At 70.1% G+C, this 57,671-nt stretch carries 48 protein-coding genes and 2 pseudogenes (2 of these 50 cut by a window edge); 24 read left to right on the forward strand and 26 right to left on the reverse strand.

What is annotated here, in order from left to right; all coding sequences use genetic code 11:
* Positions 1-172, reverse strand: partial view of a sulfatase family protein gene (locus OJ962_RS12585; RefSeq protein WP_202957907.1) — the beginning only. The gene continues 1,103 nt to the left of window position 1, outside the view; only the first 172 of its 1,275 coding nucleotides appear in the window; its start codon is at positions 170-172; its stop codon lies beyond the left edge, outside the window.
* Positions 173-187: 15 nt separating this feature from the next.
* On the opposite strand from OJ962_RS12585, the gene OJ962_RS12590 reads away from it, so the two are divergent.
* On the forward strand, positions 188-802 hold the full coding sequence (locus OJ962_RS12590) for a Stf0 family sulfotransferase (RefSeq protein WP_202957906.1): 615 nt from the start codon (positions 188-190) through the stop codon (positions 800-802).
* On the opposite strand, the gene OJ962_RS12595 is transcribed toward OJ962_RS12590, so the two are convergent.
* The gene (locus tag OJ962_RS12595) at positions 772-906 is read right to left on the reverse strand and encodes a hypothetical protein (protein ID WP_255526268.1); all 135 of its coding nucleotides are present in this window, start codon (positions 904-906) and stop codon (positions 772-774) included. The two genes, OJ962_RS12590 and OJ962_RS12595, sit on opposite strands and share 31 nt — an antisense overlap.
* A 122-nt stretch (positions 907-1,028) precedes the next feature.
* Between OJ962_RS12595 and OJ962_RS34415 the strand changes: the two are divergent.
* A pseudogene (locus OJ962_RS34415) lies at positions 1,029-1,085 on the forward strand (hypothetical protein); the annotation flags it as partial.
* Between the two features lie 138 nt (positions 1,086-1,223).
* Positions 1,224-2,171, forward strand: coding sequence for an aldo/keto reductase family protein (locus tag OJ962_RS12600; RefSeq protein ID WP_202957905.1), 948 nt, complete (start codon positions 1,224-1,226; stop codon positions 2,169-2,171).
* On the opposite strand, the gene OJ962_RS12605 is transcribed toward OJ962_RS12600, so the two are convergent.
* A complete protein-coding gene (locus OJ962_RS12605) occupies positions 2,149-2,598 on the reverse strand; it encodes an ATP-binding protein (RefSeq protein ID WP_202957904.1) in 450 nt (149 codons plus the stop codon). The genes OJ962_RS12600 and OJ962_RS12605 overlap by 23 nt on opposite strands.
* Before the next feature lie 276 nt (positions 2,599-2,874).
* Between OJ962_RS12605 and OJ962_RS12610 the strand changes: the two genes are divergently transcribed.
* The 3 genes from OJ962_RS12610 to OJ962_RS12620 all read left to right on the forward strand — a co-directional run bounded on the left by OJ962_RS12610 (position 2,875) and on the right by OJ962_RS12620 (position 5,987).
* Entirely contained in the window at positions 2,875-3,774 is a 900-nt protein-coding gene (locus OJ962_RS12610) for a hypothetical protein (RefSeq protein WP_202957902.1), read from the forward strand.
* Between the two features lie 6 nt (positions 3,775-3,780).
* A complete protein-coding gene (locus OJ962_RS12615) occupies positions 3,781-5,679 on the forward strand; it encodes an alpha-amylase family protein (protein WP_202957901.1) in 1,899 nt (632 codons plus the stop codon).
* Between the two features lie 65 nt (positions 5,680-5,744).
* Positions 5,745-5,987 carry a PqqD family protein gene (locus OJ962_RS12620; protein ID WP_270006374.1) on the forward strand — a complete coding sequence of 81 codons (243 nt, stop codon included), beginning with the start codon at positions 5,745-5,747 and terminating at the stop codon, positions 5,985-5,987.
* On the opposite strand, the gene eda is transcribed toward OJ962_RS12620, so the two are convergent.
* Together eda and edd are read right to left on the reverse strand one after the other, a co-directional pair.
* Positions 5,973-6,587: a bifunctional 4-hydroxy-2-oxoglutarate aldolase/2-dehydro-3-deoxy-phosphogluconate aldolase gene (gene eda / locus OJ962_RS12625; protein ID WP_202957899.1), complete on the reverse strand. Its 615-nt coding sequence runs from the start codon at positions 6,585-6,587 to the stop codon at positions 5,973-5,975. The genes OJ962_RS12620 and eda overlap by 15 nt on opposite strands.
* A complete protein-coding gene (gene edd / locus OJ962_RS12630; protein WP_202957898.1) occupies positions 6,584-8,389 on the reverse strand; it encodes a phosphogluconate dehydratase in 1,806 nt (601 codons plus the stop codon). Before edd ends, eda begins: the two co-directional genes overlap by 4 nt.
* An 86-nt stretch (positions 8,390-8,475) precedes the next feature.
* On the opposite strand from edd, the gene OJ962_RS12635 reads away from it, so the two are divergent.
* Positions 8,476-9,495 carry a LacI family DNA-binding transcriptional regulator gene (locus OJ962_RS12635; RefSeq protein ID WP_238932509.1) on the forward strand — a complete coding sequence of 340 codons (1,020 nt, stop codon included), beginning with the start codon at positions 8,476-8,478 and terminating at the stop codon, positions 9,493-9,495.
* Between the two features lie 64 nt (positions 9,496-9,559).
* Here the strand turns inward: OJ962_RS12635 and OJ962_RS12640 are convergent, their stop codons facing one another.
* Genes OJ962_RS12640 through OJ962_RS12665 form a run of 6 tightly spaced genes read right to left on the reverse strand, consistent with a single transcriptional unit; the run spans position 9,560 to position 15,201 of the window.
* Positions 9,560-10,078, reverse strand: coding sequence for a GNAT family N-acetyltransferase (locus OJ962_RS12640; protein WP_202957896.1), 519 nt, complete (start codon positions 10,076-10,078; stop codon positions 9,560-9,562).
* Positions 10,075-11,454, reverse strand: coding sequence for an HD domain-containing protein (locus OJ962_RS12645; RefSeq protein ID WP_202957895.1), 1,380 nt, complete (start codon positions 11,452-11,454; stop codon positions 10,075-10,077). The genes OJ962_RS12640 and OJ962_RS12645 overlap by 4 nt, the downstream gene beginning before the upstream one ends.
* Positions 11,447-12,475: an alanine racemase gene (gene alr / locus OJ962_RS12650; protein WP_202957894.1), complete on the reverse strand. Its 1,029-nt coding sequence runs from the start codon at positions 12,473-12,475 to the stop codon at positions 11,447-11,449. The genes OJ962_RS12645 and alr overlap by 8 nt, the downstream gene beginning before the upstream one ends.
* Positions 12,472-12,933 (reverse strand): CBS domain-containing protein, encoded by a 462-nt coding sequence (locus tag OJ962_RS12655; protein WP_202957893.1) that lies wholly within the window; start codon positions 12,931-12,933, stop codon positions 12,472-12,474. Before OJ962_RS12655 ends, alr begins: the two co-directional genes overlap by 4 nt.
* A gap of 15 nt (positions 12,934-12,948) precedes the next feature.
* On the reverse strand, positions 12,949-14,469 hold the full coding sequence (locus OJ962_RS12660; RefSeq protein WP_202957892.1) for an NAD(P)H-hydrate dehydratase: 1,521 nt from the start codon (positions 14,467-14,469) through the stop codon (positions 12,949-12,951).
* Between the two features lie 42 nt (positions 14,470-14,511).
* The gene (locus OJ962_RS12665; protein ID WP_202957891.1) at positions 14,512-15,201 is read right to left on the reverse strand and encodes a response regulator; all 690 of its coding nucleotides are present in this window, start codon (positions 15,199-15,201) and stop codon (positions 14,512-14,514) included.
* Positions 15,202-15,396: 195 nt separating this feature from the next.
* Between OJ962_RS12665 and OJ962_RS12670 the strand changes: the two genes are divergently transcribed.
* The 7 genes from OJ962_RS12670 to OJ962_RS12700 all read left to right on the forward strand — a co-directional run bounded on the left by OJ962_RS12670 (position 15,397) and on the right by OJ962_RS12700 (position 22,173).
* Positions 15,397-15,687 (forward strand): hypothetical protein, encoded by a 291-nt coding sequence (locus tag OJ962_RS12670; protein WP_202957890.1) that lies wholly within the window; start codon positions 15,397-15,399, stop codon positions 15,685-15,687.
* 20 nt (positions 15,688-15,707) lie between these two features.
* Complete coding sequence (locus OJ962_RS12675) at positions 15,708-17,009, forward strand: nucleotide sugar dehydrogenase (RefSeq protein ID WP_202957889.1); 1,302 nt, start codon at positions 15,708-15,710, stop codon at positions 17,007-17,009.
* Entirely contained in the window at positions 17,006-17,632 is a 627-nt protein-coding gene (locus OJ962_RS12680; protein ID WP_202957888.1) for a response regulator transcription factor, read from the forward strand. The genes OJ962_RS12675 and OJ962_RS12680 overlap by 4 nt, the downstream gene beginning before the upstream one ends.
* A 2-nt stretch (positions 17,633-17,634) precedes the next feature.
* Positions 17,635-18,162 (forward strand): acyltransferase, encoded by a 528-nt coding sequence (locus tag OJ962_RS12685; protein WP_202957887.1) that lies wholly within the window; start codon positions 17,635-17,637, stop codon positions 18,160-18,162.
* Positions 18,163-18,222: 60 nt separating this feature from the next.
* The gene (locus OJ962_RS12690) at positions 18,223-19,356 is read left to right on the forward strand and encodes a DegT/DnrJ/EryC1/StrS family aminotransferase (protein ID WP_202957886.1); all 1,134 of its coding nucleotides are present in this window, start codon (positions 18,223-18,225) and stop codon (positions 19,354-19,356) included.
* A 5-nt stretch (positions 19,357-19,361) separates the two neighbouring features.
* On the forward strand, positions 19,362-20,879 hold the full coding sequence (locus OJ962_RS12695; protein ID WP_202957885.1) for a sugar transferase: 1,518 nt from the start codon (positions 19,362-19,364) through the stop codon (positions 20,877-20,879).
* 190 nt (positions 20,880-21,069) lie between these two features.
* Entirely contained in the window at positions 21,070-22,173 is a 1,104-nt protein-coding gene (locus tag OJ962_RS12700; RefSeq protein ID WP_270006375.1) for a hypothetical protein, read from the forward strand.
* Between the two features lie 53 nt (positions 22,174-22,226).
* Here the strand turns inward: OJ962_RS12700 and OJ962_RS12705 are convergent, their stop codons facing one another.
* The 8 genes from OJ962_RS12705 to OJ962_RS12740 form a co-directional block, all read right to left on the reverse strand.
* Positions 22,227-25,805, reverse strand: coding sequence for an Ig-like domain-containing protein (locus OJ962_RS12705; RefSeq protein WP_202957883.1), 3,579 nt, complete (start codon positions 25,803-25,805; stop codon positions 22,227-22,229).
* Between the two features lie 242 nt (positions 25,806-26,047).
* Positions 26,048-27,136, reverse strand: coding sequence for a class I SAM-dependent methyltransferase (locus OJ962_RS12710; protein ID WP_270006376.1), 1,089 nt, complete (start codon positions 27,134-27,136; stop codon positions 26,048-26,050).
* A gap of 77 nt (positions 27,137-27,213) precedes the next feature.
* The gene (locus OJ962_RS12715) at positions 27,214-28,485 is read right to left on the reverse strand and encodes a class I SAM-dependent methyltransferase (protein ID WP_270006377.1); all 1,272 of its coding nucleotides are present in this window, start codon (positions 28,483-28,485) and stop codon (positions 27,214-27,216) included.
* The gene (locus OJ962_RS12720; RefSeq protein WP_202957880.1) at positions 28,478-29,515 is read right to left on the reverse strand and encodes an NAD-dependent epimerase/dehydratase family protein; all 1,038 of its coding nucleotides are present in this window, start codon (positions 29,513-29,515) and stop codon (positions 28,478-28,480) included. Before OJ962_RS12720 ends, OJ962_RS12715 begins: the two co-directional genes overlap by 8 nt.
* Positions 29,515-30,291, reverse strand: a complete 777-nt coding sequence (gene rfbF, locus OJ962_RS12725) for a glucose-1-phosphate cytidylyltransferase (RefSeq protein WP_202957879.1) — start codon at positions 30,289-30,291, stop codon at positions 29,515-29,517. The genes OJ962_RS12720 and rfbF overlap by 1 nt, the downstream gene beginning before the upstream one ends.
* Positions 30,288-31,343: a glycosyltransferase family 2 protein gene (locus OJ962_RS12730; RefSeq protein WP_202957878.1), complete on the reverse strand. Its 1,056-nt coding sequence runs from the start codon at positions 31,341-31,343 to the stop codon at positions 30,288-30,290. Before OJ962_RS12730 ends, rfbF begins: the two co-directional genes overlap by 4 nt.
* Positions 31,344-31,425: 82 nt before the next feature.
* Positions 31,426-32,580 (reverse strand): class I SAM-dependent methyltransferase, encoded by a 1,155-nt coding sequence (locus OJ962_RS12735; RefSeq protein ID WP_202957877.1) that lies wholly within the window; start codon positions 32,578-32,580, stop codon positions 31,426-31,428.
* 25 nt (positions 32,581-32,605) lie between these two features.
* Positions 32,606-33,520 carry a hypothetical protein gene (locus OJ962_RS12740; protein WP_202957876.1) on the reverse strand — a complete coding sequence of 305 codons (915 nt, stop codon included), beginning with the start codon at positions 33,518-33,520 and terminating at the stop codon, positions 32,606-32,608.
* Positions 33,521-33,745: 225 nt separating this feature from the next.
* Between OJ962_RS12740 and asnB the strand changes: the two genes are divergently transcribed.
* The 8 genes from asnB to OJ962_RS12780 all read left to right on the forward strand — a co-directional run bounded on the left by asnB (position 33,746) and on the right by OJ962_RS12780 (position 45,134).
* A complete protein-coding gene (gene asnB / locus OJ962_RS12745; protein ID WP_238932456.1) occupies positions 33,746-36,559 on the forward strand; it encodes an asparagine synthase (glutamine-hydrolyzing) in 2,814 nt (937 codons plus the stop codon).
* Positions 36,556-37,041 carry a glycosyltransferase family protein gene (locus OJ962_RS12750; protein ID WP_202957874.1) on the forward strand — a complete coding sequence of 162 codons (486 nt, stop codon included), beginning with the start codon at positions 36,556-36,558 and terminating at the stop codon, positions 37,039-37,041. The genes asnB and OJ962_RS12750 overlap by 4 nt, the downstream gene beginning before the upstream one ends.
* On the forward strand, positions 37,038-37,535 hold the full coding sequence (locus OJ962_RS12755) for a glycosyltransferase (protein ID WP_202957873.1): 498 nt from the start codon (positions 37,038-37,040) through the stop codon (positions 37,533-37,535). The genes OJ962_RS12750 and OJ962_RS12755 overlap by 4 nt, the downstream gene beginning before the upstream one ends.
* Positions 37,532-38,353 carry a glycosyltransferase family 2 protein gene (locus OJ962_RS12760; RefSeq protein ID WP_202957872.1) on the forward strand — a complete coding sequence of 274 codons (822 nt, stop codon included), beginning with the start codon at positions 37,532-37,534 and terminating at the stop codon, positions 38,351-38,353. The genes OJ962_RS12755 and OJ962_RS12760 overlap by 4 nt, the downstream gene beginning before the upstream one ends.
* 91 nt (positions 38,354-38,444) lie before the next feature.
* Positions 38,445-42,065, forward strand: coding sequence for a fibronectin type III domain-containing protein (locus OJ962_RS12765; RefSeq protein WP_202957871.1), 3,621 nt, complete (start codon positions 38,445-38,447; stop codon positions 42,063-42,065).
* A gap of 94 nt (positions 42,066-42,159) precedes the next feature.
* Positions 42,160-43,134, forward strand: coding sequence for a glycosyltransferase family 2 protein (locus OJ962_RS12770; protein ID WP_238932455.1), 975 nt, complete (start codon positions 42,160-42,162; stop codon positions 43,132-43,134).
* Between the two features lie 4 nt (positions 43,135-43,138).
* The gene (locus OJ962_RS12775; protein WP_202957869.1) at positions 43,139-44,335 is read left to right on the forward strand and encodes a glycosyltransferase family 4 protein; all 1,197 of its coding nucleotides are present in this window, start codon (positions 43,139-43,141) and stop codon (positions 44,333-44,335) included.
* Positions 44,319-45,134: an FkbM family methyltransferase gene (locus OJ962_RS12780; protein WP_202957868.1), complete on the forward strand. Its 816-nt coding sequence runs from the start codon at positions 44,319-44,321 to the stop codon at positions 45,132-45,134. Before OJ962_RS12775 ends, OJ962_RS12780 begins: the two co-directional genes overlap by 17 nt.
* A gap of 4 nt (positions 45,135-45,138) precedes the next feature.
* On the opposite strand, the gene OJ962_RS12785 is transcribed toward OJ962_RS12780, so the two are convergent.
* Together OJ962_RS12785 and OJ962_RS12790 are read right to left on the reverse strand one after the other, a co-directional pair.
* Complete coding sequence (locus OJ962_RS12785) at positions 45,139-47,538, reverse strand: polysaccharide lyase domain-containing protein (RefSeq protein ID WP_202957867.1); 2,400 nt, start codon at positions 47,536-47,538, stop codon at positions 45,139-45,141.
* Between the two features lie 97 nt (positions 47,539-47,635).
* Complete coding sequence (locus tag OJ962_RS12790; protein ID WP_202957866.1) at positions 47,636-50,641, reverse strand: fibronectin type III domain-containing protein; 3,006 nt, start codon at positions 50,639-50,641, stop codon at positions 47,636-47,638.
* A 406-nt stretch (positions 50,642-51,047) separates the two neighbouring features.
* On the opposite strand from OJ962_RS12790, the pseudogene OJ962_RS12795 reads away from it, so the two are divergent.
* Positions 51,048-51,716: pseudogene (locus OJ962_RS12795) on the forward strand (glycosyltransferase family 2 protein); the annotation flags it as partial.
* 68 nt (positions 51,717-51,784) lie between these two features.
* On the opposite strand, the gene OJ962_RS12800 reads toward OJ962_RS12795, so the two are convergent.
* Genes OJ962_RS12800 through OJ962_RS12810 form a run of 3 tightly spaced genes read right to left on the reverse strand, consistent with a single transcriptional unit; the run spans position 51,785 to position 54,410 of the window.
* Positions 51,785-53,422 carry an O-antigen ligase family protein gene (locus tag OJ962_RS12800; RefSeq protein WP_202957865.1) on the reverse strand — a complete coding sequence of 546 codons (1,638 nt, stop codon included), beginning with the start codon at positions 53,420-53,422 and terminating at the stop codon, positions 51,785-51,787.
* Positions 53,423-53,425: 3 nt separating this feature from the next.
* A complete protein-coding gene (locus tag OJ962_RS12805) occupies positions 53,426-54,190 on the reverse strand; it encodes a hypothetical protein (protein WP_270006378.1) in 765 nt (254 codons plus the stop codon).
* 28 nt (positions 54,191-54,218) lie between these two features.
* The gene (locus OJ962_RS12810; RefSeq protein ID WP_270006379.1) at positions 54,219-54,410 is read right to left on the reverse strand and encodes a response regulator transcription factor; all 192 of its coding nucleotides are present in this window, start codon (positions 54,408-54,410) and stop codon (positions 54,219-54,221) included.
* 71 nt (positions 54,411-54,481) lie between these two features.
* Between OJ962_RS12810 and OJ962_RS12815 the strand changes: the two genes are divergently transcribed.
* Positions 54,482-56,068 (forward strand): oligosaccharide flippase family protein, encoded by a 1,587-nt coding sequence (locus OJ962_RS12815; protein ID WP_270006380.1) that lies wholly within the window; start codon positions 54,482-54,484, stop codon positions 56,066-56,068.
* Here OJ962_RS12815 and OJ962_RS12820 read toward each other — a convergent pair.
* Positions 56,028-57,371 carry a glycosyltransferase gene (locus tag OJ962_RS12820; RefSeq protein ID WP_202957861.1) on the reverse strand — a complete coding sequence of 448 codons (1,344 nt, stop codon included), beginning with the start codon at positions 57,369-57,371 and terminating at the stop codon, positions 56,028-56,030. The two genes, OJ962_RS12815 and OJ962_RS12820, sit on opposite strands and share 41 nt — an antisense overlap.
* An 80-nt stretch (positions 57,372-57,451) precedes the next feature.
* Positions 57,452-57,671 carry the 3' end of a glycosyltransferase family 4 protein gene (locus tag OJ962_RS12825; protein WP_202957860.1) on the reverse strand. 1,049 nt of this gene lie beyond the right edge of the window, so only the last 220 of its 1,269 coding nucleotides appear in the window; the start codon falls outside the window, past its right edge; it ends in the stop codon at positions 57,452-57,454.

Consider the following 57,671-nt stretch of genomic DNA (forward strand, 5'->3'; position numbering starts at 1 on the left):
CCGCGCGGGAGGCGGAGCAGACGGGCGCCGCGCTGAACGCCTGCCGGAACAGCACCCCCTGGTCCGCGAGGCGCTGGATGTTGGGCGTCGGGACCTGGTGGCCGTAGGGCTGGATGTGCCGTCCCGTGTCATGCGAGTGGAGGTACACGATGTTCGGTTCCCGCAAAGTCATGTAATCCTATCGAGAATGTCTGGATTGATCGTCTGCGCCGCGCTGCGCAGCGGAAGCACGCTGCTGTGCGAGCTGCTCAAGGCGACGGGGGTCGCCGGCGTCCCCAACGAGTGGTTCCAGCACTTCAAGGACACAGGGCTCGCCGACCAGCCGCGCCAGTACCTGGCCGGGCTCGACGATCCGCTGGTCAACTCGCTGCTCCCCCCACTGGACCCTGGTACCCCGCAAGCGGCGTTCGACTTCGACGCCGTGCGCCGCGCCGGGACGACGCCCAACGGCGTGTTCGCGGCGAAGATCATGTGGAGCCACACGGATGACCTGTGGGCGCGGCTCGGCGGGCGCTCGCTCGAGGACGTGTTCGGGCCGCTGCGCTACTTCCAGGTGCTCCGGCGCGACAAGGTCGCGCAGGCCGTGTCGCTGTGGACGGCGATCCAGACGCAGGCGTGGCGCGACGGCGACGCGACGCAGGCCCAGCCGGTCTACTCGCACGCGGCCATCCGGCATTTGATCGAGTGGCTGACGCTGCTCGAAGTCCGCGGCCACCTCCCGCATGACGTACACGGCCTCGGCCTCGAGCGCCTGCAGGTGCGTGAGGGTCCTCACGCGGCCTGCGCGGTCTCGGCGTGGTAGCGCGCGACCCACGCGGCCGAGTGCCCGTTCGCCTGCCGCCGCATCGGCGCCGGCGGAGCGGGCACGCCCGCCAGCGCCTCGATCACCGGCGACGGGTCGCGCACGAAGTCCTCGTAGACGACGACGTCGGGGTCGCGGTGCGCGAGCCACGCCGGCCAGGCACGCTCCCCCGCGCGGCAACGCGTTCCGGGGCGAGTTCCCGCACGGCGAGGCCGGCGCCGTCCCGGTCGACGCGTACGAGCCGAACCCGAACGGGCTCCACACCGTCGTCGGCAACGTCTGGGAGTGGACGGTCGGCGGGCGTCCAACGCGGCGGCTCCTCCCTCTGCCACCCGTCCTACTGCCGGCGCAACCGGCTCTTCGGCCGCAGCACCGGCGACGCGCCGGTGGGCCACGTGGGCTTCCGCGTAGTCTCCGCCCCATGGAGCAACGGGAACTCGGCGACTCCGGGCTGAAGGTCTCCACCGTCGCGCTCGGGTCGTGGTTGACCTACTCGGGCGGGATCGGGCGCGAGCAGACCGAGGCGTGCACGCGGGGGGCGTTCGACGCCGGCATCACGCTGTTCGACACCGCGAACGTGTACGGGACGGGCGCCGCGGAGCGGGCGTGGGGCGAGATCCTGCGCGACTACCCGCGGGACTCGTACGTGCTCGCGACGAAGGTCTTCTTCCCCATGGGCCCGCGCGACCGCGGCCTCTCGCGCCAGCAGATCCTCAAGCAGATCGACGGGTCACTGGAGCGGCTGCAGACCGACTATGTCGACCTCTACCAGTGCCACCGCTACGACTCGTCCGTGCCGCTGGAGGAGACGATGGGTGCGCTGACGGAGGTCGTCGAGGCGGGCAAGGCGCGCTTCATCGGCTTCAGCGAGTGGCCGGCGGACAAGATCCAGGCCGCGCTGGATCTCCCCGGCGTGGCGAAGTTCGTCTCCAGCCAGCCGCAGTACAGCGCGCTGCACCGGACGCCCGAGGCCGAGGTGATCCCGGTGTGCGAGGCGAACGGCATCAGCCAGATCGTGTGGTCGCCGCTCGCGCAGGGCGTGCTCACCGGCAAGTACCTGCCCGGCGCGAAGGTCCCGGCGGACTCGCGCGCGGCGAACAAGTCCATGAACCGCTTCATCAAGCAGTGGCTCGACGACGAGACGCTGACGGCCGTGCAGGCGCTGCGGCCGATCGCCGATCAGGCGGGCGTCAAGCTCTCGCAGCTCGCGCTGGCGTGGGTGCTGCACCAGCGCAACGTCACGTCCGTGATTATCGGCGCCACGCGGCCCGAGCAGGTGCACGAGAACGCGGCCGCAGCCGAGGTGCAGCTGTCCGAGGACACGCTGGCCGCGGTCAACGACACGCTCAAAAGAGCGGCGGTGTTGTGAGCAGCGGCTCGATCCGCCAGCCATCCGAGCCGGCGGTGGCGTGCCAGAGCGCGTCGAAGCCCTCCTGCGGGGTGGGTGTGACGAGCCGCTTGGCGACGTCACCGAGGCCCGCCATCGGCACCACGCGCTCGCGCGTGGCGTTGCGGGCCCGCGCGGTGGCGAAGTCGACGTCCACGAAGTAGCCGACGACCGTGAACCCCGCCTCCCGCGCCGGAGCGACGTAGCGAGCGCGCTCGGCGACGGTCGGGTTCGTGTTGTCGACCACGAACGGCATCTTGGTCTCCAGGCAGACGCGCAGGAACGCCGCCTCGCGAGCGCGCGTGCGCAGCAGGTCCATCGAGATCCGCACGTGCGTCTCCAGGAACCGCTCGCGGTACAGCGTCGTCTTGCCGGACGCCTGCAGCCCGCAGAGGATCACCGCTTCCATGCGCGCATGATGGCGGGGGTCCTCGACGATCCCGCCGGCGGCCGGCTCACGACGCTGAGGGCGTGCGTCCGGACGCACGGGTCGTCCGCGACCGCGACCAGGTCCAGGCGGCCTGGGAGCGCACGTTCCCCGACAAGTGGTGAAGCCGCACCCGGGGCGTGCGTGCGATCCTGCGCGGATGCCCCGGCTCGCCGCACCGATCCGACGTCCAAGGGCTGACGCGACGGGGGAAGCCACTGGATTCCCGCGCTCGACGGGCGTAGCGTGGGCGCAACGGTGAGCACCGGCCTCCCGAGAGAAGACGCGAAGATCGCCTTCGACCGCGAGCGGCGGCGGCGCGTGCTGTCGCAGCTGGCGTCGCGCCTGCGGTTCGAGCCCGACGACGTGAGCCACATGCTTCCGTTCGACGAGGTCGTGGCCGCGCTCGGCGCGACGTCGCGGGTGGACCTCGGTGAGCAGGTGATCTCGCTGGACTCGATCGTCGGCACCGTGGACCGCCGGCGCGGGGAGTTCGACCGCAACTTCCGCCCCTCCCCCGGCACGCGCGGCCGCTGGGAACGGATCGCCGAGGCCCGCAAGCGCGGCGAGGCGATGCCGCCGATCGACGTCTTCCGGATCGGCGACCTGCACTTCGTCCGCGACGGCCACCATCGCGTGTCCGTCGCCCGCGCGCTCAAGGAGAAGGACATCAACGCGCGCGTGACGGAGGTGCGCACGAAGCTCGGGGCGGGGCGCGAGCTGCAGATGGCCGACCTGCCGCTCAAGCGCCACGAGCGCGTCTTCCACGAGCGCGTGCCGCTGGCGCCGGACAAGCGCGCCCGCATCCAGCTGTCCGACGAGTGGCGCTACGCGCAGCTGGCGACGCTCGTGGAGGGCTGGGGCTACCGCGTGTCCCTGGACCGCGAGCGCCTGATCGGCCGCCGCGAGCTCGCCGAGCTGTGGTTCGACGAGGAGTACGAGCCCGTCGTCAACGTCCTGCGCGAGGCCGGCCTCGGCGGCGGCGGCACCGAGACCGAGCGCTACCTGCGGATCGCGATGCTGCGCTTCCTGCTGCTGCAGACGCACGACTGGTCCGACGAGATCGCCGAGAAGCTGGCCGGCGAGGTGAAGTCACCGAGCGCCGCCTCCGAGGCGGACACGATGACCCACCAGATCATCAAAGAGCTCCGCGACTAGGCGCGCGTGCAGAACGTCCACGCGATGCGCGCCCGGGTGCGCGCGGACTACGAGGCGGCACTGCGGTGGGCGGAGGGCGACGACGCGTTCGCGGTGCGCTTCGAGCGCTTCTTCACCGAGCTGCGCGACCCGCTGGTGGCGTTGTACGGGGACGACGCGCGGTTCGCGAGCGCGTGGGAGCGGCTGCTGCGCGCGATCGCCGCGACCGCCGCCGAGCGCCCGCGCGCGCTGCGGATGCTCGACCACGAGCGCGAGGTCACGCCGGACTGGCTGCAGCGCGAGCAGGCCGTCGGCTACGTGACCTACGTCGACAAGTTCGCGGGGACGCTCGCCGGCGTGCGCAAGCGGTTGCCGTACCTGCGCGAGCTCGGCGTCACCTACCTGCACCTGATGCCGCTGCTGGCGGCGCGGCCGGCGCCCAACGACGGCGGCTACGCGGTGGTGGACTACGGCGCCGTCGAGCCGGCGCTGGGGACGATGGACGACCTGCGCGCGCTGGCCGACGACCTGCGGGAAGCCGGGATGGCGCTGTGCGTGGACCTCGTGCTCAACCACGTCGCGGCCGAGCACCCGTGGGCCCGCGATCCCGCGTTCCTGCGCACGTCCCCGGACCGCGAGCAGCCGGACGCGTTCGAGCGCACGCTGCCCGACGTGTTCCCGGACACCGCTCCCGGCTCGTTCACGTGGAGCGACGAGCACCAGCGCTGGGTCTGGACGACGTTCAACTCCTACCAGTGGGACCTCGACTACACGAACCCGGACGTGTTCGTCGCCATGGCGGAGGCGATGCTCGGCCTGGCCGCGGTGGGCGTCGACGTCCTGCGCCTGGACGCCGCGCCGTTCCTGTGGAAGCGGCTCGGCACCAACTGCCAGAACCAGCCCGAGGTCCACGAGCTGCTGCAGGCGTTCCGCGCGGCCATGCGGATCGCCGCGCCCGCCGTCGCGTTCAAGGCCGAGGCGATCGTCGCGCCGCAGGACCTCGTCCCCTACCTGGGCACGGGCAAGCACGAGGGCAAGGAGTGCGACCTCGCCTACCACAACGTGCTCATGGTCCTGCTCTGGAGCGCGCTCGCCAGCGGGCGCGTGGAGCTGATGACCTCGACGCTGCTGGCGATGCCCCCCGTCCCGCCCGGCGCCGGCTGGCTCACCTACGTGCGCTGCCACGACGACATCGGTTGGGCGATCACACCCGACGACGCGGCGCGCGTGGGCGAGGACGCGTACCTGCACCGGCGCTTCCTCGCCGACTGGTACGCCGGTGAGTTCCCGGGCACGTTCGCGCGCGGCGGCCGTTTCCAGCCCGACCCGCGCACGGGTGAGGCGCGCACGTCCGGCACCTGCGGCTCGCTGGCCGGGCTCGAGAGCGCGCCGGACGAGCCGGCGGTCGAGCTCGCGATCCGCCGCGTGCTGCTGCTGCACGCGATCGCGTTCGCGCACGGCGGGCTGCCGTTGATCTACATGGGCGACGAGCTCGGTCTGCTCAACGACGCCTCCTACCGCGACGAGCCGGACAAGGCCGACGACAACCGCTGGATGCACCGGCCGGCGATGGACTGGGACGCCGCCGCGCGCCGCCACGACCCCGACTCGGTGCAGGGACGGCTGTGGGCTGGGCTGCGGCGGCTGATCGCGGCGCGCCGCGCGACCCGCGCGATCCACGTTCAAGGCGTCGTCGAGCCGCACTGGACCGGCAACGAGCATGTCTTCGGCCTGTTGCGCGAGCAGGCCGGCGAGCGCTTGCTCGTGCTCGGCAACTTCACCCCCACGCCGCAGGCGGTCACGTCTGAAGCGCTGCGCGGCTTTGCGGTGGACGCCGCCGCGGGCGAGGTCGACGGGCGCCCGGTCGAGCTCCACGAGGCTGCCGTGGTGCTGGCGCCCTATCAGCACCTCTGGCTGCATGGCTAGGGAATTTCCGCGTACTGGACGTTTGTACGGCGACTTCCCCCGGCCCGTGTCACATCATGGCTCGCATGACGCACGGGGGCTGGGCCGACGAAGACGCCGACATCATCGCGATGGACGAGCATTCCGCGCTCTGCCTCGCCGCGCACGAGGCCGGCAGCCCGCTGTGGCGCGCGCTGGTGGAGGGCACCAGCCTCGAGAAGCTCGTCGAGTCCGTGTCGGCGCAGTACGCCGCCGCGCCGAACCAGCTGGCGTCGGACGTCGACGAGCTGTTCGCCGTCTTCGACGCGCGCGGGCTACTGAACGGGTAGCGCCGCGGCCTCGGCCGCGAGACGCTCGACGTCGCCCTTGGTCATCCAGGACCCGCCCACGCACACGACGTTCGGCAGGGCCAGGTACTCGGGCGCCTTCGCCGCGTCGATGCCGCCGGTCGGGCAGAAGCGCATCTGCGGGAACGGGCCCGCCAACGCCTTCAGCGCCTGCACCCCGCCGTTGACCTCCGCGGGGAAGAACTTGGCGTGGGTGATCCCGCGCTCGAGCAGCGCCATGACGTCCGACGGCGTCGCCGTGCCGGCCAGGAACGGCACGCCGCTGCCCTGCAGCGCGTCCAGCAACGCGGGCGTGGCGCCAGGGGAGACGAGAAAGCGCGCGCCCGCGCTGAGCGCGTCGTCGACCTGCTGGCGCGTGGTGACGGTGCCGGCGCCGACGACGGCGCCTTCGACCTCGGCCGCGATCCGCTCGATCGCGGCGAGGGCCGGCTGCGTGCGCAGCGTCACCTCGATCGCCGGGAGGCCGCCGCGCACGAGCGCGGCGGCCAGCGGGACGGCGTCGTCGAGCTCGTCGATCACGACCACCGGGACGACCGGGGCCAGCGCGACGAGTGCTTGCGTGGTGAGAGTCACGGTCGTCATGCAATCACCACCTGGGGAGGAAGGCTGGGCGCGAATACGGAGGCGCCCTCGTCCGGACGGCCGACGCGCTCGCGGAAGCCCGCGAACAGCTCGCGGCCGGTGCCGTGCGTGGCGTACTCGGGGAACCACGGCTCGCGCTCGTTGAGGTCGACGTCGATGTCCAGACGGCCGGCCTCGGCGTCGACGCGGATGACGTCGCCGTCGCGCACGCGGGCGAGCGGGCCGCCCGCGGCGGCCTCGGGCGTGCAGTGGATGGCGGCCGGGACCTTGCCCGAGGCGCCGGACATGCGGCCGTCGGTGACGAGTGCGACGCGGTGGCCGCGATCCATCAGCACGCCGAGCGCCGGGGTGAGCTTGTGCAGCTCCGGCATGCCGTTCGCGCGCGGGCCCTGATGGCGGATGACGGCCACGAAGTCGTGGTTGAGCTCGTCGCGGTCGAACGCCGCCAGGAAGTCGAGCTGGTCGTCGAACACGCGCGCGGGCGCGGTCACGACGCGGTGCTCGGGCGCCACGGCGCTGACCTTCATGACGGCGCGGCCGAGCGCGCCGTCCAGGACGCGGATGCCGCCGTCGGGCGCGAACGCCTCGGCGACCGGCCGCAGCACCGACTCGTTCTTGGACCCGCGCGCGGCCGGGCGCCAGTCCAGCGTCCCGTCCTCGTGCAGGAACGGCTCATCGCGGTAGCGGCCGAGGCCGTGCCCGGCGACGGTGTCCACGTCCGGATGCATGAGGCCGGCGTCGAGCAGCTCGCCGATCAGAAACGGCATGCCGCCCGCCTGCTGGAAGTGGTTGATGTCCGCGGCGCCGTTCGGGTACACACGGGCCAGCAGCGGGACGTGCGCGCTCAGGTCGTTGAAGTCGTCCCAGGTGAGCGTGATGCCGGCGGCGGCCGCGGTCGCCACGAGGTGCATCGTGTGGTTGGTGGAGCCGCCCGTGGCGAGCAGCGCGACGACGCCGTTGACGACGACCCGTTCGTCGACGATCTCGCCGATCGGCGTGGCGTCGAGCACCGCGCGGCCGGCGTGCTCGGTCAGGGCGCGGCGCAGCGGCGTGCCAGGGTTGACGAAGCTCGCGCCCGGCAGGTGCAGGCCCATCGCCTCGAGCACGAGCTGGTTGGAGTTCGCCGTGCCGTAGAACGTGCACGTGCCGGCGGAGTGGTAGGACGCCGACTCGGCCTCCAGCAGCTCCTCGCGGCCCACCTTGCCCTCGGCGTAGAGCTGGCGGATGCGGCTCTTCTCGGTGTTGGGCAGGCCGCTCGGCATCGGGCCGGCCGGGACGAAGATCGTCGGCAGCTGCCCGAAGGAGAGCGCGCCGATCAGCAGCCCGGGGACGATCTTGTCGCACACGCCGAGCATCAGCGCGGCGTCGAACATGTCGTGGCTGAGCGCGACGGCCGTGCTCATGGCGACGACGTCGCGCGAGAACAGGCTGAGCTCCATGCCGGCGCGGCCCTGCGTGATGCCGTCGCACATGGCGGGCACGCCGCCGGCGAACTGGGCGACGCCGCCGGCCTGCAGGACGGCCTTCTTCAAGATCGCGGGGTAGCGCTCCAGCGGCTGGTGCGCAGAGAGCATGTCGTTGTAGGCGGAGACGATCGCCACGTTGCGGCGCTCGGCGCCCATCAGGTGGAGCTTCTCGTCGGGCCCGCAGGCGGCGAAGCCGTGGGCGAGGTTGGCGCAGCCCAGGGCTCCTCGCGCCGGTCCTTCGGCGGCGGCCGCCCGGATGCGCTGCACGTACGCGCCGCGGCGCTCGGCGGAGCGGGCCGCGATACGGGCAGTGACCTCGGCGATGACGGGGTGCATGGGTCTGACGGTACCGGCGCAAGCGCTTGCGCGCAAGCGCTTGCGGGATCTCTTCACAGCCCGTTAAACTTCGTCCCGTGGTGACCATGTCCGAGGTGGCCAAGCTCGCGGGCGTGTCCGTGACGACGGTCTCGCACGTCATCAACGGGACCCGCCCGGCGAGCGAGAAGGCACGCCGCGCCGTGCTCGACGCGATCGAGCGCACGGGCTACCGGCCCAACACGCTGGCGCGGGCGCTGGCCCGCGGCGGCACGCAGTCGCTGGGGCTCGCGATCTCCGGCCTGTCGAACCCGTACTTCATGGACGTGGTCGCCGCGGTCGAGGCCGCGGCGGGCCGTGCCGGCCACACCCTGCTGCTCGGCGACACGCGCGAGGACCCCGAGCACGAGCTGCGGATCGTGCGCACGCTGGCCGAGCGCCAGGTCGACGGGCTGCTGCTGGCGCCGTCGGTCGGTGCGCTGGAGTCCGCGTTGCCGTATCTGGAGTCGGCCGAGATCCCCGTGGTGCTGCTGGACCGCTTCCTCGACGTCGCGCTCGACCAGGTCGGCTGCGACAACGAGCAGCCGACGGCCCGCCTCGTGGAGCACCTGGTCGACATCGGCCACACGCGGATCGCGATGGCGATCGGCATCCCGGGCCTCTCCACGACCGAGGAGCGCGTGCGCGGCTACCGGATGGCGCTCGACCGCGCCGGCGTGCCGTTCGACCCGGCGCTCGTGGCCGAGGGCGGCTCCCAGCGCGACCAGGCGCGCGCGGCGATGCACGCGCTGCTGGACCTCGACCAGCCGCCGACCGCGGTGGTGTCCGGCAACAACTTCATGACCATCGGCCTACTCCGCGCGATCAACGAGCGCGACCTGACGGTCCCCGAGGACATCGCGCTCGTGGCCTTCGACGACTTCGAGTGGGCCGACCTGTTCGCACCGCGGCTGACCGTCATCCGCCAGCCGACGACCGAGCTCGGCGCGCGCGCCGTGGAGCTGCTGCTCTCGCGCCTACAAGACCCGTCGCGGCCCGTCAGGACCGAGCGGCTGGAGGCGACGTTCGTGCACCGTGACTCCTGCGGGTGCACAGGATCGTCACGCGCAGCTCACGCGCTCGCGTAACCCTGATGAACATGGTCCCCTCCAACCCACGGGAGCTGGGCGTCTCCGCCCTGCTCCTCTCCATCTACGTGTCCGCACGTGGAGGCGCGTCCGTCGCCGGGGCGGCGCGCAGGTTCTTCCGGTAGACCCAGAGGTCGGCGGGGCGCGCGAGCTCTGGCTCGTCGAAGTCCCGTCGGCCGACCTGCCGGTAGCCGAGCCGGGAGTACCAGTCGTGCAACCGGACCTTGCTCGGGAGCGGCGCGCCGCGCGGGATCAGCAGCTCGAGCTCCATCTCAGAGACGTCGTACGCGGACTCGGCGAACGCGATCAGCGCCCTGCCCAGCCCGGTTCCGTGCGCGGCGGGGTCGACGGACAGCATGCCGAACATCGCGGTGTCCTCGTCGAGGCGCTGGATGCGCACGCAGCCGACCGGCGGGTCGCCGGCCACCGCGATCTCACCCGCCGCGACGAGCTCGCGCATCCGCTCGGCGCTCACCCGCCGCCAGCCCGGCCGCCAGAGGCCGGCCTCGCCGCTGTCGTAGGCGGCGTTGACGATCCGCGCGAGCTCGGCCTCGACGCCGTGTCCGCCGAACGCGATCTTCACCGCGCGAGCTCGCGGGCCCGGGCCAGCGCGTCCTCGCGAGTGACGATCTCCCCCGCGTACCGATCCTCCTCCAGCTGGGCGAGGATCGTCCCGAGCTGCTTGCCCGCGGGTACGCCGGCCTCCTTGATCAGCTCGTCGCCGCGCACCAACGGCTTCGGCGGGCCGGCGGCGTCCTCCTCGCGCGCCGCCGCCAGCAGCTCGCGCGCGACCTCGAGGTGCGCCTCGATCGCCGGCCCGCTGTTGTCGCCGCGCGTGGCGAGCCGGTCGGCCACGGTGAAGATGGTCGTGTCGGCGCTGTAGGGCTGCGTGGCGCGCAGGTAGCGCCAGACGATCCGCCGGTCCAGCGGCCGCTCGTGCACGAGGAAGCCGGCGTCGAGGTGGTGGAGCGTGACCGCGGCGACGTAGTCGCGCAGGCGCTGGGAGGACTTCAGCCGCCCGAGCACGTCGCGCGCGAGCTGCGCGCCCGCGACGTCGTGACCCATGAACGTCACCCGGCCCTGGTACTCGCCGCGCGTGTCGGGTTTGGCCGCGTCGTGCAGCAGGGCGGCCCAGCGCAGCGCCTCCCCACGGGTCAGCTCGTCCGACAGCGGCTCGGCGAGCAGCGTCCGCACCGCGTCGTCGAGGCCGGCCGCCGCCGGGTCGCGCTGCAACAGCGCGACGGCGTCCAGCACCTCCAGGGTGTGGTCGTGGACGTCGAGATGGTGGAAGCGGCTCTGCTCGATCCCGTGCAGCGCCGTCAGCTCCGGCAACACGACCTGCGTCAGCCCGTACGCCTCCATCGCCGCGAGCCCGCGGCGCACGGCGTCGGCGCTCACCACCCGCTTGAGCTCGCCGAAGACGCGCTCGTTGGCGACCGCCGCGATGCCGGCGGCGTGCCGGGCAGCGGCCGCGCCCGTCGGCGGGTCGATCTCCAGCCCGAGCTCGACCGCGATCCGCACCGCTCGCAGACTGCGCAGCGGGTCCTCCTCGAGCGCCCGCTCGCTCACCATACGCACCAGCCGGCGCTCGAGGTCGGCGCGGCCCCCGTGCGGGTCGACGAGCTCGCCGCCCGCGAGCGGCTCGGCCATCGCGTTGATGGTGAAGTCGCGCGCCGCAAGGTCGGCGACGATGTCGTCGTCGCGCAGCGTCACGAGATCGATGTGCCAGGCGTGCTCCGGCCCCACCACCCGCCAGGCGCCGAACGCGCCGCTCAGCTGGAACGCGGTGCCGCCGGACGCGCGCGCGATCGCCTTCGCGCAGCGCTTCGGGTCCCCGGGAAGGGCGAGGTCCACGTCGTCGGTGTCGCGCCCGAGCAGCTGGTCGCGGACCGCGCCGCCGACCAGCCAGGCCGTCTCGCCGGCCAACGTGGCGCGCGCGATCTCGAGCGCCTCACTCATAGGTCCGCGGCACGCGCGCCGTCAGCCCGCACGTGATCTCGTAGTTGATCGTGCCCAGCTTGGACGCGAGCTCCTCCGCGAGCAGGCCTTGGCCGATCAGCACGGCCTCGGTGCCGAGATCGACCGGGTCCTCGCCGAGGTCGACCGTGATGTTGTCCATCGAGACCGTGCCCGCGAGCGGCACCCGCCGCCCGCCGACCAGCACCTCGGCGCGGCCCGTGAGCCCGCGCCGGTACCCGTCGCCGTAGCCGATCGGGATCGTGCCGACCCACGTGTCACGCTCTGCGATGAAGCGCCGCCCGTAGCCCACGCTGTCGCCGGCCCGCGCGCGCTTGACCGCGGCGACGTAGCTCACGAGCGAGAGCGCCGGCTCGAGCCCGTGGTCGGCCGGGTCGCGGTGGAACGGGTCCATGCCGTAGATCGCGATCCCGCAGCGCAGCAGGTCCAGCCGCGCTTCCGGCTCCCCCAGCGCGCCCGCGGAGTTGGCGGCGTGGCGCATGACGCCGAACTGGTCGGCCCAGGGCACGAACCGTTCCAGCTGCTCACGCATGAACGCGGGATCGTCGTCGGCCGTCGCGAAGTGGGTCATCACCCCCACGAGCCGGTCGCCGGCGGCGGCCGCCACGCGCTCGGCCTCCGCCGGGTCCCGCGTGCCCAGCCGCCCCATGCCGGTGTCCAGCTTCACGTGCACGCGCGCGGAGGGGGGCAGCCCGGCGACGAACGCCTCCCGCCACGCGATCACGTCGGCCTCGGCGCGCAGCGCCGTGCGCAGCTCGTCCGGCGCGAGCGCGCCCATCACCAGCAGCGGACCGGAGATCCCCGCCGCCCGCAGCTCGGCCGCCTCGTTCGCGGTCGCCACGGCGAGCCACGCCGCGCCACCGCGCTGGGCCGCGCGCGCCGCCTCGACCGCCCCGTGCCCGTAGCCGTTGGCCTTGACCACCGCGCACAGCGGCCCGAGCGTCGCGAGCCGCGCGCAGTTGCGCTCGATCGCGCCCGTCGAGATGCGCGCGAGCGCTCTCACTCCGCCGTCAGGGCGTCCAGGACGTCGATGCGCGTGACGACGCCGATCAGGCGCCCGTGCTCGACGACCGGCAGCCGGTTGTGCTTGTGGCGCGCGATCACCCGCCCGGCCTCGGCGACCGTCGCGTCGGGCTCGATCGTGATCGGATCCTCGGTCATGACGTCGGCGGCCTTGGCCCCGATCGCCTTGCGCAGGCGCTCCTCGAACTTCTTCGTCGACTCCAGGAACACGATGCCCCCGAAGAGCTCGATGTAGTGCGGGAGGTGCAGGTCCTCGGTCTCGCCCACCATCACCAGGTCGGACTCGGTGATGATCCCGACGCAGCGCCCGCCCTCGTTGACCACCGGGACGCCCGGGAGCTCGTGGTCGCGCAGCGTGTGCACGACCTGCTCGATCGGGTCGTCGGGATAGACCGAGGGGACGTTCGTCTCCATGATGTCGCGGACCGTCAGCGCCATGTGCTCGGCGAGAGGTTAGGCGCTGAGCGCCGCGGGCAGCGCAGCGATGACGTCCGAGGCGATCACACCGTCCGGCCCATGCGGCGCCGCGGCGATCTGCCCCGCGCGCACGTGCGCGTAGACGCCGGCGCACGCGGCCTGCGCCGTCGGCATCCCCTTGGCCAGCATCGCGCCGATCACGCCCGCCAGCACGTCGCCGGTCCCGGCCGTCGCCAGCCCCGGCGCGCGCCCACGCGAGATCGCCACACGGCCGGACGGGTCGGCGATCAGCGTGTCGTCGCCCTTGAGCACCACGAACGCGTGCGTGATTGCCGCCGCCTCGCGCGCGTGACGCAGCCGCGAGCGCTCCACGTCCTCCGACGTCGTGTCCAGCAGCCGCGCCAGCTCCCCAGCGTGCGGCGTGAGCACGGTCGGCCAGCGCCGCTGGGGCAGGATCTCCTCGACGCTGCCGACCAGCGCGTTCAGGCCGTCCGCGTCGATCACGAGCGGCACGTCGATGCGCGGGATCACCGCGCGCGCGAGCGCCTGCGCGTCCGGGGCCTTCGACAGGCCCGGACCCAGCACCACGGCGTCCGCGCGGCCGATCGCCTTGAGCACCTGCTCCTCGCCCGAGACGTCCAGGTGCCCGTCCCCGTCCTCGGGCAGCCCGACCATCATCGCCTCCAACAGTCTCACCGTGAAGCTGAGCTCGAGACTGGCCGGCGCGCCGACCGTCACATAGCCTGCGCCGGCGCGCATCGCGGCCAGTGCGCTCATGGACGGCGCGCCCGTCAGCCCGCGCGAGCCGCCGACGATGAAGACGTTGCCGGAGGAGAACTTGGTCGACTCGGACGTGCGCCGCGGCATGTCGCGCAGGACGCCCGCGCCGATCAGCCCCGCGTCCGGCCGCGCCGGGCCGCCGCGCGGGATGCCGATCTCCACGACCTCCACATCGCCCGCGTAGGCCTTCCCCGGCCGCACCCAGACGCCGAGCTTGGGCCGGTGGAACGCGACCGTCGCCACGCAGTGCACCGCCGGGCCCGCCACCTCGCCGGTGGTTGCGTCCACGCCCGAGGGGATGTCGGCCGCGATGACCGGCGCCCGCGCCGCCTCCATCTCCTCGATCACGCGCGCGGCCGGCTCGCGCGGCACCCCAGACGACCCCGTCCCGAGCAGCGCGTCGACGATCACGTGCGCCTTGTTCAGCCGCCCCGCCTCGAACGGGATCGGGCCCGCCCCGGGGAGCTTCTTGATCTGCGCCTGGGCGTCCTCGCCCATCCACTCGGGCGGCCACACGGCGTGGACCTCGACCTCGCGCCCGGCCGCGCGCAGCAGCCGGGCGGCGACGATCCCGTCCCCGCCGTTGTTGCCCTTGCCGCAGACGATCGCGATCCGGCCCGCGGGTGCGCGCCGCGCGATCACGCCCGCCAGCCCTTCGCCGGCGCGCTCCATGAGCTGCTCGACCGGCACCTTCTTCTCGCTGATCGCCCAGCGATCCAGCTCACGCATCTCCCCCGCCTCGAGCAGGGGCTCCATCCATCGGGGGAGCGCAGTCATCGGGCCGGAAAGTTATCCGGCGCGAGGACGCAAAGCGGGCAGCTAAGCGGGCAGCCCGGAGATGCTGCGCAGCTTCGACGCCGCCCGCACCGCTTCTTCGCGCGAGTTGACCTCGAGCTTGCGGTACAGGTTCTTCAGGTGCGAACGGACCGTCTCGCTCGACAGCACGAGCTGCTTGGCGATCTGGTCGGTCGTCGCGCCCGTCGAGAGCAGGTCCAGTACCTCCCACTCGCGGTCGGTCAGCCGCGAGCGGACCGGACGCAGGCCGGCGCCGCCGGTCGGTGAGGCGCGATAGCGCTCGATCAGCTTCATCGCGAGCTGGCGCGAGATCGCGGCCTCACCGTCGAGCGCGCCGCGCAGCGCGCGCGGGAGCGCCTCGAGCTCGACCTCCTTGGACAGATAGCCCGACGCGCCGGCGCGCAGCCCGCGCAGGCCGAGCTCCTCGTCGCCTGCACCCGTGAGCAGCACGATGCGGATCGACGGGTCCTGCTCATAGATCCGGCGTGTGGCCTCGATGCCGTCCATCTCGGGCATCATGTAGTCCATCACGACGACGTCCGGGCGGTAGAAGAGCGCGAGCTCGACGGCCTCGCGGCCGGTGGACGCCTCCGCGATGACGGTGACGTCGGCGCGCTGCAGCGTGTCCCGGATGAGACGACGCACCAGCGGATCGTCATCCGCGATGATCGTCCGCAGCACCGTCTCTTGTGGGTTGTCGTCCTTGTCAATCACTGGCGGAGCCTCCGGGTCCGTGCAAGCCGCATGGTACGTAGGTCATCGGCCGCTGTGGGGGATTTTTCTGCCCGCGGGGGGTCGGATATCCGTTTAGTGGGGTATTGAAGTCCCCCACGGTCGGCAGAAACGAGCCCGACCTGGTCAGGTGAAGACCACCTTCCACGACCTAGGTCTAGCCGCGAGGCTGTTCCCGTGTCCAAGTGGCAAGGCGAACACGGAACGCGGTCAAGCCTGGCTGGCCTGCGCGAAGCGGACGACGTCGATCAGACGCTCCAGAACCTGCTCCGCGCGCTGACCCTGAACCTTGAACTTCGCGCACGCTACCGCGTGTTCGAGTTCGAGGCGACGCAGGACGGCCATGCGGAGACCGCCCGGCTCTTCCACGAGCTCCGCGAGTCGGCAGGCGAGCAGATCGCCGGCCTGATGACCGGGCTGCGCGATCGCCTGGGCCCGGACGCAGCGTCCACTGAGGGAATTGCATGAGTCACCGTCAAGGAGGAAGCATGACCATCGGCATCGTTGGGCTCGGCTACGTCGGCCTTCCACTGGCCGTCGCGTTCGCCGAGGCCGGCGAGCGAGTGATCGGCATCGACACGAGCGTGGCCAAGGTCGCCTCGATCCGGCGCGGAGAGTCCTATATCGAGGACATCCCGTCGGAGCAGCTCGCCGCCGTCCGCCCGCAGCTGGAGGCCACCACGCGCACCTCGCGCCTGGCGCTCGCCGACGCGATCATCATCGCCGTCCCGACCCCGCTGACCGCGAACCGCGAGCCGGATCTCGGCCCGCTGCTCGCCGCCGCCCAGTCCGTCTCGGACGTGCTGCAGGCCGGCCAGCTCGTCGTCCTCGAGTCCACGACGTACCCGGGCACCACGCGTGAGCGCTTGCTGCCGATCCTGGAGGAAACGGGCCTGCAGGCCGGCGTCGACTTCCACCTCGCCTTCTCGCCCGAGCGCGTCGATCCGGGCAACGAGACGTTCAGCCTGGAGAACACGCCGAAGATCATCGGCGGCCTCACGCCCGCGTGCGCCGCGAAGGCCGAAGGCCTGTACGGCAAGGTCTGCGAGTCCATCGTTCCCGTGACCACCCCTGAGGTGGCCGAGATGGCGAAGCTGCTCGAGAACATCTTCCGCAGCGTGAACATCGCGCTCGTCAACGAGCTCGGAATGCTGGCCGAGCGCATGGGCGTCGACATCTACGAGGTCATCGACGCGGCCGCGACCAAGCCGTTCGGCTACATGCGCTTCGAGCCGGGCCCCGGCATGGGCGGCCACTGCCTCCCCGTGGACCCGTTCTATCTGTCCTGGAAGGCGCGTGAGTACGACTTCTCGACCGAGTTCATCGAGCTCGCCGGCAAGGTCAACCAAAACATGCCGTACGTCTGCGTCGAACGCGCCGAGCGCAAGCTCAACGACCTCGGCAAGGCCGTCAAGGGCTCCAAGATCGCGATCCTCGGCGTCGCGTATAAGCCGGCCGTCGGCGACACGCGCGAGTCGCCGGCGCTGAAGATCATCGAGCGCCTGCAGTCGCTCGGCGGCAACGTCGTCTACCACGACGAGTTCGTCCCCGAGTTGGCGAAGTTCGGCCTCACCAACACGTCCCTCGAGGACACGCTCGACGGCGCTGACATCGCGCTGATTGTCACCGCTCACCCGGGCATCGATCACATGGCCGTCGCGGCGAAGGTGCCGACGGTCGACTATCGCGGGGTCACCCGCACCACGCGGGCGGCAGCGAGGCCGCCCATGAACATGGCCGTCCTGCCTCAGCGGGACGCCGACATCGAGCCCACGGAGGTGGCGGCATGAAGCGTCTGATGATCGTGGCGGACCATTCGTTCGTCGTTCAGGCCATCCGGATGGCGCTGCGCCAGACGGCCGGCTTCCAAGTCGTCGGTTTCTTCGACGGACGCAACTCGATCGCCGAGGCGCTCGCGGAGCTCAAGCCCGACGTCGTCCTGGTGGACGACATGCAGGAGATCGAATCTGCGATGTCGCGCCTGAAGGAGATCAAGGCGCTGGCGCCGGATGCCACCTCCCTCATGCTCACCCTGCGGATGGATTCGGATTCGCTCGACGCCGCGTTCGCGGCCGGCGCGAACGCCGTCGTGTCCAAGAACGTGCACCCGGTGTCGCTGGGCACGCTACTGCGCGAGATCTCGCTCAACAACGTCGTGCACCGCTACGAGCCGCGCGCGGCGACGGTCGCCGAGACCGACTGCCCGCTCACCGACCGTGAGCTCGAGATCCTCCAGCTCGTCGCGGAGGGCCACACCAACAGCCGCATCGCCCGCCAGCTGTGGGTGACCGAGCAGACCGTCAAGTTCCACCTGTCGAACACCTACCGCAAGCTCGGCGTGGCCAACCGCACCGAGGCCAGCCGCTACGCGCACGTGCACAACCTCACCGCGCCGGAGCGCCTCGCTTCCTGACCGTGACCGCCTCGCTGCCGGCTGGGTCCGCCCCGGCCAACGAGGCGCCCTACCGCCTGCTCCGCGACGTCGAGTTCGGAGCAGGCGTGCTGGTGTACTCGTTCACGAACCTCTACGGCTGCCGGATCGGCGACGAGAGCCGCATCGGCACGTTCGTCGAGGTCCAGCGCGGGGCGTCGATCGGCGCGCGCTGCAAGATCCAGAGTCACACCTTCATCTGTGATGGCGTCACGATCGGCGACGAGGTGTTCGTCGGCCACGGCGTCATGTTCGTCAACGACAAGCGTCCCGCGGCGACCTCCGCGATTGGCAGTCTGCAAACGGAGGCGGACTGGGAGCTGTTGCCGACCGTCGTCGAAGACCGTTCGAGCATCGGAACGGGAGCTGTGATCCTCGGTGGTGTGCGGATCGGCGCGGGCGCGCTGATCGGCGCCGGCGCAGTCGTCACGCGTGACGTCGCACCGGGGGAGACCGTGGCCGGAGTGCCCGCACGCGCCACGTTCGCGACCGCCCAAAGCGGACGGGCCTGATCTACCCATTCGTAGTACGCACCCGCCCGGGCCGACGGGGACACTTGCGGCTCTAAGACCATGACTTCCACGCACACTGAAATCCCGCTCACCCGTCTCGACAATGCGGATCCCGCGCTGACCGAGGAGCTTCTGGCGGTCGTCGGCGATCTGGCTTCCCGCTCGGCCTTCATCGGCGGCCCAGAGGTCGACGCCTTCGATCGCGAGTTCGCCGATTACTGCGGAACCGCTCACGCCGTCGGGTTGTCTTCGGGCACTGAGGCGCTGGCCCTGGCGTTGCGCGCGCTCGGCGTCGGTCCCGGAGATGAGGTCATCGTCCCGGCGAATTCGTTCATCGCTACAGCCGAGGCAGTCACGCTCGTCGGGGCACAGCCTCGGTTCGTCGATGTCGATCCGGACACGGCGCTGATGACGGCGGCGCACCTCGCAGCGGCCATCGGCCCGAACACCCGCTGTGTCATGCCCGTCCACCTGTATGGGCGCACCCTCGACCTGGACCCGATCGTCGAGGTCGCGCGCGCCGCCGGCCTGTTCGTGGTCGAGGACGCTTGCCAGGCCCACGGCGCGTTCTTGGGCGAGCGCCGAGCGGGCTCGATCGGCCACGCGGCCGCGTTCTCCTTCTACCCGGCGAAGAATCTCGGCGCCTGGGGTGACGCTGGGGCGATGGTGACCAACGACGAGCAGATCGCCGACACCGTGCGTCTGCTGCGTTCACACGGGGAGCGCCCGCGATATCACCACCGGATGCCGGGCACGACGGCGCGTCTGGACGCCATCCAGGCCGCGGTGCTGCGCGTCAAACTGCCTCGCCTCGAGGCAGCCAACGCCGGTCGCCGGCGCGCCGCGGCGGCCTTGACGAAGGCGCTCAGCGGCGGGCCGGTGCGCACGCCGGCTCCGGCCACAGACGGCGGGGATCACGTCTTCCACCAGTACGTCGTCACCACGCCGGCCCGCGACGCGTTGCGTGAGCACCTCGCGGCACATGGCGTTGCGAGCGCCATCCACTATCCGGTGCCGATCCATCTGACGCAGGCCTACGCCGCGCAAGGCGAGGGACCGGGCTCACTTCCGGTCGCCGAGCGGCTGGCCAAGCAGTCGTGCACGCTCCCGATGTGGCCGACCATGGAAGATCACGTGATTGAGCGCGTCGCCGAGGTCGTGCACGACTTCCAGGCGCTGGACGAGGCGGCCTGATCCACGTGAGCGCTCTGGACGAGCCTGGCCTGTTCGGCCCGGATGCCGCCGAGTTGATGACGGCAACGGCGGCGCTCGACGAGCCGCGCAGGCTGTTCAGACGGCCGCAGAGCCGTGGCTGGCTCGTCCGCAGGGCGCTCGTCGCCGCCGACGTCGTCGGGCTCACGGCGGCGTTTGTGATCGCGCTCGCGGTGCTGGGCCGGCATGGCCAGCTGCGCTCGGCGACCGAGCTGCTGCTCTTGCTCGGCACACTTCCAGTGTGGGTGACGGCGGGCAAGCTCTCCGGGCTCTATGACCAGGACGAGGAGCGGACCGAGCATTCCACCGTCGACGAGCTCGCCGGCGTCCTCAATCTCGTAACGATCGGCGTTTGGACCTTCTACGCGGCCACGTGGGTGACCGGCGTCACGACGCCGAGTCCGGCGCGCATGGTCCTGTTTTGGCTGCTCTCGATTGCGCTCGTGACGACTGGTCGCGTGGTCGCGCGCTCGCTGTGTCGCAAGTCCAGCGCCTACATGCAGAACACGCTGATCGTTGGCGCCGGTGACGTCGGCCAGCTGATCGGCCGCAAGCTCAAGCAGCATCCGGAATACGGCATCAACCTGGTCGGCTTCGTCGACGACGCGCCCAAGGAGCGCCGCGTCGAGCTCGACGATGTCACCATCCTCGGCCCGCCGGAGTTGCTGCCGGAGATCGTGCGTGCCTACGGCATCGAACGCGTCCTGATCGCGTTCTCGAACGCCCCTCACGACGAGACGCTGCAACTGGTCCGTGCCGTGCGCGATATGGGCGTGCAGATTGATCTCGTACCGCGGTTGTTCGACATCGTGGGTCCGCGCGTCAGCGTGCACACCGTTGAGGGCCTTCCCCTCATCGGTCTGCCGCCGGTGCGCCTGACGCGGTCCTCGCGCTTCGTCAAGCGGACGATCGACATAGCCGGATCGCTCGCCGGCCTGATCGCCACCGCACCGCTGTTCGCTTTCATCGCGTGGCGGGTGCACCGGGACTCGCCAGGCCCCGTCTTCTTCCGGCAGACCCGCATCGGGCTGGACATGAAGGAGTTCACGACCCTCAAGTTCCGCACGATGTTCGTCGACACCGACGACAGCGAGCACCGTGCGTACATCAAGGCAACCATGGACACCAACGCCGCGCCCGAGGGCAACGGCCTCTACAAGCTCGAGCGCCAGCACGCGATCACGCGCAGCGGTCACTGGCTTCGCAAGACAAGCCTCGACGAGCTCCCGCAGCTGATCAACGTGCTCCGCGGCGACATGTCGCTCGTGGGTCCGCGCCCGTGCTTGGCGTACGAAACCGAGAGTTTTGAGGTCCATCATTTCGAGCGCTTCCTCGTCCCTGCAGGTATCACAGGCCTGTGGCAAGTCACCGCTCGGGCGCACGCGACGTTCCGCGAGGCACTCGACCTGGACGTCGCGTACGCGCGTGGGTGGTCACTCACGCTCGATCTGCGTCTGCTGATCCGCACGCCGGTGCAGCTGCTGCGCCGCCGCGGAACTGCATGAGAGTTCGCTGAATCCGCGACGTTCGGCCAGTTTTCGCGAGCGCGCCAGTTCCAGATACTCGGAGGCGTAAGCACAGCTCCTACGGAGGGAAGCTCGAATGAGGAAGACGGTCGGATGGATCGTGGCCGTGGCCGTAGCGTCGCTATTGGCAGCGCCGCTTGCTCACGCGGATGGAACCGAGACGCTCGGGGTGCCCAGCATCCCGATCGCGACCGGGTCGGCATCGCTCGTCGCTGGCGTCGGGACCAAGGACTTCCCCGGCACGCCGGTCTCATTCACGTTCGACGTGCCGGCGAACGCGACGATCAAACAGGTGCTTGCCTACTGGCACGGTCACGCCTGGTATGAGAATCAGCCGGACTCCCAGATCTCGTTCAACAACAAGAGCGTCACCGGGTCGCTCATCGGCGGCCCGTCGACCTTCTATCAGGGCGAGGTGTTCTGGACCTACCGCGCCGACGTGACCAACCTCGCGTTGGTCGCCGCCGGCACCAACACGGTCACGGTCTCCGACATGCACTTCCGGTCCACGTCGTTGCCGCCGAGCGGCAACGAAGGCGCGGCGCTCGTCGTGATCTACGACGTCCCCGGGACGTCCAAGTTCGCTGGGCTGCGTGACGGCAACGACCTCGCCTATGAGGGGTTCAGCGGCGACTTCAAAAAGACGGTGCCGCAGACGTTCAACTTCGCGGGCTCGACAACCGCGCGCGCCGGCTCGCTGGGCCTTCTCGTCGGGAGCGCCTACGGGCCGGCCTCGACCGGCGTCTACGGCAACGTGGTCAAGGGCACGTTCAACACGGGCGAGACATTCTCGATCGTGAATCAACTGCAGTCCAACGAGGGCTGGCAGCTCGACACCGCGAACCTGCCGATCACCGTTCCACCGAACGCAACATCGGTGACGATCGAGCTGGTCTCCGAGGGAGGCGACACCCCCGGCTCTCTGACGTGGACCGCCGCGACGCTCAGCATCGAAGGCGGACAGACGCCTCCCACCGAACAGCCGTGCGTGCCCGGTGCCGACAACGCCAAGTACCAGGCGTGGGTGAACTGGTGGAAGACCTACCTTGCCCAGAAGTTCGGGCAGGCGTACGCTGATAAGTTCCTTAAGTACTTCGGCGGCCCAGACTGCAATACAGGCGACGGCGACGGTTGCACCGTCAAGAAGACGACGTTCGGCTTCTACTGGCACCGGAGGGACTGCGCGCCGCCGGCCGACACGTGCCGCAACCCGAAGACCCTTGTCGAGCTGATCAAGTTCTTGGCCTGGCGCAACGACTGGTGCCGCCGCTAGCGACCGCCGCTGAACGCCTCGCGCCGGACCCCACCCGGCGCGAGGCGTCGGTTTCAACGCTCGTCGGCGCCCGCGTCGCAGCCTGTTGACGGGCGGGACTGGCCGTCGATGTCCGCTTCAGGGCACGCGGCCTTGACGTAGCCGTCGAGCGGACTGGTTGCGCCGACGAGGTGTGCGTCGGGCGTGGTGTTGCTATTGGACACGACGCGGGCATCGAGCGCGGTGATCGTGGTCCCGAGCGTCAGCGCGTTCGTGCCGCAGACCACCGAGCCGCCGTAGAACAGCTCCCAGCTCGAGGCAGGGAGCGCTGCCCACGCACCACCTGATCCGCACGCTGATCGGACGTTGATGCCGAGGCGGACGTTGCCGCTCAGGGTCACGCCCGGGTTGCCCTGCGTGCAGCCGCCGCTGATGTCAAAGCCCGACCCGCCCAAGAACGAGTTGTTCCGGATAACGACATTGCTCAGGTCCGTTCCGCCGTAGATGTTGCAGTGGCCGGAAATACCGAACGCGAAATCCAGCCGCCCACCACACGGCGCCGACGAGTTGTTGCACGTCTTGGTGAACACGTTGTTCTCGATCGTCAACCCCGTATACCCGTAATCAGCCGTAAAGCCGCCGCCCGCGTTGGAATACGTAAAGAAGATGTTCCCGCCGTTCGCGCAATTGACGAACGTGTTCCCACGAATCGTCAGATTCCGCGGATACGAGACATACATGCACTCCCAATGCGGATCATTCGACCCCCCGCCACCAAAAAACGAGTCATCAGCACCGAAATCGTGCACCAAATTGCCCTCGACCACATGCCCCTCGTTGTACTGCGTGCAATGCGCAAACCCCGCCTCGCAGTACTCAATCGACCCGTTATCGCAATTCCCACCGCCACCATCGCTATCGATCGTGTCACACGGACCGATGTCATTGTTGCGATACGTCACATTGTTGCTGTTGTCAATCTGCCAACCACCGAAATCAGCACCCTGCAACGTCACAAACTTCGAACCACCCGAAGCGTAGGCACCGTACTGATTGCGCTCAGAGCCACTACCCGGAATCGTCGTGGTCACCAACCGGGCGCCGACACCATTGCGCGCACCGCCACCGTCGACGGTCACGCGTGACGCGCTTTGGAACTGAAGGTTGCCGTTGAGCCGGGCGGCCTCGCCGCCAGCCACGCGCATGATGCAGTCGCTGGTGCGTGAGTTGCCGCCCGTGACGGTCTGACCACCGTAGGTCCCGCCCTTGATCAACACCGTGTCCCCGGCGCGGCAGACGTCGTTGGCCGCGTCCAGCGAGCCGCACGCGGCGGCGTCGTTGTAGGCGGCGGGCGAAGCCTGACGAGTGCACGAGCCGCCGTTGGGGTCGACCCAAAAGTGGGCCACTCGTGGATCCTCGGGGGTCACGGTCGGCGTCACCGTCACCGTCGGGGTCACGGTGACCGTGGGCGTGACCGTGACGGTCGGCGTGACCGTGACGGTCGGCGTGACCGTGACGGTCGGCGTGACGGTGACCGTGGGCGTGACGGTGACCGTGGGCGTCGGCGTCACGCACGCCGCGGTCGACGCGGTGCCCGCGGCCTCCGCGCGGTTGGACGCGTTACCCGCCGCGTCATACGCCTCCAGAGCGAAGGTGTACGACGTCGCGCAACTCAACCCGGAGAACGTGTACGACAGCGCCGTCGTCGTCCCGACGAGGGTGCCGTTGCGGTACAGGCGGTAGCCCGCGACGCCGACGTTGTCGCTCGCCGCGCTCCACTTCAGGCCGACCGACGTCTGACCCACGCCGTCCCAGGCCATGCCCTGCGGCACCGACGGCGCCTGCGTGTCCGGCGGCGCCGTGGCGGTGGGCGTCGGGGTCGGGCAGGCCGACGTCGTCGTCGTGCCCGTGGCCTCGGCCCGGTTGGACGCGTTGCCCGCGGCGTCGTAGGCCTCGAGCGCGAACGTGTAGCTCGTGTTGCAGGCGAGGCCGGAGAACGTGTACGAGAGCGAGGTCGTCGTGCCGACCGCGGTGCCGTTGCGGTAGAGCCGGTAGCCGACGACCGCACGGTCGTCGGTCGCGGCGTTCCAGCGCAGGCCGACCGAGGTCTGCGTGACGCCGTTCCACGCCATGCCCGTCGGGACCGAGGGCGCCCGCGTGTCGGGTGCGGCGGTCGCCGTCGCGGTGGCCGTCGCCGTCTCCGTGGCGGTGGCCGTCGCGGTGACCGTCACCGTGGGCGTCGGCGTCGGAGCGGCGATCGTGAACGTCCGCTGCGCGGGGCTCGCGACGTTGCCCGCCGGGTCGGTCGCCCGCACCCGGAACGTGTACTCGCCGGCGCCCAGGCCGCTGTAGCGCTGCGGGCTCGAGCACGCCGTGTACGTGCCGTTGAGCGTGCAGCTGAAGGCCACACCGGCCTCGTCGGCGTCGAAGCCGAACGTCGCCGCGCCGGCCTCGCCGCCCGGGCCGGACGTGATCGAGACGACGGGCGCGCGGACGTCGACGCGCACCGTGCGCGCGGCCGAGGCGGCCGACGTGTTGCCGGCCGCGTCGGCGACGGTGACCGTCAGAGCGTGCGAGCCGTCGGCGAGCCCGGTCACGCTGGTGGAGAACGCACCGCCCGAGGACGAAACCGTCGTGGCGCGCGCCGTCGGGCCGTCAAAGACCGTGATCGTCGCGTTCGGCTCCGCCGTGCCCGTCACGGTGACGCTCGAGCTGTTCTGCAGGCGGTTGTTCTCCGGAGCGGTCAGCGTCGCGGGCGAGGGCGCGATCGTGTCCACGCGCACCGAGCGCGCGCTTGACGGCGCCGAGGTCCCGGCCGCCGTCGTCGCCGTGGCGGTGTAGCTGTGGAGGCCGTCGGTGACGCCCGCCAGCATCAGCGACCACGTCCCGGTGAGCGACGCCGTCGCCGTGCCGCGCGTCACGCTGCCCTCGCGCACGGTCACGGTCGCGCCGGCGACGGCCGTGCCCGAGAGCGCGACCGTGGACAGGCGGCTCCAGCCGCCGTCCACCGGCGCCGTGATCACGGGCGCGGCAGGCGGCTGGGGCGTGGGCCCGCCGCCGACGACCACGGAACGCACGGCGGACAGGGCGGAGACGTTGCGGGCGAAGTCGGTCGTGCGGGCCGTGAAGTTCACGCGCGCGCCGTCCTTGAGGCCGGTGAACTCACGGCTCCACGTCCCGCTCGAGGCCGCGACCGTGCCGCGGGGCTGGCCGTTCTCGAACAACTCGACCGTCGTCCCGCTCTCGGCGGTGCCCGACAGGGTCATCCTCGTCCCGACGCCGGCGCCTTCCGCCGGGCTGGTGATGACCGGCGCCGCCGGCGCCGTCGTGTCGATGCGGACGACGACGATGCTCGACGCGGGCGACTTGCCCGTGGCGTCGGACGCGGTCGCGGTCAAGAGCCGGTCACCGTCCGGCACCGTGATCGTGCGCGTCCAGGTGCCGGAGCTCGTGGCGGTCGTCGTACCGCGCGAGACGGAGTCGACCAGCACGTCGACCGTGGAGCCGGCAGCAGCCGTACCCGAGACGGTGAGCGAGGAGCTGTTGCTCCAGGAGTAGCTCGTGGGCGACTTCACCGACGGCGCCGCAGGAGCGGCGGTCGCCACGGATGCGTGAGCGAACGCGAACAGCGCACCCACCAGGACGACCAGCACGGCACGCGAGGTGCCTGGGACCCTTCCCCCCGACAAGCTGACCTCTCATCTCGCGCGCCGCGGCCCCCATGCCTGGGCACGTCATTCGTCTGGAGTATCCGCGCTGACCGTGCGCGAACGCGTTCTGCTGCGTTGACCAAACGCAGACTCAATTCACTCTCGCCCAGAGGGCAGCAACGTCTTCACGCTGACCCCTGTGCGAGGCGAATATACAGAACGGGCGCGTCGAAAGGTCCGAGCCTTTAGACGGCGACGAGCTCCGCGTTCACACCGAAGCGGTGGAGGTCGGCGCCGATCTCCTCCAGGTAGATGGGGTTCATGGCCACGACGAGATCCGGCTGCTCGGTGCGCAGGCGCTCCGGCGAACTGACCTCGTGCCCGGTGCCCGCCATGAACTTGTCCTGCTTGAACGGGTTGACGTCCACGACGAAGTCGACCTCGGCCGAGAGGCCGAGCGTCGTGAGGAACGCGACGCCCTTGGAGCCGCCACCCCACAGCACGGTCCTGCGGCCGTCAGCACGGGCGCTGCGCACGCGGTCCTGCCACGCCGTGCGCGTGGCCTCGAAGTCGCGCACGAACGCCGCCACGTCGGCGGCCACGGCCTCCGGCGTCTCCTCCAGCGCCAGCGGCGCGTTGGGCGCGCCCGTGGCCGGACGGCCCTCGATGAGGATGTATTGATCGTCGTAGTCGAGCTCGAGGTCGAGCACGTCGAGCCCCGCCTTGCGGTACAGCCGGGCCAGCGACCCGGGCGTGAAGTACGAGCAGTGCTCGTAGTAGATGTCCCAGAACGCGCACTCGCGCAGCACGCGGCCGACGTCGGGCAGCTCGAACAACACGGCCGTGTCGGGGCGCCCTTCGAGCGAGCGCGTGATGATGCTGACGAAGTCGAGCACCGGCCCGATGTGCTCGAGCGTGTGACGGCACACGACCGCGTCGCCCGTCAATGCGCCGTGACGCTCGGAGTAGTGCTCCTTGATGAACGAGATGCGGTCGGCGAGCGCCGGGTCCAGCCGCTCGTCGAGCAGCGCCGGGTCCACGCCGACGGCGTGGCCGGCGCCGGCCTCGATCATGTCGACGAGGAACTCGCCCTTGCCGGAGCCGATCTCCAGGACGCCCTTACCTTCGAGTCCGTAACGCTCCACCCAGCGCCGGGCGAGCTCCTTCGAGAACGCGTTGAACGTCGGCGAGAAGCCCTGGCTGGCCTCGTTGCCGATGCCGTAGTCCTGCAGCGCGGCGTCGTAGAGCGTGTTCGTGATGAATCCGCACGCCGCGCAGAACCCGAGCCGCAGATCGCCGGTCGGGAACGACAGCGCCTCCTCGCGGGAATTCACGAGGCGGACGCTGTGGACCGGGATGCCGCGTTTCTCGTAAAAGTGCTCGAGCTGCTGGGCGCCACACGCCGGGCAGCTCACAGGATCTGCGGCTCCGGCACCGGGATGATGAACCGGCCGCCGCGCTCGAGGTACTCGGCCTGCTGGCGCATGACCTCGTCGCGGTAGTTCCAGGCCAGCAGCAGCACGTAGTCGGGCTGATCCTCGAGCAACTTCTCGACCGGATGGATCGGCTGGTGTATGCCCGGCATGTGCTTGCCGTGCTTGTGCACGTTGCGGTCGACCACGTAGTCGATGAACTCGCCGTCGACGCCGGTGAAGTTCAACAGCGTGGACGCCTTCGCGGCCGCGCCGTAGCCGACGATCGACTTGCCCTCGGCGCGCAGGCCGGCCAGCAGCTCGCGCAAGCCCTTGCGGATGCCCGTGACGCGCTCGCCGAAGCGCTCGTAGTACTCGAAGCTCGTCAGCCCCTGCTCGCGCTCGGCGGCGAGGAAGCCGCGCGCGGACTCCTGCACGTCCTCACGGGCGCCGATGATCCAGCGCAGCGTGCCGCCCTGCAGCGTCGGGAAGTGCTCGACGGCGTTCAGGAACAGCCCGTGGCGGCGCATCAGCGCGTCCACCGCGGTGCACGAGAAGTAGCAGAAGTGCTCGTGGTAGATCGTGTCGAACTCGCAGTGGTCGATCAGATCCTTGACGTAGGTGTTCTCGATCGTCGCCACGCCGTCCTCGGCGAGCAGGATGCTCAGGCCCTCGGCGAACGAGTTGAGCGTCGGCGTGTGCGCCATCACGTTGTTGGCGATGATCACGTCGGCACGCTTGCCCTCGGCCACCAGCCGGCGGGCGCAGTCGGCGTCGAAGAACTCCTGGCGCGTGGGCACGCCCTCGGCGATCGCGGCCGCGGCCTGCGGCGGACCCGGCTCGATGCCGAGCGCCGGGATGCCGTGCTCGACGAAGTTCTTGAGCATGTACCCGTCGTTGGAGGCGATCTCCACGACGAGGCTGCCCGCGCCGAGGCCACGCGTCTGGATCAGGTTCAGCGCGTGCTCGCGGCAGTGCTTGAGCAGGCCGGCCGAGAACGACGAGAAGTAGAGGTTGTTCTCGACGAACAGCGCCTCCGGCGACACGTCCTGGCGGATCTGCACGAGCGAGCACTCGCGGCAGAACGTGACGTCCATGGGGAACCGCGCCTCGGGACCGTCGAGGTCGGCCGTGGCGAGGAGCGCGTCCGGCAGCGGCAGCTCGCCCAGGTCGAGGAAGTCGACGAGCGGGCCGGAGCCGCAGCCCCGACAGCGCTCGACGACGACGAAGTCCGTGCGCGCCTGTTCCGACGACGGGGCGGGACTAGGCAACGGAGGCCTCCAGACGGCGGAGGCTGTCGTCCAGGACGCCCTCCTCCTGCAGCTCGCGGACGTGCTTGATGCGCATGAAGCGGCGTGACAGGAAGTCGTCGAGCTCGAGCCCGTTGGCAACGTAGGCCGCGTACAGCTCCTCGACCGACTTGCGGACCGTCCACACCGGCTGGAAGGCCGGCAGGGTCTCCATGATCTTGTCGCAGTTGACGCGGTAGTTGCGGATGTCCGGAGACGCGCCGTCCGCGAACGTGACCGTGCTGCCGGGCACGACCTCGCCGACGATCGTCGCGACGTCGCGAATCTTGTAGTTCTCCTCGGTGCGGCCGACGTTGAACGGCTCGTTGTGCACCAGCTCGCGCGGCGCCTCGAGGATCGCCACGAAGGCGCGGCTGATGTCCTCGATGTGCACGAGCGGGCGCCAGGAGGAACCGTCGCTCTTGAGCAGCACCTGGCCCGTCGTGACCGCGTAGCCCGTGAGGTTGTTGACCACCAGGTCGCCGCGCAGGCGGGCCGAGAGGCCGTAAGCCGTGGCGTTGCGCAGGTAGGTCGGGCTGAAGTCGTCGTCGGCCAGCTCGCGCAGGTCGTTCTCGACCAGCAGCTTGGACTCGCCGTAGGGCGTGACCGGGTTGAAGCTCGCGCTCTCGTCGAGGATGTCGTCGCCTGCGGCGCCGTAGAGGCTGCACGAGGACGAGAACAGGAAGCGCTCGACGCCCGCCTCCTTGGCCAGCTTGGCCAGGCGGGTGGACGCGCGGTGGTTGATCGAGTACGTCGCGTCCGGGTTCAGGTCGCCGACGGGATCGTTGGAGATGGCCGCCAGGTGGATGACGGCGTCGAAGCCCTCGAGGTCGCCGAGCTCGACGTCGCGGACGTCCTTGCGCAGCGACGGCACATCCGGGACGTCCGGCCCGAAGGTGCACGTCTCATAGAGGTAGTTGTCGAGGCCCACGACCTCGTGGCCCGCCTGCTGCAGCAGAGGCAGCAGCGAGCAGCCGATGTAGCCGTTGTGGCCGGTGACGAGTACGCGCATCATTCCCAGGTCCTCCACGGAGCCCCGTCGTTCCAGAGTTCCTCCAGCAGCTTCTTGTCGCGGAGGGTGTCCATGCACTGCCAAAAGTCTTCGTGCTTGTAGGCCATCAGCTGGCCTTCGCGGGCGAGCCGCTCGAGCGGCTCGCGCTCCCACATCGTGTCGTCGCCCGGGACGTAGTCGAACACCTCGGGCTCGAGCACGAAGAAGGCGCCGTTGATCCAGCCTTCGCCGATCTGCGGCTTCTCGTTGAAGTCGGAGATGACGTTGCCGTCGAGCTCCAGGTGGCCGAAGCGGGCCGGCGGCCGGACCGCCGTCATCGTGGCCAGCTTGCCGTGCGAGCGGTGGAACTCGAGCAGCTTGTCCAGGTCGACGTTGGAGACGCCGTCGCCCCACGTGCACATGAACGTCTCGTTGCCGATGGTCGGCGCGAGGCGCTTGATGCGACCGCCGGTGGCCGTGCCCTGGCCTGTGTCCACGAGCGAGACGGTCCAGTCGTCGATCTCCGCGCCGTGGCCGTTGCGGCGCTCGATGTGCCCGTTCGCGAGGCCAACGGTCAGATCGCCGTACAGCGACGCGTAGTCGACCATGTAGCGCTTGATGACCTCGCCCTTGTACCCGAGGGCGATCGCGAAGTCCGTGTACCCGTAGTGGGCGTAGTGCTTCATGATGTGCCAGAGGATCGGGCGGCCGCCGATTTCGACCATCGGCTTGGGCTTGATCTCGGTCTCCTCCGAGATGCGGCTGCCGACGCCGCCGGCGAGGATCGCGACCTTCATGATGCGGGAGTCACCTCTGTTGGGGTTGGGCGCCGCAGCGCCCGCTTGATTGCAGTGGTCGCGCGCGCGCCGAGCAGCGAGCCCGCGAGCAGCCGCCACGCCGTCGGCTCGAAGACGACGGCCGCATCGCGCCGCGCGCAGGCGCGGAGCACACGGGCGGTGGGCGCCGGCCGGCGCGCGGGGAACGTGGCGTGCGCCGCGTGCTCGATGAGCTCGCGGCGGAACGCGCGGTGCGCCTCGCGCCGCAGGGCGGGGACGCCGGTGAGGCGGTCACCGTGCTCGTCCAGGAAGCGCAGCTTGACTTCCAGGAACTTCTCGATCCGTTCGGTGCCTTGGATGTAGCCGCCGTCGGTCACCTGCGCCGCACCAGCGCTGTAGGCACCGTCGTGGATGCGGTAGCGCGCGATCGTCTGCTTGCGGAACACCACGTCCCAGTCGAGCGCGATCCGCATGAAGTGCCCCAGATCGGTAACGGGGTAGTCGCGCTCGTCGAGCAGCACGCTGCGCACGGCCTCCGTGCGCAGCAGGACCGTGGTCGCGTGTACCCGGTAGGACATCTGCATCGAGCGGCGGATGAAGTCGGTCCCACGCTCGACGGTGTTGCTGTCGAGGCCGCTCATGTGGTGCTCCGCGGCGATCACCTCGCCGGCTTCGTCGACCACATCGACTTGGGCGTGGATCATCGCGGCGCGCGGGTTGGCCTCGAGCGCCGCGACGGTCACCGCCAGAGCGTCTGGAGTGAGCCGGTCGTCGTCCGGGACCATGTACAGGTAGTCGGCCTCGACGTTGGCGAACCAGCCGTTGTAGTGCTCGTTCAGGCCGCAGTTGGTCGCTCGTCGCACGTACGTCAGGCGCGGATCGTCGAAGCGAGCGACGACCGCGGCCGTGTCATCCGTCGACGCGTTGTCGGAGACGACCAGGCGGAAGTCCTTGTACGTCTGCGCGAGGATGCTCTCGATTGCCCCGCCGAGCCAGCGAGCCCGGTTGTAGGTCGGGATCACGACGGCCACACGAGGCGCCGGAGCGTTCTGCGCTGTGGGGTTCTTGACCATCGATGGCGATGCTAGGTCTGGGGTTCTACGCCGTCCCCGCCCGTTCGGTTAGCGGGTCGGCGATCCTCGCCGATCGGCTAGTTCAGACGCACAGGATCTCGGCGCTCTGGCCCAACTCGGCGAGGATCCCGCGGACCTCGTCGCGGTAGATCGGGTTTGCCAGCACCACCACATCCGGCGAGAAGGCGCGCAGCGCCTCCGGGGACACGACCGGTGTCCCCGCCCCCGGCACGTAGGTGCCGTGCTTGCGCGGGTTGACGTCCACGACCCGCGCGATGGCGTCGTGGTCCTCGAGTGAGTTCAGCAGGCTCACCCCCTTGGCGCCGGCGCCCCAGAGGACGACGCGGCGTCCCTGCGTGCGCAGGCCGTCGACCCGCCGGCGCCAATCGCCGACGAAGCCGCTGTACCCGGCGGCGAAGCGCTCGACGGCGGCGCGGACGGCGTCCAGGTCGGCCGACGGGGCGTCGGGCACGGGCGCGTCCGTCGGACGCGCCTCGAGCCACAGGTACTGATCGCCGAAGGCCGCACCGCTGTCGAGGATCTCGAAGCCCCCGAGCTCGAAGAGGGTGCGCAGCGACGGCTCCGTGTAGGTCGCGTAGTGTGCGTAGATCATGTCCCAGACCACGCCGTTGAGGAGTTGGTGCGTGCCGTTGGGGACCTCTACATACACGGTCGCCGCGCGCTCGGCGGAGAGCGTGCGCCGCAGCGAGCGGACGAACGCCAGCGGCTGCTCCAGGTGCTCGAGTACGTGACGGCAGCACACGAACTCGGGTTCGAGGTCGCCGACTGTTTCCTCGGAATACAGCTCGCGGCGAATCGTGATCCGCGGGTCGCTGTCGTCGCCCACGTAGGTCGGGTCGTAGCCGAAGCCGCGGTTGTGGCCGGCGTTGCACAGGGCGCGCAGGAACTCCGCCTGGCCGCAGCCGATCTCGGCCACGCGGCGGCCGCGGACGTCGTAGCGCTCGACGAGCCGCTGGGCGAGTCCGTTCGCGTAGTCGGTGAACGCGCGCGAGTGATCGAGCGAGTTCTCGTAGGCCGCGTCGTACTCGACAAGCGCCGCATCGAAGGCGACGTTCCAGATGAAGCCGCAGCCGGCGCAGAAGGCCAGCTGCAGATCGCCCCGGCGCGCGGTCCGCGCGCCGCTCGGCGTCGTGTGCAACTGGCTCACGTGCACGGGCACGCCGGCGATGTGCACGAAGGGCGCGTCGGCGGGACGCTTGCAGACCGGGCAGCTCACGTCCCGCCTCGCTTTCGTTTCTCGGTTAGGCCGGCTGGTAGACCAGCACGCCGTCGGCGGACGACTCGTCGTCGTACTTGGCGACGAGCTCCTCGGGCATGGCGGAGCGGTCCGAGCCGCGGATGAAGTCACGCAGCGACGTGCCGGTGCAGTGGCTGTCGAGGTTCGGGGCGCCCTTGCCCTCCGCCAGGTCGACGGCGTTGACCGTGCGGAAATCGATGCTGTAGCGGGCCCGGCCGGACGTGTTCGGCACGGTCGAATGCAGGTGCGCCGCGGAGAACAGGACGATGCCGCCGGCCGGCGGCAGCAGGCGCAGAGACGGCTCGAGCTCGAGCTCCTCCTCCGGCTTGGGCTGCTTGCGCGTATCGGACTTGATCTGCTTCGCCGCGTCCTTGCGCCCGCTCGAGTTCCAGTCGTAGTAATTGAACTCCGACGAGCCGTTCTTGATCGCCTTGTCGAAGTAGTGCGGGTGGAACGCCATCGACTGCTCGGTCTCGATGTCGTAGATCGGCAGCCACCAGTTCAGCTGCGCCATCGGCGCCGAGTACCACGTGTCGCGGTGCGGATGGTGCGCGTAGCCGACCCCCGAGGTCAGATAGCCGTCGCTCGTGACCATGCGCAGGCGCGGCACGTCGATGAAGGTCTCCTCGAGCACGCAGCCGAAGTCCTCGACGACGTCCTTCAGGAGCTGCTTGGTCCTGTCGTTGTGGATGAACGCCGGCTTCAGCGGCGCGCAGATCTCCACGTAGCGCTCGACCGGCATCTCGTACTGCGCGAGGGCCGGATCGATGTCGCCGAACGCAGCCTCGATCATCTCGCGGGCATGCTCGACCAGCGCCAGCGTGCTGGGGCGGGGAGCGAGGACGAACAGGTGGCCGTTGTACAGGCGCTCGCGGCGCGTGGCCTCATCCGTGTTGGTGTCGACGTAGACGGTGTTCACTGGGCGATTCCCCCTGGATGGGTCGAAGGCTGGCTGCAGGCGCCCATCGCGCCGGCTGAGCAGGTGACGTGATCGTAGGCTTGGGCCTCCGTGCCGTTGACCCCCCGTTCGGTCAGTTCCCGGCGCAAGACGGGCGACCCTCGCCGACTGGCTAGGTCAACCGCAGCGGATCCCATCCATTGGGTTGTCGAAGCCGCGCGGGCGAGCGCCTAGCTTGGCGGTCATATGTGCGGCATCTGCGGAGTGGTACAGGTGGGCGGGGAGGCTCGCGAGGTCATCTCGCCCGAGGTCCTCAACCAGATGACGGACGCGATGACCCATCGCGGACCGAATGATCGCGGCATCATGCAGGCGCCCGGCGTCGCCTTCGGCGCGCGCCGCCTCAGCATCGTCGACGTCGAGGCCGGCCACCAGCCGTTCCCGAACGAGACCGGCGACATCTGGGGGATGCAGAACGGCGAGCTCTACAACCACGCCGAGATCACGCGCCAGCTCAAGGCCGAGGGCCACGTCCTTCGGACACGCTGCGACACCGAGATCCTGCCGCACCTGTACGAGCGCTACGGGACGCACGTACCCGAGCAGCTTCGGGGCAAGTTCGCCATCGCGATCTGGGACGGAACCCGCCGCCGCGCCGTGATCGCGCGCGACCGCCTCGGCGTCAAGCCGCTGTACTGGGCTCAGGTCGGCGACCGCGTCATCTTCGCGTCTGAGCTCAAGAGCCTGCTCGCGTCCGGGTTGATCGGTCCGGACCTCGACTACGAGGCGATCGACAGCTACCTCACCTTCGGCTTCTTCTCCGGTCCGCGCACGCCTCTGGCCGGCGTTTCGAAGCTGATGCCCGGGCACCGGCTCGTGATCGACGAGTCCGGCGTGAGCGTCGAGCGGTATTGGGCCTATCCCCGCCCCGAGGCCCAGCCCGGCCTGACGGTCGACGACTGGGGCGAGGGTCTGATCGCCGAGCTCGAGGACGCCGTCAAGTCCCGGCTGATGGCCGATGTGCCGCTCGGCGCGATGCTGAGCGGCGGCCTGGATTCGAGCGTGATAGTCGCGCTGATGGCGCGCAACATGAGCGAGCCTGTCAAGACGTTCTCGGTCGGCTTCGCCGAGGACGGCAAGAAGAACGAGCTCTCGGACGCCAAGCTCGTGGCGGACTCGATCGGGGCTGAGCACCACGAGCTGCAGCTGTCGGTATCGGACGCCGCGGTCGATCTCGAGACGCTTTCCTGGCAGATCGACGAGCCGCTCGCCGATCTCTCGTCACTCGGCTTCTCGGCCCTGTCGGAGCTCGCGGCCAAGCACGTGACCGTCACGCTCTCCGGCCAGGGCGCCGACGAGCTCCTCGGCGGCTACAACAAGCATCAGGCCGCTGCCGCCGCGGCCGCGTTCAGCCGGCTTCCCGCCCCCGCTCGCGCCGCCATCACGTCCGCGGCCAGGCGCGGCCCCGGCAAGGTGCAGCGCATGGCCCGAACGCTCGAGGCCCCCGGCTCCGTCGACCGCCTCCTGGCGATGAGCGGCAAGCTCGACGACGACCTGCGCGGCCGTCTGCTGCGGGGCCCGCTTGCCGAGTTGGACGGGGACGCGGCTCGCCGCGTCGTGGCCGAGCGGTTGGGGGATATCGCCGACGAGCCGCTTGCCGCAACGCTGTACATCGACGGCCAGCTGGCACTCGTGGACGACATGCTCCACTACTTCGACCGCGCCTCGATGGCGCACTCGCTCGAGGTGCGCGTGCCGTTCCTCGATCACAAGATGGTCGAGTACTGCGCCACGATCCCGACCGCCATGAAGGTGCGGCGCGTCACGACGACCAAGCACGTGCTCAAGCATGCGGCGCGGGGCATCATCCCGGATCGGATCATCGACAAGCAGAAGATCGGGTTCTTCGCCGGCTCCGTCGACCGCTGGTTCGCGGCCCAGGCCGGCGGCGGGATCAGCGACTTCCTGCTCACTCCCTCCCCGCGTTACGCCGAGTTCCTGGACCGCGGCACGGTCGCCTCGCTGGTGCGCCGTCACGCCGACGGGACCGACACACGGAACGGCCGCCTGCTGCTCGCGATCGTCATGCTCGAGGTGTGGCTGTCGTCCACGCTGCCGCGGGCGATCCCGTCGGCCGGCGGCGCCCCCCTGACCCTCGACACCAAGCCCGTCCCGTCTGAGCCCGAGCTGTCGTACGCCGTCGTGACTCCCGTCCGCGATGAGGCCGAGAACCTCCCGCGGCTCGCCGCGAGCCTCGCCTCACAGACGGTCACGCCCACGCAGTGGGTCGTCGTCGATACCGGCTCCACAGACGACACGTGCTCGTTGACGCGGACGCTGGCCACCGAGCACCCGTGGATCACGCTCGTCGAGGCCCCCGAGATCGCGCGCACCGTCGAGCGGGGCGCGCCGATCGTACGCGGCTTCGAGCGCGGCGTCGCGGCCCTTGCCGGCCGCGACGAGGTGGTGGTCAAGGTGGACGCCGACGTCTCATTCGAGCCCGATCATTTCCAGCGCCTGCTGTCCGCGTTCGCCGAGGATCGCTCGCTGGGGATCGCCGGCGGCAACGCTGTCGAGCTCGAGGACGGTCAATGGGTCGCGCGGTACAACACGGGCTCGAGCGTCTGGGGCGCCGACCGTGCGTACCGCCGGGAGTGTCTGGACGACGTCATGCCGCTCGAGCGCAGCATGGGCTGGGACGGGATCGACGAGCTGAAGGCGCATCTGCGCGGCTGGCACACGCGGACGCTCGTGAACTTGCCGTTCAAGCATCACCGCGGTGAGGGCGAGCGCGACGGCCACCGGCTGAAGCCGTGGACGGCGCGCGGTCGCGCCGCCCACTACATGGGCTACCGCGGCTGGTTCCTCACCTTGCGCGCGCTGCATCACACCCGCTCCGAGCCCGCCGCTCTCGCGATGATCTGGGGCTACGCGGCAGCGGCGCTGAAGCGCCAGCCCGTGTGCTCGGATGCCGAGGTGCGCGCGGAGCTGCGTCGATCCCAGAGCGTGCGCAGCCTGAGAGCTCGCCGGCGCCGGGCGATCGGGGCGGCCACGTCGTGAGCCACGGCACCGAGCACGTCGACGTCCTGCTCGTCTGCACCGCCGGCGGTCACCTCCTGCAGCTGTGGTCGCTCCGACAGGCGTGGAGCGAGTACGACCACGCCTGGGTCGTCGGCAGCCACGGCGGCGGCGACGTGGAGTCGTTGCTCGAAGGTGAGCGGCTCTTCTATGCGCACTCACCCGCTGCGCGTAGCCTCAAGAACGCCGTGCGCAACGTGCTGCTGGCGCGGCGCCTGATCAAGCGGCTACGCCCGCAGGTCCTCGTGACCACCGGCGCAGCCGTGGCGGTGCCGTTCGCGTGGGTCGCACGGGCGCACGGTGTGCGGGTCGCCTACGTGGAGACGCTCGCGCGCGCCGAGCGGCCGTCGCTCAGTTGTCGACTCGCTCGTCCGATCGCCGATCGCGTGTACGTGCAGTGGCCTGAGCTGGTTGACGCGGTCCCCGGCGCACGCTACGCCGGCACGGTGTTCGGAGACCGATGATCCTCGTCGTCACCGGCGCCAGCCAGTTCCCGTTCGATCGCCTCCTGCGGGCGGTCGAGACGCTCTCCGGCGACGAGCGCGTCGTCGCGCAGTACGGCTGCTCGGCCGTGCAGCCACGCAACGCCGAGTGCGTGGACTTCGTCCCCATGGCGCGCTTGGCCGAGCTGGTCCGGGAGGCTCGCGTCGTCATCACGCACGCCGGGGTCGGGTCGATCCTGCTGTGCCTGAGCAACGGCCGGCGCCCCGTTGTCGTCCCGCGGTTCAAGCGCTTCGACGAGACCGTCGACGACCATCAGGTCGAGTCGTCGCGGCGGTTCGCCGGCGCCGGCCTCGTCACGCTGGTCGAGGATCCGAGCCGCCTGGCGGAGGCCATTCCCACCCTCGCGGTGGGCGACGAGTTCGCCGTACCGACCTTCGGCGAAGGGTCGCTCGTTCGCGACCTTCGCGGTTACTTCCAACAGACCATCGAGACCAGGAGTCGTCCGCGGCCATGATCGCCGTCGTCGTGCTCACGCATGAGCGCGCCCACCTGCTGAAGCTGTGCGTGGAAAACGTCCTCTCGCGCACGTCCGAGCTCACGACCGAGATCCTCGTGTGGGACAACGCGTCGACCGACGGTACGGTCGAGTACCTCGAGAGCCTCGACGATCCGCGCCTCCGCGTGGTCCGCCACGACAAGAACATCGGCGCGAACGCGTACGCCGAGGCCGTCAAGCTCACCAGCGCGCCGTACATCGTCGAGCTCGACGACGACATGATCGACGCGCCGCACGAGTGGGATCGAACCCTGCTTGAGTCCTATGAGAAGCTGCCGCAGATCGGGTTCCTCGCGGCGAACCTCGTCAACAACCCGCACGACACGGCGGCGCGGGTCATGTACGAGGAGCGTCCGCACGCATACCACACCGAGGTCATCAACGGGGTGCGGCTCAAGCGCGGACCGGTCGGCGGCGGCTGCGCGCTGACGTCGCGCGAACTGATGGAGCGCGCCGGCGGCTTTCGGCAAAATCCCGGCGAGGTCTTCTGGCTCGAGGACGCGGCGTACATCGAGGACATCGCGAAGCTCGGGTTCGAGGCGGCGTACCTCGAGGACACGCAGCTCAAGCACGCCGGCGGCGCCTTCTACGCCAAGCCCACCCGCGAGAAGCACGCGTACTGGAAGGCCTACTGGGAGCGCGAGATCCGCAAGAACCGCGTCAAGCGGGCATTGCTCGCCGTGCCCGGCGTGCGGGGCCTGAACGAGCGCCACGGCTGGTTCCGGCTCGCCGACATCCCGGACTTCCCTCCGGGTTGGCGCAAGTATCCGGGCTGACGCGCCTTTATGAGAGGTCCCGGGCGAGTTGTGCCGGGGCCTAAACCGTCGGCCAGTGAAGTCGCTCAAGATCCGCGATACGGTCGCGGTGATGAGGGGGTGGATGTGCCTGCACGGCAGCACGCCGGCGCGGCTCGGCGGGTGGCTGGTCGCGCTTGTCGCGGCGTCCGCCTTGTTCGCCGCCTCGGCACAGGCCGCACCGTCGGCGCCTGACGCCTTGCCGCAGACGTGGGGTGTGCAGGTGGACGCCGCCCTGGCGCGTGCGCTCGATCGCCCCGTCCTGCGGCAGCTGCGCGCCGTGGGCATGACCTTGGTGGCCGCGCCCGGTCTGGACGCGGCGACCGGGCGCCGGCTCACGAGCCTGGCGCAGCGCGAGAAGCTGCCGCTGATTCAGCCACTCGGCGGCGGTGCCGAGGCGTGCGTTCAGCACAAATTGGCCGAGCCGGGCCATCGGTGCGCGGTCGCCGCCGCCTCGCCCGCCGCGGCGCGAGCGCTCGCCGCCGGAGGCGACGCCGACCTCGTGGTGGTTTCCGCATCCACCGGCAGCGGTCTGAACGCCGGCGCGAGCCGTGTCATGGCGGTGGTGCCGCTGCGTGGCAGCGGCTATCGCGCCGCGACCTGGCGTCGCGAGATCAACGCCGCGCGGTCGGCCGACGGGCTTGATCTCGCCGTCCTCCCCACCGGCTCCGGTGCGCAAGCGGCATTGATCCGGTACCTCAAGCAGTTGCGGCCTCTCGCGCGCGGCGATCGGTCGGCGCCGACCCGGCCCGCAACGCCACTCGTCGTCCCTTCGGGCGGCGGCGGGCTCGCGGTCTCGTGGAGCGCGGTGAAGGACGCCGTCGCATACGCGGTCTACCTCGACGGTCGCCGGACGTCAACGGTGGCGTCTCCGGGCGTTCAGCTGCCCAGCCTGGCGTGCACGCCGCACCTCGTGGAGGTCGACGCCGTCGACAAGGCGGGCAACCGGTCGGCGAAGGCGTTCGCGACCGCGACGCCGAGCGGGTGCGGAATCGCGGCCCCACCGAGCCCGATCAGCATCTTGCCCGGGCCACCGGCGCCCGGGATGCCCACGCCGACGCCCACCGCGACGGCCGCGCCAACCCCCGAGACGACGATCACGAGCGGGCCGAGCGGGCCGACGAACCGCGCGGACGCCTCGTTCACCTTCACCGCGACAGTGCCCGGCGCCACGTTCGAGTGCCGGCTGGACACACCCGCCGGAGCGGGTACGTTCAGCCCGTGCACCTCCCCGCGCAGCTACGCGACGAACGTCGACGGCGACTACACGTTCGTGGTCCGCGCGGTAGACGCCGCCGGCAACCCCGACCCCACGCCGGCGACCCGCACCTTCACCGTCCAGACCACACCCTCGGACACCCAGCCGCCGACCACGCCGGGCCAGCTCGGGTATGGGACTCGGAGTCAGACGTCCGTGCAGATCGAGTGGGAGGCCTCGACCGACAGCGTGGGAGTCGCGGGGTACCGCGTGTTCCGGGACAGCACGCTCGTCGGCACGACCCAGGCGCTGACCTTCACGTATTCGCTGCTTACCTGCGGGACGTCGTACTCGCTCGGCGTCGAGGCGCTCGACGGGGCCGGCAACGTCTCGCAGCGGGCGACGATCGTGGTCGGGACCGACGACTGCCCTGACACCTCGCCGCCCACCGCCCCGGCCCGGCTACGGGCGCTGTCCGTCGGCGAGACGTCGATCCGCCTCGCCTGGGAGCCGTCGATCGACGACATTGGCGTGACTGGGTACTACGTGTATCGCGGAGGCTCGTTGGTCGACGCCACCACCGGCACCGAGATCGAGATGTCGAATCTGCAATGCGGCGCGCCGGTCGAGGTCGGGATCGTCGCGCGGGACGCCGCCGAGAACTTGTCCCAGCGCAACACCGTGACGGTCTCGACGGCAGAGTGCTCGGACAAGACGCCGCCCTCGTCCCCGGCGGGACTGAAGCTCATAGAGGCGACACCGGAACTGGTGTCGATCGCGTGGGACCCGTCGACCGACGACGTCGGCGTCACCGGCTACCGGGTCTACATCGACGGCCGGCTCACCGACACGGTGGATGGGACGTCGGCGATCCTGCCGGTCCCTGCCTGCGACACGGCGTACCAGGTCGCGGTCGAGGCGCGCGACGCGGCCGGCAACGGCTCGGTCAAGGCGACGCTCGCGGTGCGCTCCGCGATCTGCCCGGACACCTCGCCCCCGACGCCGCCGCGAAGCCTGCGCGCGACCGCCAGCACGGAAACGACCGTGACGCTGGTGTGGGACGCCGGCACGGACGACCGCGGTGTCGCCGAGTACCGGCTCCATCGCAACGGCGTGCGGGTCACGAGCACATCCGGTACGAGTGCGACGGTGACCGGGCTCAAATGCGGGACCACGTACGAGGTCGGCGTCGTATCCGCCGACGCGGCCGGTAACACGTCCGCATCCACGGTCGTCTCAGCGTCCACGAGCAACTGCACGTCGCCCGAGCCGGAGCCGGCCACGCTGTTCGTCTCACCCACCGGATCGGACCAGAACGAGTGCACGCGCGCCGCCCCGTGTGCCGGCTTCGACCGCGCGTTCCGCATCTCCAAGCCCGGCGACGTCGTCGAGGTTGCGTCGGGGCGCTACGGGTCGCAGATCATCAAGCAGGCGCCAGGCCACGAGAACGGGCCCGACATACTCTTTCGCCCCGCCAAGGGCGCACGAGTCGTGCTCGACGAGCTCGCGTTCGGCTCCGACGAGACCGGCCCGGACCACATCGCGGTGCGAGGCATGGAGATGAGCGTCAAGGCCACCGAACCGGGCGTCGGTAACCAGGTGGGCATCTACGTCGGACCGGGCTCGACCTTCATCACGCTCGACGACATGGACGCCGGCAGCGTGCACGCGTGGCTCGTCGACCATCTGACGGTCCGCGGCGGCGACTACGGCCCTTGCCACGTCGTCGCGCCGATCACGCAGACCTGCGGAAACTCCAAGCTCGATCTCGCGACCAACGTGACCATCGACGGCGCGACGTTCCATGACTACCGCTTCGACGAGACATGCTTCGAAGCGGGCTTCGAGTGCCACTGGGAGTGCATGTACATCAACGCCGGCCACAACATCTCGATCGTCAACTCGAAGTTCCGCCAGTGCGCGATCTTCGACATCTTCGCCACGATCTCTGGCCCGCAGGCGGGAGAGATGGGGCATCGTGACCTGACCATAGAGAACAACTGGCTGGCGGCGCCCTGGGCCGAAACGCCGACGGGCGGAACACCCACAAGAGCCTCCGCCGTCGCGCTCTCGTGGTGTCAGAACGGGCCAGAAGTCGCCTTCGACGGCGTCCGTGTGGCGTTCAACTCGTTCGCCGCCGACACCACGCTCGAACTCGACACCAATCCCGAGTGCACCTGGAAGGACGTCGACGTCGTGGGCAATCTGATGATGTGGGACGGGTGCCATCCGGGCGACGGCTGGACGTACGCCTACAACGTCTGGTCCGACAGCCGCCGCCGCGGCACGTGCGCGGCCACCGACAGCACCATCGGCTCAGACGCCTTCCCGTACGCAGACGCCAGTACCGACGACGAACTCGACTTCCACCTCGACCAGCAGAGCGTCGCTGACGACCATGTCCCGGCGGTGGCGGGCTGCCCTGCGAAGGACATCGACGGACAACCCCGACCGGCGGCCGGTAGTCGCTGCGACGCGGGCGCCGACGAGCGTTGATGTCCACGCCCGGCAGAGGTCGCGAAGACAACTGTTCGGACGTCGAGGAGATTGCGTTGGCGAGCCGCTGGTCCAGGACTATGTTCCGAACAGGATGAATGTGGACGAACGACGGCCGCGGGTAAGCGTCATCACGCCGGTGCGCAACGGCGCGAAGGACATCGCCGAGCTCCTCGCGTGCTTGGAGCACCAGACCTTGAACCGCGCGGACTTCGAGATCGTGATCGGCGACGACGGCTCTACAGACGGTGGCACGACCGGCATCGAGACGCCGGACGGCCATGTGCGGGTCGCGTTCGGCCCGCCCCGCAACTCCTACGCCACCCGCAACATGGCCGTCGCGGCCTCGCGCGGCGAGGTGCTCGCGTTCTGCGACGCTGACTGCCGGCCCGAGCCGGACTGGCTGGAGCGCGGTCTCGCAGCGCTCGAGGGCACCGACCTTGCCGCCGGACGCTTCCGCTTCACGCTTCCGGAGCGCATCACCGCCTGGACCTTGATCGACATGGACGGCTCGAAGGACCACGAGCATTCCGTGCGGCTGGGCCTCGCCGAAACCGCCAACCTCTTCTGCCTGCGGGCCACGTTCGACCGCCTCGGCGGCCTCGACGGCTCCATCAAGGAGTACGGCGACTACGAGTTCTCCGAGCGTGCCGTCGCGGCCGGCGCCCGTCTGACCTATGCCGGCGACGCCGTCGTCTGGCATCCGACGCGTGACGAGGGCAAGCCGTTGCTGCGCGCTCTGTGGAAGTACAACCGCGGCTACGCGGTCCACGCCGGCCGCGCCGGAACGGTGGCCGACGGCATCAAGCTGCGCGAGTGGGTGCCCGTGGTGCAGACGTACCGCTCGCGGCGTCGCTTCGGCCGCTCCATCGGCCCCGACCGGCGGTGGATGCGCGACAACGACGTCCACCCGTCGCCGGTGCTCACATTGCAGTCGCTGCCGATCCTGTACATCGTCGTCCCGTACCTGCGATGCGCGGCCCAGCTTGCCGGCTGGCTCGAGGGACGCCGGATGCGGGGCACGAGTGGCCCGGTGAGGGTGGCCGATGAACTCGTCGACACCGCCTAGTGCCATGACGCAAGCTTCCGCCACTGCCGGCCGCGGCGTGCGCGTGCTGCACAGCTTCCCGCATCGCCTCGGCGCGGGCCGGATCTGCGACACGGCCTTCTACGAGGTCGCGGGCGCGGCGAACGCCGGCGCCGACGTCACGGTGATGCCTGCCTCGCTCGCCCGAACCGTGCCCGACGGCGTCACCGTCCGCCCGACGCTCGCCCGCGGCTCGGTCCGAGTGCCCTATCGCGTGATCGGGGAGCTTCGGGCGCTGCGCGCGCACGATCACATCGTGGCCCGCCGCCTCGCCCGCTCCCGGCAGCGTCCCGACGTCGTCCACGTCTGGCCGCTCGGCGCGCTGCGGACGCTCGAGGTCGCCAAGCGCCTCGGGATCCCGACCGTGCTCGAGCGCCCCAATACCCACACGCGGTACGCGTACGAGACCGTCCGCGCCGAGTGCGAGCGTCTCGGCGTGCCGCTTCCCGCCGATCACGAGCACGCGTTCAACGAGACGGTGCTGCGGATCGAGGAAGCCGAGTACGACCTCGCCGACCACCTGCTGTGCCCGTCGGACTTCGTCGCCGGGACGTTCGAGCGCGCGGGCTATTCGCCCGACCGGCTCGTGCGGCACCTCTACGGTTACGACCCCGCGGTCTTCACTCCCGGCGAGCCGCCTGCTCCCGGACAACCGCTGCGGATGCTGTACGTCGGTGTGGCTGCGGTCCGCAAGGGACTGCACTTCGCGCTCGAGGCGTGGCTACGGTCCCCCGCGTCGAGTTCCGGCACCTTCACCGTCGCCGGCGATCTGCTCCCCGCCTACGGGGAGAAGCTGAAGGACCAGCTCGCACACCCCAGCGTCCAGGTGCTCGGCCACCGCAGCGACATCCCCGAGCTGATGCGCTTGCACGACGTGCTCGTGCTCCCGAGCATCGAGGAAGGCTCCGCGCTGGTTTGCAACGAGGCGATCGGCAGCGGCTGTGTGCCGCTCGTGTCCGACGCCGCCAGCGGCGTCTGCCATCACGAGGTCAACGCGCTCGTGCATCCCGTGCGCGACGTCGACGCGCTCGCCGCGCACATCACAGCGGTGAACGCCGACCGCGGGCTGCTGCGCGCGCTGCGCGAGCAGGGCCTGGCGCACGCCGCCGACATCACCTGGAGCGCGGCCGGACGGCGTCTCGCTGATATCTACTCGGAGGTCGCTCTTGTCCCCGCTCGCTGATCACAAGGTCGGGCAGCACGCTTCGACGCTGCTCACCTACGGACGCGAGGCGCGCACGCCGCGCGACTTCTGGCGCGTGCTGCGGGTCCGCCTGAGCCAGAGCAAGCTCGGTCCGGTCGTCTGCCGGCGGCCGATCGCGGTGGACGTCAACCTGCGAAGCCTGGGCCGCGTCCGCCTGCGCAGCCACACGTCCGACGTCGTCGTGCTCGGCGAGTTGATCGAAGGCGGCTCCTACGAGCCACTCGCCGCCGCGGCGGGTGAGCCCGTGCGCACGATCGTCGACCTGGGTGCCAACACGGGTCTCGCGGCACGCTGGCTGCTCGGGCGTTTCCCCGGCGCGCGGATCGCAGCCGTGGAGCCTGAGGACGGCAACCTGTCCGTGCTGCGCCGCAATCTCGAGCCGATCGGCTCCGCCGCCCACGTAGTCGGCGCGTGCATCGGCGCCACACCGCGACGCGTCGTGATGGTGGGCGCCCGCGAGGACGGCTTCCGCATGTCCGACGACAGCGACGGCACGACGGACGTGGTGACGATGGAGCACGTGCTCGAGACGCTCGAGGCCGACCGCGTCGATCTGCTGAAGGTCGACATCGAGGGCGCGGAAGAAGAGCTGTTCGACCACTGCGGCGGATGGATCCACCGCGTCGGCGTCGTGTCGGTCGAGTGCCATCACCCGTTCACGGCCGATTCGCTGCTCGAGCGGCTCGAGCGCCACGGCGCTCAGCCCGAGGCGCTGTCGATCGAGCGCACGCCACTTGGATACGACATGGCGCTGGTGCGCATCGGCGCGCGCGTCTGAGCGCTCAGCGCTCGTCCGCGCCGGCGTCGCAGCCCGTCGCCGGCCGGGGCTGACCGTCGATGTCCCGCTCCGGGCACTCGGCGGCGACGAAGCCGTCCAGCGGCCCGCGCGGACCCTTGAGATGCGCGTCGGGTGCTGTCGCGGAGTTGCTGGCGACCAGCGGGTCGAGCGCCGTCGCGGCCACGCCAAGCGTGCGAGCGTCGCGAGCGCACGTGACCGCCCCCCCGTAGAACACCTCGTTCACCGACGTCGGCGGGAGCTCCCATGCGCCGTCGGCTCCGCACGAAGACTGCGCGCTGTTCCCCAGTCGGACATTGCCGGAGAGCGTGACTCCCGGATTGCCCTGGGTGCATCCGCCGCTGCTGTCGAACCCGGCCCCGCCCAGGAACGTGTTGTGGCGGATCACGACGTCGGTCAGGTCAACGCCGCCGTAGAGGTTGCAGTGACCGCTGATGCCGAAGGCGAAGTCCGCGCGGCCGCCACACGGCGGCGATGAGCTGTCGCACGTCGTCGTGAACACGTTGTTCTCGATCACCACGTTCGTGTAGCCGTAGTCGGCCTCGAACGTCCCGCCGCCGTTGGCGTACGTGAAGAAGATGTTCCCGCCGTTGGCGCAGTTGACGAACGTGTTGCCGCGGATGGTCAGGTTCCTCGGGTAGGAGACGTACATGCACTCCCAGTGCGGATCGTTGGAGCCGCCGCCGGTGTATAGCGAGTCGTCGGTTCCGAAGTCGTGGATCAGGTTGCCCTCGACCACGTGTCCCTCGTTGTAACCCGTGCAGGCGCGGTCGGCGCCGAGCGCGAGCCCCGGCTCGCAGTACTCGATCGAGCCGTTGTCGCAGTCGTTGCCGCCGGCGTCTTCGTCGACCGCATCGCACGGGCCGATGTCGTTGTCGCGGATGGTGACGTTGGTCGAGTTCTCGATCTTCCACCCCCCGACGTCGGTGCCCTGCACCGTGACCGACGAGGACTGCCCACCGGCGTTTCCGCCTCCGATCACCTCGAGCGGGTACTGGTTGCGAGGCGAACCGCTGTTCGGGATGGTCGACGTGACGAGCCGCGCGCCCACTCCGTTGCGGGCTCCACCACCGCCGAGATGCACACGCGCGGCGCTCTCGAACATCAGCGCGCCGTTGAGCACCATGGCCTCACCGATCACGACCCACAGCTTGCAGTCCGCGGCGCGCCCGTTGTCGCCGGTCACGTGCTGCTCCGGGTAGGTCCCTCCCTTGATGAGCACCAGGTCGCCCGCCTGGCACACGTCGTTCGCGGCGTCGAGCGAGCCACATGCGGCTGCGTCATCGTATGGTGCGGGCGCCGCCCGCCGCGCGCACGAGCCGCCGCTGGCGTCGACCCAGAGGTTCGCCGCGGTCGTAGCACCCGGGTCCGCGGCGGCCGTCGCCGGCGCCGCACATCCCTCGGCGGCGACTCGCACGGACGTCTTCGGCGACCGGTTCCCAACCGCGTCGACGGCATCGACCTCCAGCAGGTGCGGCGCGCACCGCAGGCCGGTGAGCGTCGTGGCGGCCGTGCTCACGCTGCGTATGTATGCGCCGTCCCGGTACAGGCCGTAGCGCACGACCCGCCGGTCGTCGCTTGAGCGCGTCCAGCGCACGTCGGCGGAGCGGCGATCTGCCCGCGCGATCGAGACTCGGGTCGGCGCGGACGGCGCGCGACGGTCAGCGCCACGTTGGCTCGCCGTCAATGCGCGCGTGAACCGATCCAGTGCGGCGCCGCGGTGATTGCCCACGGGCCGGACCACCAGGTCAAGGTTGGAGCTCTGCTGGGCGGTCCGCACCGCAGCGCGCCAGCGGTGGGCGCTGTAGCCGGTCGAGCGCAAGTCGACGACTCCGGCGACGCGGACGCCGTCACGCCCACGCAACCGGCGGAACGCCGCGGTGCTGCCCGCGTGCACGAGGATGAGATCAACCGCACCGCGCTCGGCCAATATCCCGGCGTTGCTAACCGACGTGGCGCGCACTCCACAGCGCAGGCCGGGAGCAGTGGCCTTGTCTGCCGTGCAGACGGCGCTGGCTTCGGCACTGACCGGCGCGATCACCGGCAGGCGCCATCGTCGGGCGCGCTTGACGAGCCGTACTTGTTCCTGCGCCGTCAAGCGACCGGGCGGGACGATCAGGGTCATCCCGACCGCCCGCATGCCTGCTGCGCGCTTGCCGTCGAGCGCCTGCAACGTCTCCCCATCCACCTCAACGCCCCAGAGCTGTGGCATTGCCTTCGGCGCCGTTGGAAGCGAGGCCGGAGTGACCGGCGCGGTGGCGGCGACGCGGGTTCCGAGGAACATCAAGCAGGCCGCGGCCAGAACGATCCGGCCGAGGACCCCGAGACGGCTCCGGCGAGGTTTCATCGCGTGGCGGTCGCGGTCGTCGGACGCCGGCGCGGCCATGACGAAACCGTAGCGCCGCCCGGCCGCCGGACCCCAGCCAGAGGTCCAGCAAATCCGTCTGGCGACCCACCGTTGTGGGCCGCCAGACGTGTGCTCGCTAGCGCTCGTCGGCGCCGGCGTCGCAGCCGGTCGCCGGCCGCGGCTGTCCGTCGATGTCGGTGGCCGGGCAGCTCGTGGCCACGAATGCGTCGAACGGGCCCGTCGAGCCCTTCAGGTGAGGATCAGGCGCAGTGTTGGAGTTCGACATCACGTGCGGGTCGATCGCCGCCTCGGCGGACCCGAGCGTCTGCGGGTTGGAGCCGCACGTCACGGCGCCGCCGTAGAACGTCTCGCGCAGCTGGCTGGGCTGTGCCGGCCAGGCGCCATTGGCGCCGCAGGCGTTGGCGTAGTTGCGCCCGAGGCGGACGTTGCCGCTCAGGGTCACGCCCGGGTTGCCCTGCGTGCAGCCGCCGCTGATGTCAAAGCCCGACCCGCCCAAGAACGAGTTGTTCCGGATAACGACATTGCTCAGGTCCGTTCCGCCGTAGATGTTGCAGTGGCCGGAAATACCGAACGCGAAATCCAGCCGCCCACCACACGGCGCCGACGAGTTGTTGCACGTCTTGGTGAACACGTTGTTCTCGATCGTCAACCCCGTATACCCGTAATCAGCCGTAAAGCCGCCGCCCGCGTTGGAATACGTAAAGAAGATGTTCCCGCCGTTCGCGCAATTGACGAACGTGTTCCCACGAATCGTCAGATTCCGCGGATACGAGACATACATGCACTCCCAATGCGGATCATTCGACCCCCCGCCACCAAAAAACGAGTCATCAGCACCGAAATCGTGCACCAAATTGCCCTCGACCACATGCCCCTCGTTGTACTGCGTGCAATGCGCAAACCCCGCCTCGCAGTACTCAATCGACCCGTTATCGCAATTCCCACCGCCACCATCGCTATCGATCGTGTCACACGGACCGATGTCATTGTTGCGATACGTCACATTGTTGCTGTTGTCAATCTGCCAACCACCGAAATCAGCACCCTGCAACGTCACAAACTTCGAACCACCCGAAGCGTAGGCACCGTACTGATTGCGCTCAGAGCCACTCCCCGAAATCGTCGTGGTCACCAACCGGGCGCCGACACCATTGCGCGCACCGCCACCGTCGAGGACGAGCCGCGATGCGCCGGAGAACCCCAGGTTCCCAGAAACGCGGGCCGTCTCGCCCGTGATGACCTGCATCGTGCAGTTCGCGGAGCGTGAGTTGCCGCCGCTGAGAGTCTGTGCGCCGTAAGACCCGCCCTTGATGAGCACGATGTCGCCGTCGCGGCACGCGTCGTTGGCTGCGTCGAACGAACCGCACGCCGTGCCGTCGTTGTAGGCGGCGAGCGAGGCCTGTCGCGTGCACGAGCCGCCGTTGGGATCGACCCACAGGTTCGCGCTGTTCCCACCGACCGGCGGCGGCGAGACCGTCGGCGTGGCCGTCACGGTCGGCGTGGCCGTCACGGTCGGCGTAGCCGTCACGGTCGGCGTAGCCGTCACGGTCGGCGTAGCCGTGACCGTCGGCGCAGCCGTCGCGGTGGGCGTGGCCGTGACCGTGGGCGTGGCGGTGGCCGTAGCGGTCGGGGTCGGGGTCGGGCATGCGCTCGTGAGCGTGGTGCCCGCAGCCTCGGCGCGATTGGACGCATTCCCGGCCGCGTCATAGGCCTCGAGCGCGAACGTGTATGACGTCGCGCAACTCAATCCTGAGAACGTGTAAGACAGCGACGTCGTCGTCCCTACCGCGACGCCGTTGCGATACAGGCGATAGCCCGCCACGCCGCGATCATCAGTCGACGCGTTCCAACGCAAGCCGACCGTCGTCTGGGTCACGCCGTTCCACGCCATCCCCTGTGGGACGCTCGGCGCCCGCGTGTCCGGCGCGACGGTGGGCGTCGGTGTCGGCGTCGGGCATGCGCTTGTGCTCGTCGTGCCCGTGGCCTCGGCCCGGTTGGACACGTTGCCAGCGGCGTCGTAGGCCTCGAGCGCGATCGTGTACCGCGTGGCGCAGGACAAGCCGGAGAAGGTGTACGACAGCGACGACGTCGTCCCGACCGCCACGCCGTTGCGGAACAAGCGGTAGCCGGCGACGCCCGTGTTGTCCGAGGACGCGTTCCAGGCGAGGCCGATCGTGTTGGGAGTCGTCCCGGTCCAACGCATGCCCTGCGGAACGGACGGACGTTGCGTGTCGGCGGCCAACGTGCTCACCCCTCCGGAGGACGCGTCGGCCTCGGGAGCAAGCGTCGATGCGCAACCGGTCGGCGCGGCCGTCACCAGCGCCTGCGCCGACCGATTTCCCGCGGCGTCCATGGCGTCGATCGCGAGCTGATGCGTGGCGCAGCTGAGGTTCTTGAACACGGTCGACGTGCTCTGCGTGCTGCCGACGTAGCGGCCGTCGACGTAGAGCCCGTAGCCCGTGACCTTGGTGTTGTCGGTCGCGCGCGACCACTTCACCGAGACGGAGTTGAGCGCCGTGGAGGTGACACGCGCAGCGCCCGTCAGGCGCGGCGGCGTCCGGTCGGTGCTGGCGCTTGACGCGGTGACCGCGCTGAGATGGCGCGCGAGCGTGGCCTCGGCGCCCACTCCGGTCGGCTTGATCACGAGGTCCAGCACCGGGCTCTGGCGAGCGACGGCGACCGCCTTTCGCCACGAGGCAGCCGAAGTCGCGCGCTTGAGCTCAAGCACGCCGGCCACGCGGGTCGGCCCATTCGCGAGGCGCTCGAACGCGGCAAGGTTGCTCGCGTCCACGAACGTCATCGTGCGGGCATCAGAGCGCGCGATCCCGCGCACGCCCCACTTGGAGGCCGCAACAGCGAGCTTGCGCTCGTCCGCCGCGGTGAGCGACGAAGCGGCGACAAGAGTCAAGCCGCGCTTACGGAACTCTCGCCCCTCCGCGCGCGTAAGCGATGCCAGCGTGGACGCGTCCACCTCGACGCCCCAGGGTTGAGAAGAGGCCACTTGCGCAGTGCGCGCCGCGGCGTTCGCTTGGCCGACCGTCAAGGCAAGCGAACTGACGAGAACTGCGAATCCCAAAGCCAGCCACAGCTGGCGACGACCAATGCGGAGAGGTTCGCACATGGCGTTTCTTCTCGGCTCCCTTTGAGAATGGCTTGACCGAACCACTCCCCAGATGGGGTGTGGGCCCTAGGCGCCTCGCCACGGGCACACGCGAAGACGCGCGCCCCCGGCGAGGACACCGCCAAGGCATCCGCGAGCACCCCTGTCGCCGATGGCCCTGGTCCGACCGATGTGAACTTTGTGGTCCCCCCGACGCTTATCCGCTGGCTCGACGCGGGTTCCGTGCCGGTATGGAACGCCCGGTTTGTGCCCCCCGTACCGGACCGGCAAACCCAGTACGGGGCCAAACCTCACAAGAAGATGACAACCCTGTTCAACCCCGATCCGGTCGTTAGAATTCCCCGAATCAGGACTATCTGCGCCGCTAGGCGGCGAGCGACGGGCCGGGCACGGTACGGTCCTGTCCATGCCGCCGATAGACGTCGTCGTGGTCTCGTACAACAGCGCGGACGAGCTGCGCGCCTGCGTGGAACCGTTGACGAGGATCGATGGCGTCCACGTCTACGTGGTCGACAGCAACTCGAGCGATGACAGTCTCCAGACCGTGGCCGACCTGCCGGTGACGACCATCGCGCTGGAGGTGAACCGCGGGTTCGGCTTCGGCTGCAACGCCGGCGCGCGTGCCGGGAGCGCGCCGTACGTGCTGCTCCTGAACCCTGATGCGACGATCGACGGTGAGTCGCTGACGCGCATGGTCGCCGTCGCCGAAGGCGACGCGCGGATCGGCGCTGTCGCACCGCGCATCATCGAGCCTGACGGCACGCTCGACTGGTCACAACGCCGCTTCCCACGGCTGCGCTCCACGTACGCGCAGGCGTTGTTTCTGCATCGTTTCTTCCCCTTGGCGCCGTGGACAGATGAGCTCGTCCGCGATCCGGCGGCATACGCGTCACCCGCCTCGCCCGAATGGGCGTCCGGCGCCTGCCTGCTCGTCCGCCGGTCCGCCTATGAACGGCTGGGCGGACTCGACGACGGGTTCTTCCTCTACTGCGAGGACATGGATCTGTGTCGCCGGCTGCGCGATGCCGGGCTCGACATACGATTCGAGCCGGCGGCGGTGTGCGTGCACCAGGGCGGGATGTCCGCGCCCCGCGCCGCGCTACTTCCCGTGCTGGCGGCCAGCCGCGTCCGGTACGCGCAACTTCATCGATCCGCCCAGGTCGCTTTCTTGGAGCGGCTCGGAGTGGTACTGGGCGGACTATCCCACGCGCTGGTCACGCGCGGCGGCGGCGAGGCTAGGCGCGGCAACCTGCGCGCCGTCCGACGCGCGCTGTCCCCGCGACCGCGGATGGGCGTCGACTGAGCTGCGGCGTCGGCTTCGCGGGCGTTCATCCGGGCCGCGGCCGCGAGGCCGAGGATCAGGAACAGCACGAACGTCACCTGAGAAAAGCCGAGCGCGTCGAACGTCACCGACCCCACCGCGTAGGCAGTCACCGATGCCGTCACTGCGACCTGCAGCCATCCCGCGGGTGAGTCGTCGTACTTGGACCCGCGTCCGAACCGCCTCGCCACGCGGGTGAACAGCAGCAGCCACGCGACGAGGCCGAAGTAGCCCACCTCGTATGTGGTGCCAAGCCATTGGTTGTCCAAGATGCACGCGTTCGAGGACGGTCCGGAGATGACGCGTGTACCGTACCCGTAGCCCAGGAACGGCTTCTTGGCGACCTCAGCCAGTGTCGGACCGATGTCTGCGACGCGCCCCGAGGAGGCGCAGTCGCCTGCGAGGGCGCTCTGTTGGCCCACGAGCCCGCCTTCAGGGAAAAACGACTCCTTCAAGGAGCCCAAGGTTCCGGGCATCGCGATCTGTGTCACGAGGATCACCGGCAGCAGCAGCGGCCACATCCGCTTCATCTCGGCCGTGCGCAGCCAGAAGAAGACGATCAACAGCGTGAGCAGCATCATGATCCCGGTGCGCGAGACCGTCGAAAGCACTCCGAGCGTGATTGCGGCCACGGCGAAGTACCACTTCGAGCTGCTGACGCGGGTGACGTAGACGCCCAACGGAATCAGCATCACCAAGACCGCGCTCAGAGCGATCGGATGCTCCGCCGGGCCTACGGTACGCGTCGCGCTGCCGCGGCCCAGGCCCGACTCGAAGCTTGGATCACCGACCAGGATCGGGATCACCTTGTCCACGTACGCGAACGGTGAGAACCCAGTGCGCGACTCGACAATCGCCAACAAGCCGATGATCGCTCCGCCCATCACCAGCGTCTTCGCGAGCAGATCGATCGCGGACTGCGTGCGGACGACGCTGACGACGACGTAGAAGACGACCATGAAGCTCGCCAGGAACGTGACCGCTTTCAGCACCTCAGACTGCAGCGGGCCGGCCCGCTCAGGGTTGGTCAGCACCGAGCCGACGACCACGAGCAAGATGCACGCGAGCGTGCCGTCGATGCCACTCTTACGGACGCGCACGCGCGAATCGACCAGCAGTGCCCCGAGCCAGCCCGCGACGATGAGCGCGACCAGAAGCCGATAGGGCTCGAGCGAGATTCCCGCGTCGCCCGGGAACTTGTACCGGCGCAGCGGGATGAACAGGATCACCAGCACCAGGACCATGAGCACCCGGTCCCAGGGCAGGAACGGGCGCCTAACCACAAGGGCGCCCGCGAGCAGCACCGTGCCCACGGCGCCGCCCAGGATCGCAGTCTTCATATTGCCGGCCCCACCGACCCCGCCGACCAGGCACGCCAACGCGACCATGACCAGCGCGATGCCGGCCCGTCGCTCAACGGCCGTCGGCTCCGACGGACCGGACTGAGCTAGTGCAGCCATGACTCAGGCTGCGACCTGGTGACGCTCCCGCTCCGCCCAGTGTTCCTCCGTCGGCGCGTCGCCCTGACGCGGCGCCGGAGGGCCCTTGCGCTTGGACCGCGGGCGCAGGTTCTCGAGCGCGAACGCGAGCGCGAGGAAGCCGATGTTGATCAGCAGGAAGAGGAAGATCGGACGCACCATGGAACGCTTCTCGAACAGCTCGGGATTGGTGGCCTTCTGCGTGACGACCACCTCCACGCGCTTGTCCTTCGGGATGTTGCTTGCAGCTTGCTGACGATCCAGGAACTCCCGGAACGCCTTGCTCGAGCGCATGGCCACATCCATCGCGGACTCGGGCGTCGGGCCGAGGCCCTTCATCGTGATCAGCGGCAGCGTGGAGTTGGTCCCAGGCGGCTGGACGACCATCGGGACGACCGATTCACCGGGCTTGGAGTTCTTCATGACCTCCGCCTGCACCTCGTCGCTCTTGGCGAGTTCTGCGTAAAGCCCCGCGAGGCCGGAGTAGCGGCCCGGATCTCCGTACTTCGGGATCAGAATCGGGTCGTCGGTGCCGGAGTCGACCTGGATCATGTCGTCGAGGATCGCGCGGCCCCACGGGAAGCCGGCCTGGGTGATCAATAGCGTCGAAGCGCTGGCCCAGACTTCCTGCTCCCGGTAGGTCAACGTGGGCTTGCCGCCCTCGACACTGATCCGCGCCGAGGACATGACCGCGACAAACGTCGCGAGCATGAACCCAATGACGAGCACCACCTTGAAGCGCCACGCCACGGAAAGGAAACGTGCGAGGTCCACGGGCTCAGCTCACCGTCCCGCGCGAAGACAGGTACAGCGCCGCGGCGCCAGTCCGGTTGCGCACTCCCAGCTTGTGGAAGATCGAGCTCAGGTGAAACTTGACGGCGTGCACGGTGACACCGAGTCCCGCGGCGATCTGGGCGTTCGTCTCGCCGTGCGCGGTGCGATGAAGCACTTCGCGCTCTCGGACCGTCAAGCGCGCCAAGCTGGAGTTGTCCACATCCATGAGGCGACTGTAGACCGGCTCCCGCCTTCTCGTATCCGCCGTTGGACCAGCCCCTGGACCCCAACCTAGCCGTTCCGCTAGGTGCGGTCCTCGTCGTTTCCCCGAAGACGCCGGAGGCCTGCAGACATAGCCTGGGCGCAATGGGTCAGGAGCTATCGAGCAGCGTCATCCGGCGACGCGCCAAGAGCGGCATCTTCTTCGTCGGCTCGTGGGGCGTGATGAACCTGATCGTGGGATTCGGCGGCAACATCGTGCTCGCGCGACTCCTCGAGCCGCGCGATTTCGGCATCGTCGCCATCGGCGCCACGCTGATGATGTTCACGACGTCTATCGCGGACGGCGGGCTCGGCAGCGGGTTGATCCGGCGCGAGCACGACCCGGACAAGCCGGAGCTCCGCGCCACGCTCGCGCTGCAGCTCACGCTCACGAGCACGCTCGCGGTGCTCGCCGCCGCCATCGGCTGGTTGGTCGGCGGCGCCGGGCTCGTCGTGGCGATGATGATGCTGGCGCTGCCCGTCGCGGCGTTCCAGACGCCCGGCCGCGTCGTCCTCTCGCGTGCGATGCGCTTCAAGGCCCTCTCCACCACGGAGGCGGTCTGCAACCTCCTCTACTACGTGTGGTCCATCGGGCTCGTGGTGTTCTTCGACGCGGGTGTCTGGGCGCTGGCCTCGGCAGTCGTGATCCGCGCGCTGACCCTTGCCGTGGGCATCACCGCCGTCGCGCGCCACGGGGTGCTCATCCCCTCGTTCAGCGCTGCCTCCAGGCTGCGTCCGGTGATCGCGTTCGGACTGCGCTTCCAGGGCGTGAGCCTGGCGGGCATGCTGCGTGAGCAGGGCCTGAACGCCGGCATCGCCGCCATCGCGGGCGTCGGCACGCTCGGCTTTTGGACGCTCACGAAGCGCCTGCTCGAGCTGCCGGCCCTGATGTTCGAGCCCTTGCACCGCGTGTCGTTCCCACTGCTCTCGCGCGTCCTTGCCGACAAGCAGGATCCGGCGCGCATGCTCGACCGCGGTGTTGCGGTCGCCAGTACCGCCTCCGGTGTGGTGCTCGTCGGTATGGCCTGCTCGGCACAGGAGCTCGTCCCGTTCGTCTTCGGCGAGCAGTGGCGAGCAGTCGGGGAGATCATCCCTTGGATCTGCGGTTCGCTGCTGGTAGCGGGTCCGCTCTCGGTCGTCGCCGTGGGCTTCCTGTACGCCAGCGACGCCCCTCACGTCGTGCTGTGGTCGACGGTCATCCATACCGCCGTCCTGTTCGCGGTCGCGTTCCCGCTGCTCGACGTCGTCGGCCCGGCTGCCATCGGGGTCGGGTCGCTCGCGGGCGCGATCGTTGATGCCGCAATCATGGCGCGTGCGATCAGCCAGCGGTCGTCGGCACGTCCCCTCGACGGCCTCCTGCCGACGGTAGCGGTCGCGGTGGTCGCGGCGGCGGCCGGGCTTGCGGTTTCGGCCTGGGCGGGGAACGGCGTCTTGGCCGGCATCGCGGCCGGAGCCACCGGTGCGATGGTGTACCTCGTCGTCATGGCGATCGTGCGGCGCGCGGTCGTGACCGACACGCTGCGCCTGATCGGCGACGCGGTCCGCTCCGGGCTTACGAAGGAGACCCCGCTCGCCGCGGGCGAGGCGAGCTAGAGCTAGCCGCCCGAGCGACCACTGCGTCGTATAGCGCCGACAGCTCGTTGATCAGGCGCTCGCTGGAACAGCGGGCCACGACGTCAGGGTCGGGCACGGCCGATGCCTTCCCAGCGCGCCAGCGATCGATCTCCGCCTCCAAGTGCGCGGCGATGGCGGCGGTGTCGGAGGGCCGGCTCAGGCGCGCCGCGCCGGACGCCTCCAGCAGGTCGCGCGCGTCACCGTCGGGAACGGCCGCGAGAATCGGGCGGCCCGCCGCGAGATACTCGTAGGTCTTGTGCGGGATCAACCCGGTGCGACGGCCCGGCGGCAGGTCGTACAGCGGCAGGAAGAGCAGGTCGGCGGTCCGCATCAGCTCAAGCGTCCCGGCGTGCGGGACGAAGTCCCTGAGGGTCACGAACGGGTAGCGCGAGGCGACCTCACGATCGGGGCCGGTGAAGACGCCCGCGAGCACCACCTCGACGCTGCGCGTGAGCTGCGGCCGGCGTGCGAGCAGGGCTGCCATCGCTTCGAGCAGGTAAATGTGCGAGCGCGTGAGAAAGTCGACCCCGGGCGCGCCGCCGCCGAGCGCGCGCCGGAGGCGGGACGCGTTGCGCTGCTCGAGTCCGAGCTCGGTGTGCAGTGAGCCTGCGTGCAGGATCCGGAAGCGAGCATCGTCGCGCGGCGTCACGGGACCCGCGAAGTCCGTCGGGTCGAACGCGTTCGGGATTGCGACCACGCGCTCGGGATCCAGACCCGGGAAGGCGTTCAGGACGCGCACGCGCGCCTCGGGCGCGTTCATCACCACCGCATCCGCTGCGGCCAGCATTCGACCCATCTCCCGCACCTCCAGCCGGCGGTGCCAGCGGGTCGTGTAGACCAGCATGTCGTCCAACGCCCACGGATCCTCGAAATCCATGACGAGCGGCAGGCCGAGCCGCCGCGCGATTCGGATCGCGGTGCTCGCTGTGTAATAGGGCGCGACCGACGCGTGAACGAGGTCCGCGTCACGGCCGACCTTCGCGGCCAGCTCGGGCGCCTCGGCGTTCCACCACCGCTCCCACCGTGCCGGCCGACGCAGCCAGCGCTCGAATCTGGCCTCCCAGGCGTTGCCGTGCGGCGGCTCGGTGGTCGGCAACCGATGGATCTCGGCTTGCACCCGCGCGTCCGACAGCGCGTCGTCGGCGGGCATCCAGCGGTACTCCACCGTTCCCGGCCCAGTCACCACGATCGGGCGAACGCCGGCCGCGGGCAGGTGCCGGGCCAGCTGCAGGTTGCGCTGCACGCCCGCCCCACCACTAGGCGGGAACCGGTGGGCAAGCATCAACACAGAGTGGCGCGGATCGCTCGAAGGCGCCGACGATTGCGGCATGGACGGCAGCCTACCCTCGGCCGACGCGGCGCTCAGGTCTCGCTCACGGGTGTCGCCACGTGCCGGCTCGGCGCGCGCGGCGCCCGCGCGGCAGTCTCGAGCACGTGCTCGAACTCGGCGGTTACGCCGTCCCACGAGAAGTGCTTGGCGGCACGTGCGCGTCCCGCCGCGCCAAGCGCCGCCCGGCGCGCCGGATCGTCGACCAGCGCGACGATGGCCGCGGCCAGCCCGTCGACGTCGCCGCGCTCGACG

The organism is Solirubrobacter deserti (assembly GCF_027587175.1).
Classification (GTDB): domain Bacteria; phylum Actinomycetota; class Thermoleophilia; order Solirubrobacterales; family Solirubrobacteraceae; genus Solirubrobacter; species Solirubrobacter deserti.

Bases quoted from the DNA above. Each gene is read 5' to 3' on its own strand.
- OJ962_RS12590 (WP_202957906.1), top strand. From the start codon at position 188: ATGTCTGGATTGATCGTCTGCGCCGCGCTGCGCAGCGGAAGCACGCTG.
- OJ962_RS12600 (WP_202957905.1), top strand. From the start codon at position 1,224: ATGGAGCAACGGGAACTCGGCGACTCCGGGCTGAAGGTCTCCACCGTC.
- OJ962_RS12605 (WP_202957904.1), bottom strand. From the start codon at position 2,598: ATGGAAGCGGTGATCCTCTGCGGGCTGCAGGCGTCCGGCAAGACGACG.
- OJ962_RS12620 (WP_270006374.1), top strand. From the start codon at position 5,745: ATGACGCACGGGGGCTGGGCCGACGAAGACGCCGACATCATCGCGATG.
- eda (WP_202957899.1), bottom strand. From the start codon at position 6,587: ATGACGACCGTGACTCTCACCACGCAAGCACTCGTCGCGCTGGCCCCG.
- edd (WP_202957898.1), bottom strand. From the start codon at position 8,389: ATGCACCCCGTCATCGCCGAGGTCACTGCCCGTATCGCGGCCCGCTCC.
- OJ962_RS12635 (WP_238932509.1), top strand. From the start codon at position 8,476: ATGTCCGAGGTGGCCAAGCTCGCGGGCGTGTCCGTGACGACGGTCTCG.
- OJ962_RS12645 (WP_202957895.1), bottom strand. From the start codon at position 11,454: ATGAGTGAGGCGCTCGAGATCGCGCGCGCCACGTTGGCCGGCGAGACG.
- OJ962_RS12655 (WP_202957893.1), bottom strand. From the start codon at position 12,933: ATGGCGCTGACGGTCCGCGACATCATGGAGACGAACGTCCCCTCGGTC.
- OJ962_RS12660 (WP_202957892.1), bottom strand. From the start codon at position 14,469: ATGACTGCGCTCCCCCGATGGATGGAGCCCCTGCTCGAGGCGGGGGAG.
- OJ962_RS12675 (WP_202957889.1), top strand. From the start codon at position 15,708: ATGACCATCGGCATCGTTGGGCTCGGCTACGTCGGCCTTCCACTGGCC.
- OJ962_RS12680 (WP_202957888.1), top strand. From the start codon at position 17,006: ATGAAGCGTCTGATGATCGTGGCGGACCATTCGTTCGTCGTTCAGGCC.
- OJ962_RS12690 (WP_202957886.1), top strand. From the start codon at position 18,223: ATGACTTCCACGCACACTGAAATCCCGCTCACCCGTCTCGACAATGCG.
- OJ962_RS12720 (WP_202957880.1), bottom strand. From the start codon at position 29,515: ATGCGCGTACTCGTCACCGGCCACAACGGCTACATCGGCTGCTCGCTG.
- rfbF (WP_202957879.1), bottom strand. From the start codon at position 30,291: ATGAAGGTCGCGATCCTCGCCGGCGGCGTCGGCAGCCGCATCTCGGAG.
- OJ962_RS12730 (WP_202957878.1), bottom strand. From the start codon at position 31,343: ATGGTCAAGAACCCCACAGCGCAGAACGCTCCGGCGCCTCGTGTGGCC.
- asnB (WP_238932456.1), top strand. From the start codon at position 33,746: ATGTGCGGCATCTGCGGAGTGGTACAGGTGGGCGGGGAGGCTCGCGAG.
- OJ962_RS12755 (WP_202957873.1), top strand. From the start codon at position 37,038: ATGATCCTCGTCGTCACCGGCGCCAGCCAGTTCCCGTTCGATCGCCTC.
- OJ962_RS12760 (WP_202957872.1), top strand. From the start codon at position 37,532: ATGATCGCCGTCGTCGTGCTCACGCATGAGCGCGCCCACCTGCTGAAG.
- OJ962_RS12765 (WP_202957871.1), top strand. From the start codon at position 38,445: ATGAGGGGGTGGATGTGCCTGCACGGCAGCACGCCGGCGCGGCTCGGC.
- OJ962_RS12770 (WP_238932455.1), top strand. From the start codon at position 42,160: ATGAATGTGGACGAACGACGGCCGCGGGTAAGCGTCATCACGCCGGTG.
- OJ962_RS12775 (WP_202957869.1), top strand. From the start codon at position 43,139: ATGACGCAAGCTTCCGCCACTGCCGGCCGCGGCGTGCGCGTGCTGCAC.
- OJ962_RS12785 (WP_202957867.1), bottom strand. From the start codon at position 47,538: ATGGCCGCGCCGGCGTCCGACGACCGCGACCGCCACGCGATGAAACCT.
- OJ962_RS12790 (WP_202957866.1), bottom strand. From the start codon at position 50,641: ATGTGCGAACCTCTCCGCATTGGTCGTCGCCAGCTGTGGCTGGCTTTG.
- OJ962_RS12800 (WP_202957865.1), bottom strand. From the start codon at position 53,422: ATGGCTGCACTAGCTCAGTCCGGTCCGTCGGAGCCGACGGCCGTTGAG.
- OJ962_RS12820 (WP_202957861.1), bottom strand. From the start codon at position 57,371: ATGCTTGCCCACCGGTTCCCGCCTAGTGGTGGGGCGGGCGTGCAGCGC.